Source organism: Acidovorax sp. SUPP950, assembly GCF_030158935.1.
In the GTDB taxonomy this organism is placed as follows: domain Bacteria; phylum Pseudomonadota; class Gammaproteobacteria; order Burkholderiales; family Burkholderiaceae_C; genus Paracidovorax.
Genome location: NZ_BQXE01000003.1, coordinates 110,218 through 166,948, shown reverse-complemented (window position 1 = coordinate 166,948; position 56,731 = coordinate 110,218). Strand labels below are relative to the sequence as shown.

Sequence of the window (56,731 nt, the reverse complement as noted above, 5' to 3'; positions counted from 1 at the left end):
TGTCGCTGGTGAGCATGCTCCTGCCCGAACCCAGGTCGGCCACGTAGACCTGCACCTGCCCGCCCACCAGGTCCGTCATGGCCTGGGGGCTGGACTTGTAGGGGATGCTCAGCACATCGACCTGGGCGATGTGCTTGATGCTCTCCATCGCCACCAGCGAGGTGCTGTTGGGCGTGGCATAGCTCAGCTTGCCCGGGTTGGCGCGCGCGTAGTCGATCAGCTCGGCCAGCGTCTTCGCCGGCACGCCGGGGTGCACCGCCAGCGCGAAGGGCAGCTCGCCCACCCGCGCCACGGGCGTGAAGTCCTTGATGGGGTCGTACTTCAGGTGGCTGTAGAGCGCCGGGTTGGCCGAGTGCGACGTGTTGGTCGTCATGAACAGCGTGTAGCCGTCCGGCTTGGCCTTGGCCGCGATCTGCGCGGCCACCTGCGCGTTGGCACCGGGCTTGTTGTCCACCAGCACCGGCTGCTTCAGGCGCTCCGCGAGCTTTTGCCCGACGGTGCGCGCGACCGAGTCCGTGCCGCTGCCGGCCGCGAACGGCACGATCAGGGTGATGGGGGCGTTGGGGTACGGCGGCTGCTGGGCCCGTGCGGGCGCCACGGCGGCGGCCAGGCCGCAGGCTGCCAGCAGGGCCGGGATGAGGTGCTTCATGTCGTTTGTCTCCTGGGTCGGTAGGCCATGCCCCTGTGCCGGGGCTGAAGGCATCTTGTCCGGCGCAGCGATTCGCGTCCAATTGAATAATCGGAGCGATCCATTCGCGTTGCGAATCGTTGGGGGCCACCGGCCGGTGGCGGGTGCGCGGGGCCGGCGCACAATAAGCGCCTTTCCTGGTGGGCCGCCTGGCGCGGCGGGGCCGGGAAATTCCCATCCAATCGGCCTCTAGTGCATATTCCACTAGGGCGATCTGCTATCAAAAAGAGAGTATTCGATTTTGTCCCCCGCGCATTTCGTTCTGCACGACGTCTTTGGCTATGACCAGTTCCGCGGCCCCCAGCAGGCCATCGTCGAGCACGTGATCGCCGGCGGCGACGCCCTGGTGCTGATGCCCACGGGCGGCGGCAAGTCGCTGTGCTACCAGGTACCGGCCATCGTGCGGCGCGATGCGGGGCAGGGCGTGGCCATCGTCGTCTCGCCGCTCATCGCGCTCATGCACGACCAGGTGGGCGCGCTGCACGAGGCGGGCGTCGATGCGGCCTACCTCAATTCCACGCTCGACTGGCAGCAGACGCAGGAGCTGGAAAAGCGCGTGGCGCGCGGCGACATCACCATGCTCTACGCCGCGCCCGAGCGGCTGACCACGCCGCGATTCCTGGAGCTGCTGGACGGCCTGCACCAGCGCGGGCAACTGTCGATGTTCGCCATCGACGAGGCGCACTGCGTGAGCCAGTGGGGCCACGACTTCCGTCCCGAGTACCGCGCGCTCACCGTGCTGCACGAGCGCTATGCCGGCGTGCCGCGCATCGCGCTCACCGCCACGGCCGATGCGCTCACGCGGGCCGACATCGTCGAGCGGCTGCAGCTCGAAGGCGCGCAGCACTTCGTCAGCAGCTTCGACCGGCCCAACATCCGCTACCGCATCGAAGAAAAGAAGGAGCCGCTCGCGCAGCTGCTGCGCTTCATCGAGCGCGAACACCCCGAAGACGCGGGCGTGGTCTATTGCCAGTCACGCAAGCGCGTCGAAGAAATGTCCGCAGCGCTGGTGGACGCGGGCCTGAAATCGCTGCCCTACCACGCGGGTCTGCCGCCCGAAGTGCGCCAGCAGAACCAGGACCGCTTCCTGCGCGAGGAGGGCATCGTGATGGTGGCCACCATCGCCTTCGGCATGGGCATCGACAAGCCCGACGTGCGCTTCGTCGCGCACGTGGACATGCCCAAGAACATCGAGGGCTACTACCAGGAGACCGGCCGCGCCGGCCGCGACGGCCTGCCGGCCGACGCCTGGATGGCCTACGGCCTGCAGGACGTGGTGAACCAGCGCCGCATGATCGACGAAAGCCCGGCGGGCGAGGAATTCAAGCAGGTCATGCGCGGCAAGCTCGACGCGCTGCTGGCCCTGGCCGAGGCCACCGATTGCCGGCGCGTGCGGCTGCTGGGCTATTTCGGCGAAGTCTATGGCGAGCCATCGAGCGCCGCCGGGCCGCCCCAAGGCGCGAGCAGCCCCCTTGGGGGGCAGCGAGGACACGAAGTGCAGAGCGTGGGGGCCACATGCGGCAACTGCGACAACTGCATCAGCCCGCCCGCGGTGTGGGACGGCACGGATGCGGCGCGCAAACTGCTGTCCACCATCTACCGCGTGCACGAGGCCAGCGGCCTGACCTTCGGCACCGGGCACATCATGGACATCGTCCGCGGCAAGGACACCGAAAAGGTCAAGCAGTTCGGCCACGACCAGCTCTCCACCTTCGGCCTGGGCAAGGACTACTCCGAGGCGCAGTTGCGCGGCGTGCTGCGCCAGCTGCTGGCCACCGGCGCCGTGGGCCTGCACAAGGTGATGCTGGAGAGCGGCCACAGCTTCGACACGCTCAGCCTCACCGACGGCTCGCGCCCGGTCCTCAAGGGCCAGACGCCGGTGCAGCTGCGCGAATCCACGGCCGCCACGCCGGCCCGGCGCACGCGCCGCAGCGCCGCCCCCCCGGCCGCCGCGGCCAACCTGGGGCCGGACGCGCAGGTGCGCTTCATCAACCTCAAGGCCTGGCGCGCCGAGGTCGCGCGGGAGCACAACCTGCCCGCCTACGTGATCTTCCACGACGCCACCCTGGCCGCGATCGCCGAACGCAACCCGTCCACGCTGGACGATCTGCAGGGCATCAGCGGCATGGGGGCCAAGAAGATGGAGGCGTATGGGGCCGAGGTGCTGCGGGTTTGCGGGCAGGGGGACGAAGCTCATTGATGCCGTCTTGCTGACGATGCCTGCGGTGTCCCGCCCATCGCTGCGGCGCATGGCCTGCCGTGCGGCTTGGGTTCTGGCGTGCTTTCTGATCGTGGCGTTGGGAGCGGGCGTGGCATTCGCGCAGGACGTTCGGTCCAGCCAAGTGCTGGAGTCTTTTCCGGTGCATGGACAGGCCGTGCTTGAGAAGGAGCGGCAGGCCTATGAACTTTCCCTCTCCGCATGCAGCGGCGGGACTTGTCCTTTCGAGGTTCGCCTGTTGTCCAGCGCAGAGCATGCCCGGGGTGCCTTCGCCACAGGCCGGGCGGTCGTCTCCAAGCGGGATAGCGCAGCGCTCGATTGGCCTGCTTTCGCAGCGCCCGCGCGGCCGCTGCACGTTCCGAAGCCGGGGGCTGCGCCGTTTCTGGCAAACACCACCGGGCCCCGCGTCTGGTCCACCGGAGAGGAGGAAAATACGGTCACTGCGGCGGCGAGTGCCGTGCCGCTGGAGCCGGGCAACCCCGCTGGTGCGAGCGCTTTGCTGGTCACGCAGATGGCCGGGTTCGACCACCCCAAGCGCCGTCACACGCTGTACGTAGCCTCTCGGGGTGCTCTGAAGAGGGCGTGGTCGCGCAGCGAACCGCAAGGCCCCTATGTCTCCCAAGTCATGGCGGCGCCAGGCGACGCTCCTGTGTACCTTTCCATGTTTGTCTCCCGTGATGACGACGTGCCCGACAAGGTGTCCGCCTACCAGTTGGCCTGGGATGCCAGACGGCAGGTGTTTTCCGAAAGGCCATCTGCTCCCACTGTGCTGGCAGTGGTGGCAGGTTCGTACCCCACCGTTCGTGCGGCCCGTGCCGCACGCGCCGCTTCTGCGTGTTTTGCGGGGTACGGCGCGGTGGATACCTGGCCAGGCAAAGGCCTCGTACCCCACCGCTACGCGCTGATCACCCTCGCGGCGGAGCCGACGCAGGCCACCGCCGAGAGAGAACGTCTGATTCAGTGCCAAGCAGGCATCCAAGCACGGCAGTACCCGCTCAGCCGATTGACACCCCGTTCATCCCCCACCCCATAAGCCATTGCACAGAGGAAGCTGTTGGATCACAACGGCGATGGAATCACAGCGTGCCACGCAACCGCAGCGCGCCGCACGGCTGCAGGCGGCTTAGACCGGCGGCCTGCTTCCCGCCTGGGGGCCCGCAGGCGTGCCGCGGCCCTTGGCCGGTATCCGGTCCTGCAGCATCGTCTGCGTGATCGCGCGGCCCACCTGTTCGAAGGCCTTGCCGGCCTCCTTCATCTCGTCCAGCCCCTCGGCGCAGGCGGCCACCACGATGGCGTTGCGCCCGTTGTCCTGCGGGTCGATCACGCCCATGTGGCAGGCCCGGTGCAGCTGCGTGCCGGTCTTGTGGATGAACCGCACGGTGCGCGGCAGGCCGGCCTCCAGGCGGTAGGCGTCGTAGGTGTCGAACTTCAGGTCCTTGTAGAGCAGCTGCTGGTGCGCCGGCGAGACGAGCTGGCCGCGCACCAGCTTTTCCAGCATGGCGCCGTAGCCCTCCAGCGTGGCGGTGTTGTGGTTCGTGCGGTAGTAGCGGTCGTAGGCCTCGTCCAGGGTCTGCACGCGCAGCGCGGAGGGCGCCACGCCGAGCGTGCGGGCGAGCGCCTGCAGGCGCTTGGGACCCACGGGGGCGCCTGCGATGCGCACCAGGTCCATGTTGGAGAGCCGGCGCGCGTCGGGGTGGGCCTCGGCATAGACCTGGTAGCGCACCTCGGTGAAGTTGGTGATGCGGCCCACGCCGCGGCCGCCCAGCAGGGCCTGCGCGCGCTGGTTCAGTGTGTCTTCGCCCACGGCGCGGATGAGCATGTTGGCGGCGGTGTTGTCGCTCTCCATCAGCATGCGCTGGAGCAGCGATTGCACGCTGTGGCGCGTGCCTTCGGGCTGCCAGACCACGGCGCCCGAGCCGTCGACCTTGTCGCGCGCCTGCACCACGAGTTGCTGGTCCAGGCGCAGGCGGCCGGCCTCGGCCTCCTGCAGCACGGCGATCGCCACCGGCAGCTTGACGGACGAGGCCAGGTACCAGGGCCGGTCGGCCGCATGCGCGAAGGTCTCGCCGTTGTCGAGCCGCTTGACGTACAGGCCCAGTTGGCCGGGCGTGGCCTGTTCGATGCGTTCCACCTGCTGTCGCAGCGCATCGGCCCAGGCGGGCGCGGCATGGGCGGGCTCAGGGTGGGTCGTCGTCCACGCCAGCGCCAGGACCAGCAGGGCCAGGGTGGCCCCCCGGGCCCGTGGTGCCGGAAGGGGCCGCGGCGCGGCTCGGCACGGTTTGGCAGGGAGTTTCATGGGGTTTTCCATCCGACAACAGGCCCGACTGGCAGAGGGCGATGCCGACCTGCCGAAGCGTGCGGTCGGACCGGGCCGTGGACAGTTCGCCGCGCGTGCAGGCCACCACGATCACGCGCCGGTCTGTCGGCAGGCGCGGCACCGTCACGAGGCCCGAGTCGCATGTTCGGGCGCGCTGCGTGCCGGTCTTGTGGGCGAAGCGCGCACGGGTGGGTAGTCCGGCCTTGATGCGGTTCGGGCCGGTCTTCACGCGTTCCATCACGCCCAGCAGGTAGGCCGTGTGGCGCGGCTCCAGGAGCTTGCCTTCCACCAGCTGCGCGAGCAGTTCGGCGTACGCATCGAGCCGCCCGGAGTTGAGCCCGCTGGCGTAGTAGGCCTCGTAGGCCTTGTCCACCGACAGGGGCCGAAGGCCATCGGCCGGCACCCGCAGCAGGCGTGCGAGGGTGGCCTTCACATCGGCATCGGTGCGCTGCTGGTGCAGCGCGATGAAGTCGCGCCCCGACAGGTGCACGGCCTCGGGCGTGAGCTGGGCGTAGGCCTGGCGCCGCACATCCGCCAGGTGCGTGATGCGCTCGAAGCCGCCCGGCACCACCGACTGCACCAGCGCGTTCACCTCGCGCAGGCCGACGAGGTCGATCAGCATGTCGCTGGCGGTGTTGTCGCTGTACACGATCATCTGCTCCAGCAGCCAGCGCACGCTGAGCGCCGCGCCCACCGGCTGGTTCTTGGCGGGCCCGGCGCCGTCCACGTAGTCGGTGGCGCGCAGGGTGAGCGGCGTGTCCAGCGTGTAGTCGCCGCGCTCCACGCCGCGCAGCACGGCGATGGCCACCGGCACCTTGATGGACGAGGCCAGGTACCAGCGCTCCTCGCCGTGAAAGGAGAAGGACTGCCCCGTGTCCAGGTCGCGCACGTGCACGCCGAAGGCCGCGCTGCTGTGCGCGGCGACGCGGTCCAGCTCGCGCTGCAGGGCCTTGGCCCAGGGCGGCGCAGGGGTGGTTGCCGGGGGCGAGGGGTCGGGCGGCGTGGCGAGCGCGGGCGGCGGCAGCATCAATGCCGCCCCTGCGGTCCAGGCCAGGGCGATGGGGCGCAAGCGTGCGAAGGCGGTAGAGGGCATGCGTGGCGTATGGGGACAACCGGGAAGGAATGCGAAGCCGCCAAGGTACACCGGCCCCTGGCCCGGCGGCGTAACACCCCGTGCGGCGTGGGTGTGGGACAGGAGCGCATGGCAGGTGGCGGGCACTGTTTTTATAATCAGTGCCTTCGCGCACTCTCGCCCCCACCCCCCCGCACCCGGGCCCCCACCGCCTCCCACCATGCCCGAGCCCACGCTCACCCGTTCCCACCGCACCCGCCTGATGCAGATCTGGCGTTCGGCCGGCTGGCCCTGCCAGGACGCGCTGGAGATCGACCTGCTGGCGGCGCGCATGGTCGCGCTGCACACCGCGCCCGAGGGCCACGCGGTGCTGCGCCTGACGGACGCGGGCATCCAGTGGCTGGCCGAGGCCCGCCAGCGCGGCCTGCGGGCCTTGAGCGCGCACGACCGGCTGGCCCAGCGCTTTGCCGAGCACCTGCTGGGCGCCGGCCGCATCGTCTGGCGCGAGCTGTCGCTGCGCGCCGCCATCGAGCCGGCGCCCCCGGAGGTGGCCCTGGCCGCCGAAGGGCCCGCCGCAGCGCCGGTGGCGGGCCGTGCCGCGGCACCGGGGCGGCTCTGGGCCGACGACGAGGCTGATGCGCCCCCGGCCCGCGCCGCCGCCCAGGTGTGGCGCATGGCGCGGCCCGATCTGTTCTCGGTGCGCAACACCACCGTGCCCGCCTACCTGCAGCCCATGGTGCACGAGGTGAAGGCCAGCCGCGCCGACCTGCTGTCCGACCTGCGGCACGGCGCCAAGCGGCAGGCCTACCAGTGGCTGTGCGAGGAGTGCTACTACGTGTTCCCGGCCGGCATGGCCGCGCCCGAGGAGATTCCCGAGCCGTTCGGCGTGTGGGTGCTGCACGGCGAGATCGACCACGGCCGGTTCGAGCTGCTGCGCCCCGCCCGCCACGCGGGCTGCAGCCTGCCGTTCGCCGTCTGGATGGCGCTGTGCAAGGCCACGCCGCTGCGCAGCGAGGGCGAGCCGGCGCAGGGGCTGCTGGGCGAGGGGCTCGCTGGCCTGGAGGATGCCGACCTTTCGCGGAATGCGGTCCAGGGCCCGGCGCCGGACCCCTGCGAGGGCACGGCCTGATGTACACCGTGGCCGTGCGCGAGCTGTGCGAGTTCACGGCCAAGCAGGGCGATCTGGACCTGCGCTTCACCCCCGCGCCCACCGCGCTCGAAGGCATCGCCGGCCATGCCACCGTGGCCCAGCGGCGCATGGCGGGCCGGGGCGCGGGCGCCGGCCCGGGCTACGAGAGCGAGGTGGCGCTGGAAGGCCACTACCGACACCTGCATGTGCGCGGCCGGGCCGACGGGTTCGATGCCGCCGCGGGCCGGCTGGACGAGGTCAAGACCTTCAAGGGCCGGCTGGACCGGCAGCCCGACTCGCACCGCGCGCTGCACTGGGCGCAGGCCAGGGTCTATGGGTGGCTGCTGTGCCAGGCGCGGCAGCTCGCGCGGATCGACGTGGCGCTGGTGTACTTCGACATCGGCAGCCAGCAGGAGACGGTGCTGGTCGAGCCCTGCACGGCCGACGCCCTGCGCGCCCACTTCGAGGCGCAGTGCGAGCGCTTTCTCGGCTGGGCCGAGCAGGAGGCGGCCCACCGCGCCACGCGCGATGCGGCGCTGCGCGCGGCGGTGTTTCCGTTCGGAGGCTTTCGCACCGGGCAGCGGCCCCTGGCCGAGGCTGTGTACCGCAGCGCCACCGCCGGGCGCTGCCTGCTGGCGCAGGCGCCCACCGGCATCGGCAAGACGGTGGGCACGCTGTTCCCGCTGCTCAAGGCGGCGCCCGGCGAGCGGCTGGACAAGGTGTTCTTTCTCACCGCCAAGACCTCGGGCCGGCAGGTGGCGCTGGATGCGCTGGCCCGCATCGCAGCGGCGCAGCCGGTGGCGGACCCGGCCGCTGCACCGGGGGGCGATGGCGCCCAGGCCCCGGCGCCTGCCGGCCGCCTGCCGCTGCGCGTGCTGGAGATGATCGCGCGCGACAAGGCCTGCGAGCACCCCGGGCAGGCCTGCCACGGCGAGTCGTGCCCGCTGGCCCGGGGCTTCTACGACCGCCTGCCGGACGCGCGCGCGGCAGCGCTTTCGCCCACGGCGGGCGGCGGCGACCGGCCCCTGCTGGACCAGGCCCACGTGCGCGATGCCGCCCTGGCCCACGGCGTGTGCCCCTACTACCTGGGCCAGGAGCTCGCCCGCTGGGCCGACGTGGTCGTGGGCGACTACCACTACTACTTCGATGCCGGCGCGCTGCTGCACGGCCTGGCCCAGGCCAACCAGTGGCGCGTGGCGGTGCTGGTGGACGAGGCGCACAACCTCGTGGAGCGCGGCCGCCGCATGTACACGGCCGAGCTGCTGCCCGATTCGCTCTACCAGGCGCGGCATTCGGACACCGCCGCCCGCGTGCCGGCGGTGAAGAAGGCGCTCGACAAGGTGCGCCGCGCCTGGGTGGCGCTGGACAAGGCGCAGCCGGGGGCCTACGCCGTGCACGAGGCCTTCCCCGCCGCGCTGCTGGCCGCGCTGCAGCAGTGCGGCAGCGCCCTGGCCGACCATTTCGCGGAGCACCCCGAGCAGATGGACCCGGCGCTGCAGGCCTTCTACCTGGAGCTGCTGCACACCCAGCGGCTGGCCGAGTGCCTGGACACGCATTCGATGGTGGATGTGGCCCGCGCCCCCGGCGGCGCGCCCGGCAGCTCGGTGGTCTGCCTGCGCAACGTGGTGCCGGCGCCGTTCCTGGCGCCGCGCTTCGCGGCGGCGCACACCAGCACGCTGTTTTCCGCCACGCTGCAGCCGGCGCGCTACTACGCCGACCTGCTCGGCCTGCCGACCGGCCATGCCGGCGTGGACGTGGCCTCGCCCTTCCAGGCCGCCCAGCTGCGCGTGGCCGTGGCCCGCCACATCTCCACGCGCTACCCGGACCGGTCCGCCTCGCTCGTGCCGATCGCGGACCTGATGGCGCAGCAGTTCGCTGACCGGCCGGGCAACTACCTGGCGTTCTTCAGCAGCTACGAATACCTGCAGCAGGTGGCCGAGGCGTTCGCGCGGCGCCACTCGCAGGTGCCGCACTGGCTGCAGTCGCGCCGCATGCAGGAGGCCGGGCAGCGCGAGTTCCTGGCGCGCTTCACCGAGGGCGGCGAGGGCATCGGCTTCGCCGTGCTGGGCGGCGCGTTCTCCGAGGGCATCGACCTGCCGGGCCGGCGCCTGATCGGCGCGTTCCTGTCCACGCTCGGGCTGCCGCAGATGAACCCGGTGAACGAGCAGATCCGCCAGCGCATGCATGCCCTCTTCGGCGCGGGCTACGACTACACCTACCTCTACCCGGGCCTGCAGAAGGTGGTGCAGGCGGCCGGCCGCGTGATCCGCTCGCCCAGCGACGAGGGCGTGGTGCACCTGATCGACGACCGCTTCGCGCGGGCCGAGGTGCAGCGGCTGCTGCCGGCTTGGTGGGCCGTGGAGGGTTAGGTCTCCAATCGGCCTCCAGCACAGATCTTCTAGGGCATATTGCTATTCAATTTGTAGCAAATGATGCCGCACCGCCGGGGTCATGCGGCCGCGTTCGCCGGGAAGTCCGTGGACGCGGCCAGCGCGCGCCACTGGGCGGTTTCCGCCTGCACGAACGCGTGCTTGTCGGCAATGGCCTGCAGCGTGTCGGTGCCCAGCGGCAGTCGCAGGGGCGGCGCGGGGCTGTCCACCAGTTGCAGGATGGCCTGGGCCAGGCGCACGGGGTCGCCGGGCTGGTTCCGATGGATGCGGCGGGCCGCCTCGCGCACGGCGCCGGCGCTGGCGGCGTAGTCCTGCACGACCCGGGGCGAGATCGCCAGCGACGCCGTGTCGAGGAATTCGGTGCGAAAGTAGCCCGGCTCCACCACCGTGGCGTGGATGCCCAGCGGTGCCAGCTCGGCATGCAGGGCTTCGGTCAGGCCCTCGACCGCGAACTTGGTCGAGCAATACACGCCGAAACCCGCACTCGATTGCACCCCGCCCAGCGACGAGATGTTGATCACGTGGCCGGCGCGTTGCGCGCGCAGGGTCGGCAGCACGGCACGGGTCACGTTCAGCAGGCCGAACACGTTGGTGTCGTAGAGGCTGCGCACCTCGTCGGCGGTGGCCTCTTCCACCGCGCCCAGCAGGCCGTAGCCCGCGTTGTTGACCAGCACGTCGATCCGGCTGAAGCGTTCCAGCGCGGCGCCCACCGCCTGGCGGGCCTGCGCCTCGTCGGTCACGTCCAGGGACACGGCCAGCAGTGCGTCGTGGGTGCCCAGCCGCCGGGTGACGGACTGCGCGCTGCGCGAGGTGGCCACCACGGCATCGCCCCGGGCCAGCGCGGCCTCTGCGATGCGGGCACCGATGCCGCGCGAGGCGCCGGTGATCAGCCAGACGCGGGGATGGGAAGACGACGAAGCGGAGGCGGAAGCGGAAGCGGAAGTGGCAATGGAAGCGGTGGCGGTCATGGAAAGGTCCTCGGCTTTCTATTGGCGGTCTGCTCGGTCTGGCAGGCCGGTCGATCCGGCTGCCGTGGGTGGGACTTTAGGCACACCATTGCCATTGCACTAGCCCATAATCCCTCGATTCATACGCAAGCAATACTTGTCAATCGACGGTCAATCAAGGGGGAATGCCATGGCCATCAACGAACTGCGGGCCATCGCCACCTTCGCGAAAGCCGCCGAACTCGGCAGCCTGCGCCAGGCGGCCTCGGCACAGGGCGTCACGCCTCAGGCGGCCAGCCTGGCGCTGGCGCAGCTGGAGGCGCACCTGGGCGTGCGGCTGTTCCACCGCACCACGCGCAGCCTCAGCCTGACGGAGGAGGGCCGCCGGTTTCTCGATGCCGCGCAGCCCGGGCTGGCCACCCTGCAGCGGGCGGTGCACGGCGCGCGGCGCGGGCGTGAGGAGATCGCCGGGCCGCTGCGCATCACCGCGCCGCGGTCGATGATGCTGGAGGTCATCTGGCCCGTGGTGGACGCGTTCTGCCGCCGCTATCCGCAGGTGGAGCCCGATGTGCAGCTGGACGACCGCATCGGCAACTGGGTGGAGGACCGGGTGGACGTGGGCTTTCGCTCCGGCTACCCGCCCGAGGGCGGGGTGGTCGCGCGGCGCCTGATGGCGCTGCAGCTGGTGGTGTGCGCCACGCCGGAGTACCTGGCGCGCCATGGCGTGCCGTTGCGCATCGAAGACCTGGCCGGGCACCGCTGCAGCGGTTTTCGCCACCCCGCCACGGGCAAGCCCATGCCGTGGGAGTTCCGCGTGGGCGAAGAGATCGTGGCCCACGCCGTCGCGCCGGCGTTCTGCGTCAACGACATCGAGCTGGAGGCGCGCGCCGTGCTGGGCGGCCACGCGATCGGACAGCTGGTGGGCACCACCGCCGCGCCGCTGGTGCGCAGCGGCCGGCTGGTACCGGTGCTGACCGATGTGGTCGCGCACCACCTGGGCCTGTATGTCTATTACGGCAGCCGTGCGGCCCAGCCGGCGCGGGTGCGCGCCTTCATCGACCTGGCGGTGGACATGCTGGCGGACAACCCGGCGTTCGGCCTGAGCCCGCAGGAGCTGGCGGGGGCCAGCGCGGCGCACGCGAAGGCGCTGAAGAAAAGCCAGAAAGCCGCTGCCGCCCGGGCGCCGACCCGCTCGGGGTGATGCGCCAGGCGGGGCCTGCCCCTCGGCGCAGCGCCCGTGTCAGCCGCGGCGCAGCCGGCACGCCATCAGGATTTCGTCGTGGTACTGGCCATCGACGCAAAGGTACTCCCGCTCGACGCCGTACGCCACGAAGCCCAGCGCCCGGTACAGCGCCACCGCCGCCGTGTTCGACGCGGTCACCCCCAGGTTGACCTGGCGCACGCCCAGCGGCTCGACGGCGTAGTCCAGGGCATGGCGCAGCAGGCGCCGCCCCACGGACCGGCGCCGCGCTTCGGGCGCCACGTACATGCCCCACAGGAACGCCTTGTGCGAGAGCTGGCGCATGTCTTCGCGCTTGATGCCCACGGTGGCGACGAGCGTGCCGCCGTCGAACGCGCCCAGCACGGCCCGGCCGGGCTGGGGCTGCAGGCGGCGTTCGAAGTCGGCCAGGGGCGTGGCGGCCTCTTCCTCGTAGCTGGACGAGAACGCCTGCGGGCATTCGCGCAGCCCGCGCAGCCGCAGGGCGGCGAACGGCGCGGCGTCGTCGGGGGTGAGGGGGAGCAACTGCAGGTCGTCGAGGTCGGGGGGCATGGAGGGCATGGGTCAAGCGGGGCGGCCGAGAAGGGCCGGGGGCCGGGCCGTCGCGGCGGCTTCCGGGGGCGGGCGCACGATCCGGTGCGGGGATGCGTTCCGTTATACCAACCTGCGCGGCGAAGGCGGGTTGGCGAACCGCCAGAATCGGTGCACAGTTCCGCGAACGCACCGCCCCACCGCCGGCCGAATCCCCATCCCTCACCCCGCTCCACGCCATGTCCGCCTCCATCGATCCGCCCCGCGCGCCGCTCGCCCCGGTAGTGCGCGTGCTGGCCGAAGCGGCGCTGCAGCGGCAGAACACCCTGCTCGGCGTCGACGCCTCGGGGGTGCCCGCGGCGAGCGGTGCCGATGGCGGCACCCCGGTGCCCGGCGCGCTGCCCCTGCCCCCCACGGCGCAGCGCCCGCCCCTGCCCGCGCCGGCCGACCGCGTCAGCATTTCTCCGCAGGCCCGCCAGAGCCTGGAGGGCGCGGCGACCGGGCCGGCGGGCGCGGCATCCGCCGCCCGTGCGGCCGTCCCGGGGCCGGGCGCTCCCGCCACGGCAGCGCCCGCCGCTGGGCTTTCCGGTGCCGCACCGGCACCGGGCGCGGCCGCCGTGCAGGGCCTGCCCTGGCCCACCAGCGGCGTCGGCGCCCCGTTGCGCCAGATGCTCGGCGCGCTGCTGCAGCAACTCACGGCACCCACGGGGCGGCCGCAGCAGGTCGCCGTGGCGCAGCCGTGGCCCGCGGCCCTGGCGCAGGGCGCGGCGGACGAGCTGCCGCCCCTGCAGACCTGGCTGGCGCGCCAGGGCGTGGTGGAAACGGCCGATGGCCCGCGCGGCTACGCCCTCACGCTGCGGGTGCCAGCGGCATGGCTGCAGCAGCAGCCCTCGGTGGGCGCGGCAGGGGGGTCGCCCGCGTCGGCGGGTGCCGGCCCGGCGGTGCCCGGCGAAGCCTCGCCGCCGCTCGTGTTCGCGGGCCGCCCGCAGGCGCTGCAGTCGGGCCTGTTCGCGCTGGTGCTGCAGTCGGGCGAGGGCGCAGCGGCCAGCCGCACCAGCGCCCTGCTGGCCCTGGACCTGGCGCCGCACGCCCAGGCGGCGGCCGTGGTGTACGGGCGGGACATGCTGGCCCTGCAGCGCTCCGATCCCTGGCTGCAGATGGCCGCGCTGCAGGCCAGCGGCTGGCGCCCCGAGGACGACGAGGCCGGGCGCAGCGGGCAGGGCGAGGCGTGCGACACGGCGGGCTGCCCCTATGCGGGCCGGGCGCCCTGCGTGCAGCCGTTTTGCGTGGCGCTGCGGGTCTTCGAGGCTGGTGCGGCGCGGCCGGCGGGCGATGCGCCGCAGGGCTCCGGCCCGCCGCCCTGACCGGCGTACGGGCATGAAAAAACCGCCAGGCCCGGTGGGGCGCTGGCGGTCCATTCCAGGGAAGGGCGCCGGCCGGGTAGGCCGGGCGGACCCTCCTCGGGCAAGGGCGGGTCAGGGGTACAGACCGCGCATTTCGCGGGCGTGCAGGATGCGCTGGCACGCCACGATGAAGGTGGCCGTGCGCAGGCTCACCTTGTGTTCCTGCGCCACGTGCCAGATGCCGGCGAAGGCCTCCTGCATGATGCGCACGAGGCGGGCGTTGATCTCGTCCTCGCTCCAGAAGAAGCTGGAGAAATCCTGCACCCATTCGAAGTAGCTCACCGTCACGCCGCCGGCGTTGGCGATCACGTCGGGCAGCACCAGCACGCCCTTGTCGTGCAGGATGTCGTCGGCCTCGGTGGTCGTGGGGCCGTTGGCGCCCTCGATCACGAGCTTGGCCTTGATCTGGCCGGCGTTGTGCTTGGTGATCTGGCCTTCCAGCGCGGCGGGGATGAGGATCTCGCAGTCCACGCCCCAGAAGTCTTCCTTGGCGATCACATCGGCGCCGCCGAAGCCGCCCACGCCGCCCGTCTTCTTGACGTGCTCCAGCAGGGCGGGCACGTCCAGGCCGCCCTGATGGAAGATGGTGCCGGTGTGGTCCTGCACGGCCACCACCTTGGCGCCCGCTTCGGCGAACAGCTTGCCGGCGATGCCGCCCACGTTGCCGAAGCCCTGCACCGCGATGCGTGCGCCTTCCAGCGGCAGGCCCGTCAGCTTGGCGGCTTCCACGCCCACGGTGAACACGCCGCGGCCGGTGGCCTCGACGCGGCCGAGCGAGCCGCCCAGGTCCACCGGCTTGCCGGTGACCACGCCCGTGGCGGTGGCACCGGTGTTCATGGAGTACGTGTCCATCATCCAGGCCATGACCTGGCCGTTGGTGTTCACGTCAGGGGCGGGGATGTCCTTGGAAGGGCCGATGAGCAGGCCGATCTCGCTGGTGTAGCGGCGCGTCAGGCGCTCCAGTTCGCCGCGCGACAGCTTCTTGGGATCGACGCGGATGCCGCCCTTGGCACCGCCGTAGGGCACGTTCACGGCCGCGTTCTTGACCGACATCCAGGCCGACAGGGCCATCACTTCGGACAGCGTGACGTCCTGGTGGAAGCGCACGCCGCCCTTGCCGGGACCGCGGCTCAGGTTGTGCTGCACGCGGTAGCCCTCGAAGTGGGCGATGGTGCCGTTGTCCAGCTCGATCGGCACGTCCACGATCAGGATGCGCTTGGGGCGCTTGAGCGTTTCCACCCAGCGCGCCAGGTTGCCCAGGTAGGGCGTGACGCGGTCCACCTGCTGCAGGTAGTTGCCCCACGGGCCGAGGTCGTCGGCCTGGAGGTAGGAGGGCAGTTCGTGCTGGGTGCGGGTGCCGTTGGTGTTCGACATGAGGGGGTTTCCTTGAAGGAGGGATCAGTTCAGACAACGGAGCTTATGCCTGCCCCCGGCAACTGTCCAAGGCCGGAGTGTTACAGGTTTATGCGCCGAATGCATAACCTGGGCAACGGGTCGCAACGCCGTTTTTCAAGGGCCGGCCGACGGGCGGTCGCGCGGCTCATTCCACCTGGATGCCCGCCAGCGCGGGATCGCCTTCGGGGTAGCGCAGGCCGAGCCGGCCCAGCACCTCGCGCAGCACGGTGGCGATCATGAGGTTGCGGTGGGTCTTGGAGTCGGCAGGCACGATGGTCCAGGGGGCCCACGGCGTGTGCGTGGCGGCCAGCAGGGTGGCGTAGGCGCGCTGGTAGTCGTCCCACTGCTTGCGCGCGGCGATGTCGCCCAGGTCGAATTTCCAGTGCTTGGCCGGGTCGTCCAGGCGCTCCTGCAGGCGCTTGCGCTGCTCGTCCCGGCTGATGTGCAGCATGAACTTCACCACCACGGTGCCGGTTTCGGTCAGCAGGCGTTCGAAGTCGTTGATGTGCGCCAGCCGCTGGCGGTGCTGCTCGGGTGTGATCCAGCCGTTCACCACGGGCACCAGCACGTCTTCGTAGTGGCTGCGGTTGAACACGGTCAGCTCGCCCGCGCCGGGCACCTGCTGGTGGATGCGCCAGAGGTAGTCGTGGGCGCGCTCGGTGTCGGTGGGCGCCTTCCAGCCCACGGCGTGCACGCCCAGCGCGCTCATGCGGCCGAACACCCCGCGCACCGTGCCGTCCTTGCCGGAGGTGTCGGTGCCCTGCAGGATCACCAGGAGCTTGTAGCGCTTGTCGGCGTACAGCAGGTCCTGCAGGGTGTCCAGTTCGAGGGCCAGGGCCTCCACGCGCGCCTTGTCGCTGGCCTTGTCGCCCTGGGAGAAGGGCTTGGCCGCGGGGTCGAAGCGGGCCAGGTCCAGGGTGGGCGGGGGACCTTCTTTCGCCGCTGCCTTGGCGGCCTTGCCGGCCGGCTCCGCGTGGGCCGGCCCGGGCTGCCATGGCGCCAGGCGCCGGGCGATCTCGTCGGGGGGCAGGGGAGCGGGGGCGGGGGCTTTGGCAACCATGGCGGGTCCTGGTGGGGTGGGAAAGTACATAGTGTCGCGCGGGCCGCACAATCATCGCCCGAGCCCTGAACGAGAAAGCCCTTCCATGTCTGTCGACCCCGCCGTGAATTCCGCCGATTCCTCCCCTCCGGTTGCCGGGGTTGCCGCGGTCGCCCAGGCCCTGCTGCAGGCGCGCGCCACCGCCGTGCCCGCCGACGCGCAGCCGCTGGCGGCGGCCCTGCCGGACGCCGATGCCGCCTATGCCGTGCAGGGCGCCGTGGCGCAGGCGCTGGGCTGGTGGTCCACCGGCGTGCCCCGGTACTGGAAGTCCGGCGGCGCGGACCGGGCGACCGTGCTCACCCACGCCCCGCTGCCCGAGGCGGGCGTGTGGGCCCATCCGGCCCAGGCGCAGGCCTGGCCGTTCGCGCTGCGCGGCATCGAGGCCGAGATCGCCCTGCGGCTGGGCCAGGCGGTGGATGCCGCCACCGCGGCCCGGCTGGCCGACGGCGAGGGCGCGCACCTGGTAGACGCGATGGCCGTGTCGATCGAGATCGTGGAAACGCGCTGGGCCCAGGACGGCGCGGTGGCCGGCCTGCTCACGCTGGCCGACCAGCAGTCGCACGGCGCGCTGGTGCTGGGCGACTGGGTGCCGTTCGATGCCGGCGCGCCGCCCGACTGGGCGCAGCAGCGCTGCACGGTGCGCATCACGGGCCAGGACGCGGTGGAGCGCCAGGGCACGCATTCGCTGGGCGACCCCGCCTGGCTGCTGGCCGCGTGGCTGCGCCATGCCACGCAGCACTTCGGCACCCTGCCGGCCGGCACGGTGGTCACCACCGGCAACTGGGCCGGTCGGCTGAACGCCCGCCTGGGCGATGCGGTGGAGGTGGCGTTCGACGGCATCGGCACCGCGAGCGTGCAGCTGTAGCCGGTACCTCGGAGTGTTGTGCTATTAAATAAATAGCAACATGCCCTAGTGGAATATGCGCTAGGGCCGGTTTTGGCTCAAAGGCCGCGCGGCCTGCCCGTCGATCAGCTCCACGAAGCGCCGCGCGCCCAGGCCCAGCGGGCGCTCCTTGGACCACACCACGTCCACCCACAGCGCGACGCCGTTGCTCAGGTTCTCGAAGGGCATCTCCACCAGCGAGCCCGCCGCGATGCGCGGCTGTACCAGCGCGCGCGGCTGCCAGCCCCAGCCCAGGCCCGCCTCGATCAGGCCCAGCGCGGCCAGGTGGTTGTCGGTGCGCCAGTGGTGGCGCGCGAACACGAAGCGCGGATCGGTCTGCGCCAGGTCGCGGCTGGCCACGACGATCTGGCGCGTGGTGGTCAGGTGCTCCTCGCGCAGCAGGGCGGCGTCCGGGGGCTCGCCGCGCTCCGCGGCCGCGGCCTGCGCGGCGGCCAGCACGGGGTGGCCCGGCGCCATCACGGCGACCAGGGTTTCGCTGCCCACCTCCTGGAAGCCCTCGCGCCCGTCCATGCTGGGCCGCTCGAACACCAGCGCCAGCTGCGCGCGCCCGGCGTGCAGCAGCGCCAGCGCATCGGCCTGCGGCGCGGCCAGCACCTCGACCTGCAGCAGCGGGTGCTCCTCGGCCAGGGCCGCCAGCGGGCTGCGCCAGTGGGCGGCCAGCAGCTCGGGCGCGATGGCCAGGGTCAGGCGCTCCTCCAGCCCCTGGGTGAGCGCCAGCGCCTGCGCATTCAACTGCTTGAGCTGCGCCGCCAGCAGCCGCGCCTGGGGCTCCAGCGCGCGGGCTGCGGCGGTGGGGCGGGGCTCGCGGCCGGTGCGGTCGAACAGCGGCACGGCCAGCTCGGCTTCGAGGTGGGCGATGGTCATGCTCACGGCCGAGGGCACGCGCGACAGCGCCCGCGCCGCGGCCGAGAACGAGCCCTGGTCCAGCACGGCCAGAAACACCTGCACGCTGTCGGAAGAGAACGCCATGGGGCCGGAGTATCTATCAATAAAACTGAAACAAGCTGACTTTATGTATCAGCCTGGCACACATACAGTGGCCCCATGTCCACGCACACCGCCCCCGCTACCCACCGCCCCACCGGCCTGCAAGGCCTGCCGCGCCGCGTGCTCTACGTCACCCTGTACGAGCTCATCGCCATCGTGGCCGCCACGGCGGCGCTGGCGTGGCTCACGGGGCAGGGGCCGGGGCATTCGGGCGTGGTCGCCGTGGCGGCCTCGGCCATCGCGGTGGTGTGGAACCTCGTGTTCAACTGGGCGTTCGAGCGCTGGGAGGCGCGCCAGCCGGTGCGCGGGCGCAGCACGGCGCGCCGCATCGCCCATGCCATCGGGTTCGAGGGCGGCCTGGTCTTCACCCTGGTGCCGCTGTTCGCCTGGTGGTTCAAGGTCAGCCTGTGGCAGGCCTTCGTGATGGACCTGGGGCTGATCGCCTTCTTTCTTTGCTACACCTTCGTCTTCAACTGGGGCTTCGACCGCATCTTCGGCCTGCCGGCATCGGCCCAGGCGGGACCGTCCGGCGTTCAGGCCACCACGAAGGCCACCCCCCAGACCGTGATTCAGTGATTCAGTAAGGCAGCGCGAAGCCGTTGCGCCCGGCGTTGATGCGCGTGGCCGTGGGGGTGCCGTTCACCTCCTGCGCGGTGAGCGACACGCTGGCGCCCGGCACCAGCAGGCTGCGGTCGCCGCCGCGGAAGGTCACCACCGGCGCGCCGGGCGGCACGATGACGGTCTTCTCGCCACCCTGGTAGGTGAGCTTCAGCGTGCGGCCCTTGGCGGCCCCGCCGGCGGCATCGGACACGCCTGCCACGCCTGCCACGTCGGCCACGGTGGCGTTGGTCATGGTGCTCTGGGGCTGCAGGTCGAACGGGCGGTGGCCCTCGCCGGCCCCGCGCGCGGATTCGGGGAACACCGTGACGGCGATGGCGCGCTGGGTGCCGTCCACCTGGGGCAGCGCGGCCGTGCCGATGAAGCTGCCCGGCTGGATGTCCGCCAGCGCGATCGGATAGACCTCCTGCACCACCAGCGTGGGCGAAAGCGCCAGCGTGACCGTCTGCCCGCCGCGTTCCTTGACGGTGAGCGAAGTGGGCGTGGCGGCTTCGATGGTGCCGCGCAGGCGCACGGTCTGGGCGGGTGCTGCGGCGGGGGATGCCGCCGTGGGCGCTGCGGCCGGGGCCGTCTGGGCCGTGGCCGCGCCGGCGCCCAGGATCAGGGTGGCCGCCACGAAGAGCGGGGACAGGCGTGCAGGGGCGGGAAGGGGCTTCATGGCGTGGCGCGGCGGCGTGCAGTGAAAGAGGCTGCCCATGATGCCCGAAGCGCCCGGGCCAGGCGTTGCCGGGCGTTTCAGTGCGCCGCGCCGGCGCCGAAGCGAAAGCTCGACGCCGTCACGCCGCCGTACACGCCTTCCTCGTGGTACACGCAGTCGGCCCGTTCGGCCTCGGCCGCGCCAGCCGCGACCATGAGCGGAATCAGGTGGTCCTCGCGCGGGTGGGCGATGCGGGCGGCCGGCGCGCTTTCCCAGCCCATCAGCCGCGCGGGCCGGTCGGCCGGATCCGCGTGCACCAGCGCATCCTGCAGCCATTGGTCGAACGCCACCGAAGGCGCCCGCCCGGCCTCGCCGAAGCGGCGCAGGTTGTGGTAGCTCAGCCCGCTGCCGACGATCAGCACGCCTTCATGGCGCAGCGGCGCCAGCGCGCGGCCGAGCGCCAGGTGCTGGGCCGGGTCCAGATCGCGCTGCAGCGACACCTGGATCACCGGCACGTCGGCGGCCGGGTACATCACCTGCAGCGGCGCGAAGGTGCCGTGGTCGAAGCCCCGCTCCGCATCGAGCCGGCTGGGCAGGCCGGCGGCCCCGATGAGGGCCGCGATCCGCTGCGCCAGGGCCGGCGCGCCCGGCGCCGGGTAGCGCACCTCGTAGGTGTGGGGCGGAAAGCCGTAGTAGTCGTACACCATCGGCGGCCGGGGGCTGGCCATCACGGCGAAGGCCTCGTCCTCCCAGTGGCCGGACACCACCAGCACGGCCTGCGGGCGGGTGGCGATCTGGCGCGGGATGTCCTGCAGCGATTGCTCGAGCGCGCGCATGGTGCGGCGCATCTCGGGCACGTACGGCCAGGGGCCGCCGCCGTGCGACAGGAAATAGGTGGGCAGGGGGGTGGAGGGCGGGTGCATGGCGGTGGTCCGTGGGGGTGGTCCGTGGGGGTGGGTGGGGCGGTCGAGGGCGAAAGGCGCCAGCGAGGGTGTCAGGCGCCGCGCGGGCGGATCGGCGCGCGCCGGGCGCGGCCCCACAGCACGAAGGTGCACAGCGCCAGCAGCACGAGGTTGAGCGGCACCACCATCGCCTCGCCCCGGCTCAGGTGAAAGGCGATGGCGAGCCCCTGCAGCACCACGCAGCACAGGGCCGCCAGCACGGTGAGCCGGGGCAGGATGCGCGTCAGCGCGGGCAGCAGGATGCCCAGGCCGCCCGCGATGTCGATCAGCCCGATGGCCCGCACGAAGGCGACGGGGTACTGCCCCGTCCACGGCATCATCGCGCTCAGTTCGGGAATGGGCGTGGTCAGCTTCACGACGCCCGAGGCGCAGAACACCGCGGCGACCAGCACCTGGGCGATCCAGAGGCCGATGCGCAGCGCCCGGCCCGCGGACGGGGTGGCGGCGGTGGGCGAATACGGGGTGGCGGGCATGGCGGTTCTCCAAAGGGGCCACAGCGCGTGGCGATGAAAAGGAATGGGACTGGACGCAATTTAAGATTTCCCCCAAAGGAAATCGATGGCGTTAGAGTGATGGCATCCTTTCCTTCTTTGGCAACCATGAACCCTGCAGACCTGGAACTGACCGGCCTGCGCGTGTTCCAGGCGATCGTCGAAGCCGGCAGCTTCAGTGCCGCTGCGGACCGCCTGGGCATGGCGCCGCCCATGGTGAGCAAGCACATCGCCCGGCTGGAACGCACGCTGGGCGCGCGCCTGCTGCACCGCACGAGCCGCAGCATGAGCCTGACGGAGGCCGGCACGGCGTTCTACGAGCAGGGCCGGCAGGCGCTGGAACTGCTCGACGCCGCCGCGGCCTCGGTGGGCCACGGGCAGAACCGGCCGCGGGGCGAGTTGCGCATCAGCGCCCCGGTGTGGTGTGCCACCCCGCGCTTTGCCCGGCTGCTGGCCGACTACCGCCGGGCATGCCCCGAGGTGCGGCTGGACCTGCACCTGGACAACCGCATGGTGGACCTCGTCTCGGAGGGGTTCGACGTGGCGCTGCGCATGACCGCCGAGCCCGCGCCCCAGCTGATCGCGCGGCCCCTGTGCCAGATGGCGTTCCATCTGGTCGCGGCGCCCGGCTTCCAGCCCGGCCCCGACGGGGGCGTTGATTCGGCCGGCGCGCCCCGGCCCATCCCGATGGTCATGCCCAATTACGTGCAGCTCGAGCGCCTCAAGAATGCCCTGCAGGAAGGCATGCACCGGCACATCGACGCCGTGATGAAGTCCAGTGACAGCACCCTGAGCTACCACGCCGTGGTGGCCGGCATGGGCGCGGCCTTCCTGCCCGCATGGCTGGTGGACGACGACCTGGCCAGCGGGCGGCTGGTGCAGTTGCCGGGCGATGCGGAGTTCGTGGGCACGCTGTATGCCGTCTATGCCAGCCGGCGACAGATGCCGCTCAAGCTGCGCAGCTTCATTGATTTCCTGGCGGAGCGGTTGGGTGAAGCCGACCCTGCGCAATGGCGATGATTTCTAAAGGGGGGCCGATCCCATCCTGCACATCCATGGCCGCGATTCGATGGGAGGCCATCTCCCTCCATGTCGGCCGCTATGGACGGGCAGAGCCTGCCGATAGCGCCATCTGAACCAGCATGCCGTGGCGCACCCAATCCCATGGATATGAACCTGAATCTCGATCTACCGCTCGAACATGGGCATGCCCACCTGCGTGCCATCCAGGAGGCGGATCTTCCGCACTGGCTGAACTACCTTCAAAAAGACCCGGTGCGCCAGGGGATCAGTTGGCGCCCTCAGGGAACGCAGGATCTTGCCGAATTCGTGAATTCGACGGACGTGCACCGAGCAGGCGCCCAGACCCGGTTCGCCATTGCGCGCACGACGGATGACATCCTCCTCGGGTCCGTGGGTCTGCACTCGATCTCGATCCCTCATCGAAGCGCCGAAGTGGCCTACGACCTGCATCCTGATGCCTGGGGCCAGGGCTTTGCCACGGCGGCGTGCCGCGCCGTCGTGGCATGGGCGATGGCGCAGGGGCTCTACCGCATACAGGCGACGGTGTTGAGCGGGAACCAAGCCTCCGTGCGGGTGCTTGAACGTTCAGGGTTCGAGCCCGAGGGCCGCCTGAGGGGCTACCGATGGGTAGAGGGTTCGGCGCGCGACGCCTTGATCTACAGCCGTTTGAAGGGTTGAACCTCGCGCGGCACTAGTCCTGCAGCAGCTGCCCCGCCAGCGCCGCCGCAGCGGTGCGGGTCTCCACGCCCAGCTTTTCGAAGATGTGCTCCAGGTGCTTGTTCACCGTGCGCGGGCTCATGCCCAAAATATCAGCGATGTCGCGGTTGGTCTTGCCCTTGGCGAGCCACGACAGCACCTCGGTCTCTCGCGGGGTAAGCGCCACGGGCGGCAACCGCGGCGCGGCGGCGCCTGCGGCCGGGCCCTGGCTGAGCAGCAGCATCGACTCGGCCAGGCCGCTCGCGCCCAGGTGACGGGCCTGCAGCTGGAGGCCGCCGGGCAGGGGCGTGCTGGCTTCGCCCTGCCGCTGGGCCTGCGCCAGCCAGCGCGCGGGGTCGCCCGCAGTGGCGTCGCCGTGCCCGCCGAAGGCGGCCTCCAGCCAGCGCGTGGCCTGCGGCGAGCGCCAGGCGATGCGGTCCTGGCCATCGAGCACGACCACACCCAGACCCGCCACGTCCACGGCCTCGCGCGCCAGCCGGGCGGCCTGCGCGTTGGCCACGTGGGTGGCCAGGCGGGCCATCACCTCGGGAATGCGCAGGGGCTTGACCACATAGTCCACGCCGCCGCTGGCAAAGCCGCGCAGGATCTGCTCGGTCTCCGACAGTCCGGTCATGAAGACGATGGGCACGTGCGCCCACGGCGGCGTGGCCTTGATGCGGCGGCACAGCGCGAAGCCGTCGGTGCCCGGCATCACCGCATCGAGCAGCACGCCGTCGGGCACGGTCACCTCGAAGCGCTCGATGGCCTCGTCGGCATCGCGCGCGGCCAGCACGGCATAGCCTTCGCCTGCCAGCGCATCGCACAGCATGCGCAGGGTGTCCAGCGCATCGTCCACCACCAGGATGACACGGCGCGGGGCGGCGGCCTGCACGCTGTCAGGGGAGTTCGTCATGTTCGGGTTCTCGCAGAAGGTGGGCCAGGGCGTCGAAGTCGAAGCGGTCCGCGCAGGCCTGCAGCTGCGCCAGCGCGGCGGCATGGCCGGGCAGACCGTCGCGTGCGCTGCGCAGCCGCTCGCGCACGGCGGCGGCCTGGCCCTGCCGCGCCAGGCGGTTCAGGTCTTCGCGCAGGTCGGCGGGCAGGGTGTGGGGCGGCGGCGCGGGGCTGGCGGGTGGCGAGCCCTGCGAGGCAGGGGCCTTGGCCGGCGTGTTGTCGTGCACCCACTCCAGCTGCAGCGCCGCCTGCAGGGCCTGCAGCAGTTCCGATTCGATGATGGGCTTGCCCACGAAACCCTGGCACTGGGCGGCGGCCAGCCGCGCGGGCTCGTTGTCGAACTGGTTGGCCGAGACGAAGACGATCGGCAGCGCCGCCGCCGGGCGCAGCGCCCGCAGCAGGGCGGCCGTCTGCCAGCCGTCGAGGTCGTCCATGGTGATGTCCAGCAGCACGAGGTCGGGAGGCGCCTGCCGCACGATCTCCAGGCATTCGCGGCCGCTGGCGGCCTCGCGCACGGTGAACCCCAGCGGCACCAGCAACCCGGCCAGCAGCTGGCGCTGCAGCGGCTGGTCGTCCACCACCAGCAGCGTGCGGCGCGGCGCGATGTGGCCGATGACGGGCCGCAGGGCCACGGCGTGCGTGGGGCGCCAGGCCGGGTCGGGGGAGATGCCGGGCAGGTACAGCCGCACGGTGAAGGTGCTGCCCTGCCCGTGCCGGCTGGTCACGGTGAGCTGGCCCCCCATGAGTTCGGTGAGCAGGTGCGTGATGGTGAGGCCCAGGCCCGTGCCCGCCTCGCTCGCGCGGCGCCCGGCGCTGCCGCGCTCGAACGGCAGGAAGATGCGCTCCAGGTCCTGCGGCTCGATGCCGATGCCGGTGTCGATCACCTCGATGCGCGAGACGTGCGGGCGAAAGTCCAGGCGCAGCCGCACCTCGCCCTGCTGGGTGAAGCGCACGGCGTTGGACAGCAGGTTGATGAGGATCTGGCGCAGCCGCTTTCCATCGGCCCGGATCCAGTCCGGCACGGTGCCCAGCGTCTCCACCACGAAGGCCAGGCCCCGGGCCTCGGCCTGCGGGCGCAGCATGCCTTCGACGTTGCGGATCAGCTCGGCCAGCGGCAGCGGCGCCAGGTCCAGCCGCAGCCGGCCCGCCTCGATGCGGGCCAGTTCGAGCGAGCCGTCGATCAGCGCGTGCATGTGCTGGCCGCTGTGCTGCATGGTGGACAGCGTCTCGCGCATCCAGCCGTCGGTCTCGGGGTTCTTGAGCAGGATCTGCGTGTAGCCGAGGATGCTGTTGAGCGGCGAGCGCAGCTCGTGCGTCATGCCGGCCACGTAGCGCGTCTTGGCCATGCTGGCGGATTCGGCCCGGTCCTTGGCGGCCTGCAGCTCGGCATCGGTGCGCTTATGGGCTTCGATCTCCTGCAGCAGCAGCAGCGTCTGCCGCTCGGACTCGTCCTGCGCCATGCGCCGGCTGTCGGTGCTGAGCACCACCCACCAGGCGCACACGGCCGCCAGCAGGGACAGCAGGGCGAACACCTTCAGGAACGAGGTGCGCAGGAACTGGGCCGGTGTCTCCAGCCCCTCCTGCACATAGACCACGCCCACCAGGAACGCCATCACCGCGCACAGCGACACCAGCACCATCAGGTACTGGCCGAGGCGGAAGTTCACCCGGGCCGCCCAGGTGCGCGGCAGCAGCAGCGCGGCCACCGCGCGCAACTGGTCGGCCGCGCGCGAGCCGGTCTTGCAGCGGTCGTGGCAGCGCGATTCGAGCGAGCAGCACAACGAGCAGATGGGCGCGCCGTAGGCCGGGCAGCGGGCCATGTCCTCGGACTCGAACGGGTTCTCGCACACGGCGCAGCGCACGGACTCGCCGGGCTTCCACAGCGTGTCCGGCATGCGGGCCAGGTAGTAGCGCCCGCCGGTGGCCCAGGCCAGCAGCGGCGACAGCGCCATCGACAGCGCCAGCGCGATGAAGGGAGAGAACGCGGCCGCATGGTCGCCCAGCAGGCCGGCGTAGGCGCAGCAGGCCACGGCGGCGGCCAGCACCATGGCCCCCAGGCCCACCGGGTTGAAGTCATACAGGTGCGCCCGCCGGAACTCGATGCCCCGGGGCGACAGGCCCAGCGGCTTGTTGATGACGAGATCGGCCACCAGCGCGCCCACCCAGGCGATGGCCACGTTGCTGTACACGGCCAGCACCTTCTCCAGCGCGCCGAAAACGCCCAGCGTCATCAGCAGCGTGGCGATGCCCACGTTGAACACCAGCCACACCACGCGTCCCGGGTGGCTGCGCGTGATGCGGGCGAAGAAATTGGACCAGGCGAGCGAGCCCGCGTAGGCATTGGTCACGTTGATCTTCACCTGCGAGACCACCACGAACACCACCGTGACCGCCACGGCCAGGCCCGGCAGCCCCAGCGCCTGCATGACCTGCTGAAAGCCGGCCAGGAACATCTGCGTGGGCTCGGCCGCGCGGTGCGTTCCCACCTCGAACTGCAGCGCGGCGAAGGCGAGGAACGCGCCGCCCGCCATCTTGAGCATGCCCATCACGATCCAGCCCGGGCCGGCCACCAGCACCGCGCCCCACCAGCGCCAGCGGTTGGCGGCGGTGCGCTCGGGCAGAAAGCGCAGGATGTCCACCTGCTCGCCGATCTGCACCACCAGGGAGAAGATCACTGCCGCCGCGGCACCGAACATGAGCGGATCGAACTGGCTGCTGCCGCTCTTGAGGCCCGACAGCCCCGCGAAGTCGCGGTACAGCTGCGGCTGCGCGAGCGCGATCCACACGAAGGGCAGCAGCAGCAGGAAGAGCCACAGCGGCTGCGTCCACGCCTGCAGCCGGGAGATGAGCGTGATGCCGCGCATGGCCAGCGGCAGGATCACGAGGGACGACAGCACATAGCACCACTGCAGCGGCCAGTCCACCACCATCTGCAGTGCCAGCGCCATGATGGCGGCCTCCAGCGCGAAGAAGATGAAGGTGAACACCGCGTAGATCAGCGAGGTGATGGTGGAGCCCAGGTAGCCGAAGCCCGCGCCGCGCGTGAGCAGGTCCATGTCCAGCCCGTAGCGCGCCGCGCAGTAGGCGATCGGCAGGCCGGTGAGAAAGATCAGCACGCCCACCGCCAGGATGGCCCACATCGCATTGGCGAAGCCGTAGTTGAGCGCAATGGCGCCGCCGATGGCTTCGAGCGCCAGGAACGACAGCGAGCCGAACGCCGTGTTGGCCACGCGCCATTCGCTCCAGCGCCGAAAGCCCTTGGGCGTGTAGCGCAGCGCGTAGTCCTCCATCGTCTCGTCGGCCACCCAGGCGTTGTATTCGCGGCGGAACCGAAAAATGGTCTGCGGCGCGGTCTGGGGGGTGGGCGGTGCGATCGGGGCCATGCCGGGCCTGCATGCAAGAAACGTTCTTGTCCGCGCCTTGCGCCGGGGCCGGGTGGGCGGCTACGTCAATTGACGTATGGGCGCGCAGCAGGGTTGTCCCTAATCTTGGCCCCAGCGCGGAACCACCGACGCCGTCCAACCACCCCGTATTGCCTGTTGCAAGGAGCGCTCCCATGAAGCACCCCCTCGATCCGAATGTCTCCCCCCTCCTGGCCGCGGATGCGGGCCGCCGCCGGCTGCTGCAGGCCATGGGGGCCGCCTCGGTGGCGGGTCTGCCCGCATGGTCCTTCGCGCAGCCCACGGCGCAGGTCAACACCACCAAGCTGGCGGTGACGGACACCGAGGTCACCGTGGGCCAGCTGCATTCGGCGACCGGCACCATGGCCATCTCGGAGACGGGATCGATCCAGGCCGAGCAGCTCGCCATCGACCAGATCAACGCCATGGGCGGCGTGCTGGGCCGCAAGATCAAGGTCATCAAGGAAGATGGCGCCTCCGACTGGCCCACCTTCGCCGAAAAGTCCAAGAAGCTGCTCATCAACGACCACTGCGCCGCCGTGTTCGGCTGCTGGACCAGCGCATCGCGCAAGGCCGTGCTGCCCGTGTTCGAGAAGGAGAACGGCCTGCTGTACTACCCCACGTTCTACGAGGGCCTGGAGCAGTCCAAGAACGTGATCTACACCGGCCAGGAGGCCACGCAGCAGATCCTGTACAGCCTGGAATGGGCCAAGACCGAGAAGAAGGCCAAGACCTTCTTCCTGATCGGCTCGGACTACATCTGGCCGCGCACCTCGATGAAGATCGCACGCAAGCACGTGGAGAACTTCCAGAAGGGCAAGGTCGTGGGCGAGGAGTACTACCCGCTGGGCAGCACCAACTTCGGCTCGCTCATGAACAAGATCAAGGTGCAAAAGCCCGACTGCCTGTTCGTCGCCGTCGTGGGCGGCTCCAACGTGGCGTTCTACAAGGCGCTCAAGGCGGCGGGCATCACGGGCGACAAGCAACTGTTGGTGACGCTGTCGGTCACCGAGGACGAGATGACCGGCGTGGGCGGCGAGAACTTCGCGGGCTTCTATTCGTCGATGAAGTATTTCCAGTCGCTGGACAACGAGAACAACAAGAAGTTCGTGGCTGCCTTCAAGGCCAAGTACGGCCCCAATGCGGTGATCGGCGACGTCACGCAGGCGGGCTACCTGGGCCCCTGGCTGTGGAAGGCCGCGGTCGAGAAGGCCAAGAGCTTCGACGTGGACAAGGTGGTGGCCGCATCGCCGGGCATCGAACTCAAGACCGCGCCCGAGGGCTACGTGAAGGTGGACGCCAACCACCACCTGTGGAGCAAGTCGCGCATCGCGCAGGGACTGCCGGACGCCACGTTCAAGGTGGTGGCCGAATCGCCCGAACTCATCAAGCCCGATCCCTTCCCCAAGGGATACCAGTGACCACCCCCTGAGGCGCTGCGCGCCTTCCCCCTCTCTCGCTGCGCGGGAGGGGACGACACCTTCGGTGCGGGGCGACCCTTCCTCGGTGTCCCCGGCATGAGGCCGCGCCGGTCGTCAGTCCCGCACCTGGTGCGGACCGTTGTGAGGGCGGCACTGCCGCATCGGGTTTTTTCCTTTGATGGGCTTGCACGCAGGAGCTGCACCATGACCTTTTCCGAAATGATGAACATCGGCCTGATGCAGGGCTTCGCCGGCCTGAGCCTGTTCGCCGTGCTGCTGCTCATGGGCCTGGGGCTGGCGATCATCTTCGGCCAGATGGGCGTCATCAACATGGCGCACGGCGAGTTCATGACCATCGGCGCCTACACCATCTACCTGGGCTCCACGCTCGCGTCCACGCACGCGCCGCAGTGGATGCCGTTCTATTTCCCGCTGGCCATCGCCGCAGCCTTCGGCTTCGCGTTCATCGCGGGCTGGCTGGTGGAGTGGGGCCTGATCCGCCACCTGTACAAGCGCCCACTCGACACCCTGCTCGCCACCTGGGGCATCAGCCTGGGGCTGCAGCAGTGCTTTCGCACCTTCATCGGCCCCAAGGAAGTGAGCCCGACCCTGCCTGACTGGCTGCTCGGATCGTGGGCGCCCGCCGAGGGGCTGGACATTCCCATCAACGGCCTGTTCGTGCTGGCGCTCACGCTGGTGGTGACGGCGGGCGTGCTGCTCGCGCTGCACAGGAGCCGCTGGGGCCTGCGTGTCCGCGCCACGGTCAGCAACCGGGTGATGGCCAACGCCATCGGCATCGATACGAAGAAGACCGACCGACTCACCTTCGCCATCGGTTGCGGTATCGCGGGGGTGGCGGGCGCCGCGTTCACCACCATCGGCTCCACGGGGCCCACCTCGGGCTCGCTTTACATCGTCGATGCGTTCCTCGTCGTCACCTTCGGCGGCGCGGCGAGCCTGCTGGGCACGGTGGTGTCGGCCTTCGGCATCGCGCAGACGCAGTCGATCACCGAGTTCTTCCTGGCCGGCTCCATGGCCAAGGTGATCACGCTGTCGCTGATCGTGCTGATCCTGATGGTGCGGCCGCAGGGCCTGTTCGCCTCGAAGGTGCGCCGCTGAGCGCGCGCCCACTGCTTTGCCCCCACCCTGCACCCACCGGAGTCGTCCCATGAATGCCCTCAAAGCCTGGATCCTGCGCTACCAGTTGGCCAGCCTGGTGCTGCTCACGGTGCTGCTGGCCGTGGTGCTGCCGCTCGCCCTGGACATCTTCCGGCTGAACCTCGTGGGCAAATACCTCACGTATGCCTTCGTGGCCATCGGCCTGGTGATGGTGTGGGGCTATGGCGGCGTGCTCAGCCTGGGGCAGGGCGTGTTCTTCGGTCTGGGCGGCTATGCCATGGCGATGTTCCTCAAGCTCGAAGCCTCCGACCCCGTGAGCACCAGGATCCAGTCCACGCCCGGCATCCCCGACTTCATGGACTGGAACCAGATCACCGAGCTGCCCGCCTTCTGGGTGCCTTTCAAGAGCCTGCCGTTCGCGCTGGCGGCCGTGATCGTGGTGCCCACGCTGCTGGCCTGGATCGTGAGCTTCGCCATGTTCAAGCGCCGCGTGGGCGGGGTCTACTTCGCCATCATCACGCAGGCGGTGGCGCTGATCTGCACGGTGCTCATCATCGGTCAGCAGGGCTACACGGGCGGCGTGAATGGCATGACCGACCTGAAAACCCTTTGGGGATGGGACACGCGCACCGACAGCGCCAAGTACATCCTGTACTACGTGTGCGTGGCACTTTTGGTGCTGTCCATCGTGCTGTGCCGCTTCATCCAGACCAGCAAGCTGGGCACGCTGCTGCTGGCCATGCGCGACAAGGAAGACCGCGTGCGCTTCTCGGGCTACGACGTGGCCAATTTCAAGGTCTTCACCTTCTGCCTGGCGGCGGCGCTCTCCGGCATCGGCGGTGCGCTGTTCACGCTGCAGGTGGGTTTCATGTCGCCCAGCTTCGTGGGCATCGTGCCATCCATCGAGATGGTGATCTACGCCGCCGTGGGGGGGCGCATGAGCCTGGTGGGCGCGGTGTACGGCACGCTGCTGGTGAACGCGGGCAAGACGTACTTCTCGGAAAGCTTTCCCGACCTGTGGCTGTTCCTCATGGCGGGGCTGTTCATTGGCGTGACCATGGCCTTCCCGCTGGGGCTGGCCGGCCTGTGGGAAAGCCGCATCGTGCCCTGGTGGAAGGGCCGCCGCGAGGCCCTGCGCCAAGCGGCGGTGCCCGCGCCGCAGGCCGCCGCGGCACGCAGTGCCGCGGTGGACACCGAGCCGGCGGCACGCGAGCCCGGCCTGCCCGAAGGCACCCGCCGCCAGAGCGCCTGAGCGCACGCAACCGGAGCACCTCCCATGAGCAACACCGACTTCGCCCTGGCCGTGGAAGACCTGACCGTCTCGTTCGACGGCTTCAAGGCCATCGACACCCTCACGCTGTACGTCGACAGGAACGAGCTGCGCGTGATCATCGGCCCCAACGGCGCGGGCAAGACCACGCTGCTGGACCTGATCTGCGGCAAGACGCGCGCCACCAGCGGCAGCATCAAGTTCAAGAACGAGGAGCTGACGCGCATGGCCGAGCACAAGCGCGTGCGGCTGGGCATCGGCCGCAAGTTCCAGACGCCGTCCATCTACGAGAACCTGTCGGTCTTCCAGAATCTGGAGGTGTCCTATCCCACCGGGCGCACCGTGTTCGGCGCGCTGGCCTTTCGCTGCACCAGCGCGGTGAAGGAGCGGGTGCAGGACGTGGCCGACGACATTGGCCTGGGCGGGCTGCTCGCCACCGAGGCCGGCCTGCTCTCGCACGGCCAGAAGCAATGGCTGGAGATCGGCATGCTGCTGATGCAGGAGCCCGAGCTGCTGATGCTGGACGAGCCCATCGCCGGCATGAGCGCGCGCGAGCGCGAGCTCACGGCCGAGCTGCTGCAGCGCATCTGCAGGAACCGCGCGGTGATCGTGATCGAGCACGACATGGAGTTCGTCAAGCGCATCGCGCACAAGGTCACCGTGATGCACCAGGGAAAGATCCTGGCCGAAGGGTCGATGGACAAGGTCCAGAACGACCCCAAGGTGATCGACGTGTACCTCGGCCACTGAGACGCGCCGCTGCCCTTTGCCCACGCCTTGAGTTTTCTGGAGCCTCAATCCATGCTGAAAGTCACAGACCTGCACGTCGCCTATGGGCAGAGCGAAGCGCTGCACGGCATCTCGTTCGAGGGCCGCGCCAACGAAACCGTGGCCATCATGGGCCGCAACGGCATGGGCAAGACCACGCTGTTCAAGAGCCTGATGGGCGTGATGCCGGTCAAGAGCGGCTGCATCACCGTGGCCGGCCAGGAGGTGACGCGGGACGAGAGCTTTCGGCGCGTGGCCAAAGGCATCGCCTACGTGCCGCAGGGCCGCATGATCTTCCCCACGCTGACGGTGGAGGAGAACATCCAGACCGGCCTGGAGAACTCGAAGACCCGCCAGATCCCCGAAGAGATCTATGCGCTGTTCCCCGTGCTGTGGGACATGCGCCGTCGCAAGGGCGGCAATCTTTCGGGCGGGCAGCAGCAGCAGCTGGCCATCGCCCGTGCGCTGGTGACCGATCCCAAGGTGCTGCTGCTGGACGAGCCCACCGAGGGCATCCAGCCTTCGATCATCAAAGACATCGCCCGCGCCCTCAACGAGATCCGCAAGCTGCGCCAGATCACCATCGTGGTGAGCGAGCAGGTGCTCTCGTTCGCCATGGACGTGGCCGACCGCCTGTTCGTGATCGAAGGTGGCCGCCTGGTGCATGAAACCGCCCGCGCTGACACCGACCAGCAGCGCATCAAGGCCTACCTGTCCGTGTGAACGGCCACGGTCCGCGACGGATTTTTCGTTCCTCCCCTCTCGCCTTCTCTTCCCTTCACTTTCCAGGAGCACGCCATGGCTGAAACCCTCATCCACGTCGATCTGAGCCAATCGCCGACCCAGAACGAGAACATCCACAACCGCTGGCACCCCGACATTCCGATGGCCTGCTGGGTGAATCCGGGCGACGATTTCATTCTGGAAACCTTCGACTGGACCGGCGGCTTCATCAAGAACAATGACAGCGCCGACGACGTGCGCGACATTGACCTGACCACGGTGCACTACCTCTCGGGCCCGGTGGGCGTCAAGGGTGCGGAGCCGGGCGACCTGCTGGTGGTGGACCTGCTCGACATCGGCGCCAAGCAGGACAGCCTGTGGGGTTTCAATGGCTTCTTCTCCAAGAAGAACGGCGGCGGCTTCCTGACCGAGCATTTCCCCGAGGCGCAGAAATCGATCTGGGACTTCAAGGGCATGTTCACCAGCTCGCGCCACATCCCGGGCGTCAACTTCGCCGGCCTGATCCACCCCGGCCTGATCGGCTGCCTGCCCGACAAGAAAATGCTCGACCTCTGGAACGAGCGTGAGCAAAAGCTCATCGACACCGATCCCACCGCCGGCCTGGCCAACCCCCCCTCGGCCGGCACCGCCCACATGGGCCGCCTGACTGGCGAGGCCAAGGCCAAGGCCGCGGCCGAAGGCGCGCGCACCGTGCCGCCGCGCGAGCACGGCGGCAACTGCGACATCAAGGACTTGTCGCGCGGATCGAAAGTGTTCTTCCCGGTCTATGTCGACGGCGCGGGCCTCTCGGTGGGCGACCTGCATTTCAGCCAGGGCGACGGCGAAATCACGTTCTGCGGCGCGATCGAAATGGCCGGCTGGGTGCACATGAAGGTCACCCTCATCAAGGGCGGCATGGCGAAGTACGGCATCAAGAACCCGATCTTCAAACCCAGCCCCATCGTGCCGACCTACAACGATTATTTGATCTTCGAAGGCATCTCGGTCGACGAGGCGGGCAAGCAGTACTACCTGGACGTGAACGTGGCCTACCGCCAGGCCTGCCTGAACGCGATCGAATACCTGAAGAAGTTCGGATACAGCGGCGCCCAGGCGTATTCGATCCTGGGAACAGCCCCGGTGCAGGGCCACATCAGCGGCGTGGTCGATGTGCCCAACGCCTGCGCCACGCTGTGGCTGCCGACGCAGATCTTCGAGTTCGACATCAACCCGAACGCCAGCGGCCCGGTGAAGATGCTGGACGGCAGCATCGACATGCCGCTGTCGCCCGACCTCGTCTGATTCCCTCCACGACAGGACACCGCGCCATGCCCACTTACGACTACCAGTGCGCCACGTGTGGCGGCTTCGATGCCCTGCGCAGCCTGGCGCTGCGCAACGAGCCCGCTGCCTGCCCCCGGTGCAGCGCTGCCTCCCCCCGCGTCTTCGCCAGCGCTCCCCGGCTGGCCTGCGTGAGCCCGGAGCAGCGCCGTGCGTTCGACACCAACGAGCGGGCGCAGCATGCGCCGCGCTCCTCCCGCAACGGTGACGAAGGCAGTTACGGGCGGATGCGCCATCCGGCGGGGTGCGGCTGCTGCGGCTCTGGCAAGCGCAGCGCCACGGTGACGGCGGCGAGCGGAGCGAAGGCGTTTCCGTCCAAGCGGCCCTGGATGATCAGCCACTAGGTGACCGGGACGTAGGCGAGCCGTGGGGTACCGCCCCATGGCCCACGCATGACCAAAACGACGGGGGCCGCGGCCCACAGAAAGCGCAGCTGCGCTGTTGTCTTACCCCTGGGCGGTGCCTGTTGCGACACATTTCGCCCATGGCAAATCGTGTGGCAAGGTGGGTTGAGCCCTGGCGCCTGTCGGCTTGCGGCCGCCGGGCTGGACTGGCGTGGCTGCCGCTTCTCGCGGCACTGGCCGGCTGTGAAGGCCGTCATGATCTGGCTTCCAGCGGATGCCTGCCGCTGCGTGCGCCGGCCCGTGTGGTGCTGCTGCAGGAATCCGGCCTCTACCAGGTGCGCGATGCGCCGACGCTCGTGCTCTCACCGCATCCGCGCGATACGGCGAACGACCGCTTTCACGGCCTGCAGCGGGTCCGCACGCTGCCGCCCGGGACGCCGCTGGAGATCACGCGCCTGGAGCAGGCCTGGGGTTTGGACGTGGGCAAAGGGCGCATCAGTGCGTTCGGCACGTCGCCGCAGGGCGAACCCTTCGAGTACGGTTGGGGTGGCGGCACGCAGATCGGCCGCGCGCCCTGGGAGCCGGCCTCCGTTGCGCCACTTCGGGCGGTGCGGTGCGGCGATTGAACCGCTCACTCAGAAAGACAAAGGAGCACAGATGGCATTTTCTTTTCGCAGCGCTGCATGCATGGCGGTCTTGGCCACAGCGGCCCCGGCTTTCGCCCAGAGCGTTCTGTACACCGCGCGCCCGGCCATCGGGCTGAGCGTGAGCGACAAGATGGCGACCCGCCAGCCGCGTGTGGAGTTCACCGTGACCATGCCGGACGGGAAGACGACCACCGCGACCGCCGAGCCCCAAGGGGGCGGCGAGCGTGCCGGGACCGTGCACTATCCCAGCGATTTCGGCAACGCGGGCACCCGCGTGGGCGATTACACCTGGGTGGCTCGTATCGGCGGCAAGGTGGTGCTCGACGGACGTTTCAGCTATCGGCCGACGCCCGAGGGGCAGCTGCTGTTCGTTCCCCGATAGAGGCGGTCCGATCCGGCGGCCATGAAGAAAAAGCGCCTGCCCACATTGCGGTGGGCAGGCGCTTTCGAAACCGGCCAGCCCTTGTGCAAGGGCCGGCGCTTTCTCACGCGGATCAGGCGGTCACGGCAGCCAGCGCCGCATTCAGCGTGGCGCTGGGGCGCATTACGGCCTCGGTCTTCTTCGGGTCGGGCAGGTAGTACCCGCCGATGTCTGCCGGCTTGCCCTGCACGTCCGCCAGTTCACCGACGATCTTCTGCTCGTTGTCGGCCAGCGTCTTGGCCAACCCGGCGAACTTGGCGGCCAGGGCCGTGTCCTCGGTCTGCGCGGCCAGTTCCTGGGCCCAGTACAGGGCCAGGTAGAACTGGCTGCCGCGGTTGTCCAGCTGGCCGGTCTTGGGGCTGGGGTTCTTGTTGTTGTCCAGCAGCTTGCCGGTGGCGGTGTCCAGCGTCTTGGCCAGCAGGGTGGCTTGCTGGTTGCCGGTCTTCAGGCCTAGGTCTTCCAGGCTGACGGCCAGGGCCAGGAACTCGCCCAGCGAATCCCAGCGCAGGTGGTTTTCTTCCACCAGTTGCTGCACGTGCTTGGGCGCCGAGCCACCAGCGCCCGTTTCGTACATGCCGCCGCCGGCCATCAGGGGCACGACGGACAGCATCTTGGCGCTGGTGCCCAGTTCCATGATGGGGAACAGGTCGGTCAGGTAGTCGCGCAGGATGTTGCCAGTGACGCTGATCGTGTCCAGGCCGCGGATCACGCGCTCCAGCGTGTAGCGCATTGCGCGCACCTGGCTCATGATCTGGATGTCCAGGCCGGTCGTGTCGTGGTCCTTCAGGTAGGTTTTCACCTTCTTGATGACCTCGTTCTCGTGCGGGCGGTACGGGTCCAGCCAGAACACGGCGGGCATGCCGGAGTTGCGGGCGCGGGTCACGGCCAGCTTCACCCAGTCGCGGATCGGCGCGTCCTTCACCTGGCACATGCGCCAGATGTCGCCTTCTTCCACGTTCTGGCTCAGCAGCACTTCGCCCGTCGCCAGATCGACGATGTTGGCCACGCCGGCTTCAGGCACTTCGAACGTCTTGTCGTGCGAACCGTACTCTTCGGCCTGCTGGGCCATCAGGCCTACGTTGGGCACGGTGCCCATGGTCTTGGGGTCGAAGGCACCATGCCATTTGCAGAAGTTGATGATCTCCTGGTAGATGCGGGCGAAGGTGCTCTCGGGGATCACCGCCTTGGTGTCCTTCAGGCGGCCGTCGGCGCCCCACATCTTGCCGCCGTTGCGGATCATGGCGGGCATCGAGGCATCGACGATGACGTCGTTGGGCGAGTGGAAGTTGGTGATGCCCTTGGCCGAATCGACCATCGCCAGCTCGGGGCGGTTTTCGTGGCAGGCGTGCAGGTCGCGCTTGATCTCGTCCTGCTTGCTCTGGGGCAGCGTGGCGATCTTGTTGTACAGATCGACCATGCCGTTGTTCACGTTCACGCCCAGTTCTTCGAACAGCTGCGCATGCTTGGCGAAGGCTTCCTTGTAGAAGATGCGCACGGCGTGGCCGAAGACGATCGGGTGCGACACCTTCATCATCGTCGCCTTGACGTGCAGCGAGAACATCACGCCGGTCTTGTGCGCGTCCTCGATCTCCTTTTCGTAGAACTCGAGCAGGGCCGTCTTGCTCATGAACATGCTGTCGATGATCTCGCCGTCCTTCAGCGACACCTTGGGCTTGAGCACCGTGGTCTTGCCGCTCTTGCCGACCAGTTCCATCTTCACGTCGCGCGCCTTGTCGAGCGTGATCGACTTTTCGCCGTGGTAGAAGTCGCCGTGGTGCATGTGCGAGACGTGCGAGCGCGATGCTTGGCTCCATTCGGCCATGCTGTGCGGGTTCTTGCGGGCGTATTCCTTGACGGCCTTGGGTGCGCGGCGGTCGGAGTTGCCTTCGCGCAGGACCGGGTTCACCGCGCTGCCGATGCACTTGTTGTAGCGGGCGCGGATGTCCTTTTCTTCGTCGGTCGTCGGATTTTCGGGATAGTCGGGAATCGCATAGCCCTTGCCCTGCAGTTCCTTGATGGCCGCCACCAGCTGCGATACCGATGCGCTGATGTTGGGCAGCTTGATGATGTTGGCGTCAGGCGAGAGCGTCAGCTTGCCCAGGGCGGCCAGGTTGTCGGGCACGCGCTGTGCCTCGGTCAGGCGCTCGGGAAACTGGCCCAGGATGCGGCCGGCGACCGAGATGTCGCTGGTCTCCACGTGGATGCCCGCTGGGGCCGCGAAGGTCCGCACGATCGGCAGAAAGGCGGCGGTCGCCAGGGCGGGGGCTTCGTCGGTCAGCGTGTAGATGATGGTCGGTTGCGTCGTGCTCATTCGCTTGCGTTCCTTGGGAAGGGGTGACAGATCAGCCGGTGATTTTCGCGCTTTCTGAAGGCAGTCGGCACAGATGCCCCTCAGCGCCGTTCGGGGCAGGTGCTCACACGCCCGATCACGGGCACGAAAGGGGTGCCCGCTGGACGCGCTGCTGCAGGCTCACGCGCGCGGTGCGGATACCCTCGTTACCAGCCAGATGCCGCCGCACACCAGCACCAGGGCCACCGCGTTGCGCCATTCGAGGAGGCTTTCTTCCAGGAACCAGGCCGACAGCAAGGTGCCGAACACGGGCACCATGAAGTTGAACGCGGTGATGAGGCTCACCCGGTTGTGCTTGAGCAGCAGGCTCCAGATCGAGATGGCCAGCGACGACAGCACCACCAGATAGGCCAGCAGCGATGACGAGGCCCACGTCACCTCGCCCAGCGCCCCCCCCAAGGCATAGCCGAGCGCCAGCAGCACCAGTCCGCCGATGGTCAACTGGTAGGCCGTCATCACGATGGGGTCCATCCCCTGGGAAATGCGCTTGCCGTAGACGCCGCCCAGCGCCAGCACCAGGGCGGCGATCACCACGAAACCTTCGCCCAGCAGGGCGAACTCGAAATCGGTCAGCGTTCCGGCCAGCCCGGCGCCGAGGTTGACCGCCATGACCCCCGCGAAGCCCACGATGCAGCCCCAGGCCTTGGCATGGCTGATGCGGTCGTTGTGGTACAGGAAATGCGCCAGCAGCACGCTGAAGAAGGTGCCGGTGGCGTTCATGATCGACGCCTTCACCCCCGTCGTGTTCGCCACGCCGATGTAGAAGAAGATGTACTGCAGCGTGGTCTGCAACAGACCCAGCAGCGCCAATTGGCCCCACGCCCGGGCCGGCCAGCCGCTGATCTGCCGGCCGCTGGCGGCCACCCAGGCCAGCAGCGCCAGGCCCGCCAGAGCGAAGCGCCAGCCGGCGAACACGAGCTTGGAGGGGGTGTCGCTGCTGTCGATGCCGAACAGCGCGTAGCCATTCTTGATCGCCGGGTACGAGCTGCCCCAGAGCAGGCAGCAAAACAACGCCAGCAGGAAGACGTTCCTGCGTTGCGCTAGTGGGGAGATAGGGGGCGACATGGCTTCTTTCCAGGCGGGGCGGTGCCCCAAAATGGTGAATTTTGCACAAGTTGTACGACAACTCTGCATGTAAATATCCTGACTTGGCCGAATGTGGCCTCTTTTAGAGTATTTTTGCTCCTTATTGTCCGATGACTATCCGAAACCGCAGTGAACTGGCCTCGGGAGCCGATCACAAGGCATGGGCCCACCTCCGACGGCCCTGCGGCGGCATCGACGTGAGTACGGAAGGACTGCTTCGGCAGTTTCAGGAAACCCTGGCTGCTTTTCAAGCCTTGTCGATAATGCGGCGCAATGCGACTGACGTTCGTTCCGCTCCTCCTGTCCTGCTGCACGCTGGCGGCCGTGTCCGGCTGCACCAGCCCGCCCGCGCCCCATGGCGAGGTCAAAGGCGCGTCTGCGAATGGCAGCGAATTGGGGCAGTCCGACGTGAACCGCATGGCGACGCTGGCCATGCGCGAGAACCTGGACAGCCTCTACCGGCTGATGGACAAGCTCTACCGCCGCAACCCTGCCGAATGGCGCAAGACCAGCGCCGTGGGCCGCGAGCAGGCCATGGAGCAGGTCCGCACCACCATCGAAAAGGGCGGGGTCTGGGCGCCCTTGCAGGGGCGGCGCGACATCGCGGCGATGGCTGCGGCCCTGGCGCCCGAATTCGCGGGCGACCGCGTGGCGGCGTTCATCTATGCCACGGCCGACATGCTGATCACCGCGCACGACGGAAGGATCGAGTTCTTCCTGCTCGACAGCCTGGATGCCCAGCACCTGTACAACGCGGCGCGCAATGTGGAGATCGCCGTGTGGATGCTCTCGCAGCGCCGCACCGCGGCGGGCCAGCCGCTGCTGCTGGCCGACGAGATCGGTCCGCAGGGGCGCAATCTGAGCTTCGAGCGCGAGTTCGGCAAGATCATCGGCCGGCTCGACCTGCTGTCGGCGGTGGCCACCGAAAAGTACCGCCGTGCCGCCATCACCTATGTGCAGGGGCTGGTGGGTGGTTCTTTCCTGCAGTTCTTGCCGGTGCGATGAATCAGAGGGTGAAGGTGGGCGCCGCTGCCCGTGCTGCTCACTTGAACATGTCGGCCGAAAAGCTCTGGCGGAACCATTTCATGGCGTTGACCATGAGGGCGCCTGACGAACGGATGCTTGCCAGGAAGCGGTTGATCTCGTCCTTCAGCCGTGCTTCGTTTTGCCGAAGGCCGATGTAGCACGGGCTCTCTTTGAGGAGCGCCACCTGGTGCACACGGGTGCGCAGACCGACATCCTTGATGGATTCCACCAGCACGTTGCCACCCGCGAAGAATTCGAAATGGCCTGCGGCATAGGCGTCCAGCAACGCGGCGCTGCCTTTGAATCCCTGGATTTTCGCGGTTGGCAGGAATGCCCGGACCAGGGATTCCTCCAGGCTGTTTTCCGCCGCTCCGACGACCGGGGCTGGCAGTTTCAGCAATTCGTCGCGGCTCAATTTCTGCTGGCTGAAGACACCGAGGTAGGTCGGGGCGTAGACACTGGAGAAGTCGATGTTTTTCTCGCGCTCGGGCGTCTTGCCCAGGCTGGAGATGATGATGTCGACGCGGTCTTCCAGCAGTGCCGCCAGCCGGTCCCCGCTGGGCACCGGCACCATCTGCGGCGACACGCCCAGGTGCATCGAAAGCATCTTGGCGATGGAAATGTCGAAGCCCGCCAGCTCGCTGCCCTGCGGAAAGCCGAACGGTGGGAAGTCCTGTGGGACCGCCACGCGAAGGACCCGGGCGGAGCGGATGCGCTCCAGCTGATCCCGATGTTCGGCGGCCGCCAGCGGACCCGACAGGCCCAGGGCCAGAATGGAGCCGCACACCAGGCGGCGGCGTTGCAGAATCTCACCGGCCCACAGGCTGGGCGTTGCACCATCGAAGGGCGATTGCATGGGAGGGCTCCTTCCTGGGAAGTGGCCAAGCACTTTCCATGCCGCTGTCCGGAGAACCCGCTCGGGGGGCGGGGCGCGGTGAGGGCCCGGTCGCAGGGCGCGTAAAATCCGGCCGCCCCCGAGGAGCGTTGCAGCGCCTGCCGATCAACCGGCTCAACCAGGCGTCAGGCTCGGGCGGCGATGGCCCCACTGTCCAACGACGCTCGCCTGTTCCCAACTACCGATTGCGCAGGTGAGCCTGATGTCCGCCCCCCTTATCCCGCCTCCCATGAAGCTCTCGGGCCTCGAACCGGTTTCCATCGGCGAGGGCACGCTGTTCGTCAACATCGGCGAGCGTACCAACGTCACCGGCTCCAAGGCCTTCGCCCGCATGATCCTGAACGGCCAGTACGAAGAGGCCCTGGCCGTCGCGCGCCAGCAGGTGGAAAACGGCGCGCAGGTCATCGACATCAACATGGACGAGGCCATGCTCGACAGCAAGGCGGCCATGGTGCGCTTCCTGCAGTTGATCGCCTCCGAGCCCGACATCGCCCGCGTGCCCATCATGGTGGACTCCTCCAAGTGGGACGTGATCGAGGCCGGCCTGCGCTGCATCCAGGGCAAGGGCATCGTCAACTCCATCTCCATGAAAGAGGGCGTGGAGAAGTTCAAGCACGAGGCGCGCCTCGTGAAGCGCTATGGCGCCGCCGCCGTGGTGATGGCCTTCGACGAGGTGGGGCAGGCCGACACCTACGAGCGCAAGATCGAGATCTGCGAGCGGGCCTACCGCGTGCTGGTCGACGAGGTGGGCTTTCCGCCCGAGGACATCATCTTCGACCCCAACATCTTCGCGGTGGCCACCGGCATCGAAGAGCACAACAACTACGCGGTCGATTTCATCGAGGCCGTGCGCTGGATCAAGCAGAACCTGCCGGGCGCCAAGGTCTCGGGCGGCGTGTCGAACGTGAGCTTCAGCTTCCGCGGCAACGACCCGGTGCGCGAGGCCATCCACACCGTGTTCCTGTACCACGCCATCCAGGCCGGCATGGACATGGGCATCGTCAACGCAGGCATGGTCGGCGTGTACGACGACCTGGAGCCCACCTTGCGCGACCGCGTGGAAGACGTGGTGCTCAACCGCCGCCCCGACGCCGGCGAACGCCTGGTCGAGGTGGCCGAGACGGCCCGCAGCGGTGCCAAGGACGAGAGCAAGCGGCTCGAATGGCGCGGTACGCCCGAGCATCCGAAGACCGTGGGCGAACGCCTGTCGCACGCGCTGGTGCACGGCATCACCGACTTCATCGTGGAAGACACCGAAGAGGCCTACCAGGCCATCGTCGCCAAGGGCGGGCGGCCGCTGCACGTGATCGAAGGCCCGCTCATGGACGGCATGAACGTGGTGGGCGACCTGTTCGGTGCGGGCAAGATGTTCCTGCCGCAGGTGGTCAAGAGCGCCCGCGTGATGAAGTCCGCCGTGGCCCACTTGATCCCCTACATCGAGGAAGAAAAGCGCCAGGACGAACTGGCCGGCCGCGACGTGCGCAGCAAGGGCAAGATCATCATCGCCACCGTGAAGGGCGACGTGCACGACATCGGCAAGAACATCGTCACCGTGGTCCTGCAGTGCAACAACTTCGAGGTGGTGAACATGGGCGTGATGGTGCCCTGCCACGAGATCCTGGCGCGCGCCAAGGTCGAGGGCGCGGACATCGTGGGCCTGTCAGGCCTGATCACGCCCAGCCTGGAAGAGATGCAATACGTGGCCGGCGAGATGCAAAAGGACGAGCACTTCCGCATCAAGAAGATCCCGCTGCTCATCGGCGGTGCCACCACCAGCCGTGTGCACACCGCCGTCAAGATCGCGCCGCATTACGAAGGCCCCGTGGTCTACGTGCCCGATGCGTCGCGCAGCGTGAGCGTGGCGCAGAGCCTGCTGGGCGACGGGGCCGACCACTACGTGCAGGAGCTGAACGCCGACTACGACAAGGTGCGCACCCAGCACGCCAACAAGAAGCAGACGCCCCTGTGGCCGCTGGCGAAGGCCCGCGCCAACCGCACGCCCATCGACTGGTCGGCCTACCGCCCGGCCACGCCGCGCCTGCTGGGGCGGCGCATGTTCAAGAACTTCGACCTCAACGAGCTGGCCCGGTACATCGACTGGGGACCGTTCTTTCAGACCTGGGACCTGGCCGGCCCGTACCCTGCCATCCTGACCGACGAGGTGGTGGGCGAGCAGGCCACGCGCGTCTTCGCCGACGGCAAGGCCATGCTGCGCCGGCTGGTGGAGGGCCGCTGGCTGAGTGCCAGCGGCGTGCTGGCGCTGTACCCGGCCAACAGCGTGGGCGACGACATCGAGTTCTACACCGACGAATCGCGCACCGAGGTTGCCATGACCTGGTACGGCCTGCGCCAGCAGACCGAAAAGCATGTGATCGATGGCGTGCCGCGCCCCAGCCGGTGCCTGGCCGACTTCGTGGCGCCCAAGGGAAGCGGCGTGGCCGACTACGCGGGCTTGTTCGCCGTCACGGCGGGCCTGGGCGTGGAGAAGAAGGAGCAGGCCTTCGTCGATGCGCTGGACGACTACTCGGCCATCATGCTCAAGAGCCTGGCCGACCGCCTGGCCGAAGCCTTTGCCGAATGCCTGCACCACCGCGTGCGCACCGACCTGTGGGGCTATGCGGCCGGCGAGCAGTTGAGCAACGACGACATGATCGCCGAGAAGTACCAGGGCATCCGCCCCGCGCCCGGCTACCCGGCCTGCCCGGACCACAGCGCCAAGAGCGAACTGTTCCGCGTGCTGCAGTGCGGCGAGATCGGCATGGGCCTCACCGAAAGCCTGGCCATGACGCCCGCCGCCAGCGTGAGCGGCTTCTACATCGGGCATCCCGAGAGCCAGTACTTCAACGTCGGCAAGATCGGCGAAGACCAGGTGCACGACCTGGCCACGCGGCGTGGCATGGACGAAGGCATCCTGCAGCGCCTGCTCGCACCCAACCTCTGATCGGCGGCGGCGTCACGGCGGTGCCCCCGCCGCGTCACGCGGACGTCACTCTGGCGCCACAGTCGGCGGGAAGAATGAAGGACTTCATTCCTTCCCTTCTTCCTACGCCATGACCATCCCTCTGCAGCGCTCGCCGCTGCCTCTGGTCGGCCGCCCGTTGCCGGGCGCCAGCGCGCTCTTTCTTGCCCTGCTGCTGGCGGGCTGCGGCGGCAGCGGTGGCACGGATGCCACCGTTCCCGCCGCGACGGCCACATGCGCCAGTCCGGACACGCACTGCGCGCCCAAGCCCTGAACGGGGCAGCCCCCCGGAACCCCGCTCACGGACAAGAAAGACTCCTCCAAATGACCGTCGATTCCTCCAAACGCAATTTCCTCACGACCGCGCTCGGCGTGGGCGCGGCTTCGGCCACGCTGACCGCCTTCCCTCCAGCCATCCGGCGTGCCATGGCCATTGAGGCGCACAACGCCACCGGCACCATCCAGGACGTGCAGCACGTCGTCCTGCTGATGATGGAGAACCGCTCGTTCGATGGGTACTTCGGCACCTTCAAGGGCGTGCGCGGCTTCGGTGACCGCTTCCCGATCCCGACGCCCAACGGCCGCAACGTTTTCTACCAGACCTACACCAAGACGTCGCCGGCCAGCACATATGTGCCCTACCGCCTGGACGAAGCCAAGGGCAACGCGCAGCGCGCCGGCAGCACGCCCCACACCTGGGTGGACTCGCAGGCGGCCTGGGACCACGGGCGCATGTCCCAGTGGCCCGATGCGAAGCTGCCCTTGTCGATGGGCTACTACGAAACGGCGGAGGTGCCGTTCCAGCGCGCGCTGGCCGACGCCTTCACGCTGTGCGACCACTACCACTGCGGCATGCACACCGGCACCATCGCCAACCGGCTTTTCTACTGGACCGGCACCAACGGCCCGAACGGCGTCAGCCCCATCGACGGCTCCAGGGTCCGCGTCGCGGGCCTGAACAACCAGTTCAACGGTGGCAACGACATCGGCGCCTCCACCGACGGCTGGACCTGGACCACCTACGCGGACCGCCTGGAGAAAGCGGGCGTGAAATGGAAGGTGTACCAGAGCCTGATCGACAACTTCGGCTGCAACGAGATGATGGGCTTTCGCCACTGGCGCGCCGAGATCGAGAAGATGCCCGCGGACCGCAAGCCGATCTACGTCGCCAAGACCGACATCACGCAGCCGGTCGATCTGGCCGGACCGTTCTACAACGCCAGGATCGATGATCCGCTGAGCCCGTTGGCCAAGGGCTTCGGCAACACCATGCCGCAGGGCTTTCTGGAGACGTTCCGCGAGGACATCCGCCAGGGCACGCTGCCGGCGGTGTCGTGGATCATTCCGCCTTCGGTCTACAGCGAGCACCCCGGGCCATCGAGTCCCGCACAGGGCGGCTGGTACGTGCAGGAGGTGCTGGACGCGCTCACGGCCAACCCCGAGGTCTGGAGCAAGACCGTGCTGCTGATCAACTACGACGAGAACGACGGCTTCTTCGACCACCTGCCTTCGCCCGCCGCGCCGTCGCGCAATCCCGATGGCAGCCTGGCCGGTGCCTGCACGCTGCCCGCCGCCGACGTGGCGGTGGAGTACCACGACTTCCAGCCCGCCACGCCGAGCCAGCCGGCGGCCGACGGCAAGCCCTATGGCCCGGGCCCGCGCGTGCCGATGTGGGTGGTGTCGCCCTGGAGCCGGGGCGGCTGGGTCAATTCGCAGGTGTTCGACCACACCTCCACCCTGCTGTTCCTGGAAAAGCGCTTCGGCGTGGCCGAGCCGCAGGTCAGCCCCTACCGCCGCGCGGTCTGCGGCGACCTGACGAGCTGCTTCAACTTCGTCAACCCCAACAGCGAAACCTTGCCGACCCTCGCGGGCCGCACCAACAAGGTCGCGGTGGACGCGCGGGTGGCGGCGCAGGCCCAGGCTGCCAAGCTGCCCCAGCCCACGGCCACGGCCGATGCCGCCCTGCCGGTGCAGGCCGAAGGCGTGCGGCCCTCGCGGGCGCTGCCCTATGAGCTGCACACCACGGCCCAGGCCAGCGCCGGTGCCGGCACGGTCACTTTGCTGTTCGCCCACACCGGCAAAGCGGGCACCGCGGCGGCGGTGTTCCACGTGTACGACAAGAACCACCTCGACCGCATTCCGCGGCGCTACGTCGTGGAGGCCGGCAAGGCCCTGAGCGGCGTCTGGAACGCCGCAGCCGATGGCGGGCGGTACGACCTGTGGGTGCTCGGTCCCAACGGCTACCACCGCGAGTTCATCGGCGACCTGCAGCAGCAGGGGGCCACCGGTGGCCCCGAGGTGCAGGTCTGCTACGAGCTGTGCGAGCCGCCGCAGGTTCGGGTCAAGCTCTACAACCGCAGCAGCAGCGCAATGACGTTCTCCGCCGAGGCACGGGCCTATCGCGGCGACGGGCCCTGGACGCGCAGCGTGGCGCCCGGCGGCGTGGAGGAACTCGCCTGGCCCCTGGGCGACAGCGGCAACTGGTACGACTTCGTGGTGCGCTGCAGTGCGGCGCCTGCGTTCCAGCGCCGCTTCGCCGGCCGCATCGAGACCGGCAAGGACTCGGTGTCCGACCCTGCCATGGGCCACGCTGGCTGAGGCTGCAGGCGGACTGGCGAACTGTTCCGACACCTGGCCGCGCGGCCCTGGTGTGCAATGGGCGCCATGTCCCCATCGTTCCTCACGCCATGGATCGAGCGCGCGAAAGCGCTCGCCAGCCCCATCATGCCGCTGGTGCGGGCGGCCAATCTCTGGCTGGATGCGGACGGCCTGCGCATGAGCGCGGCGATGTCGTTCTACGGCCTGCTGAGCCTGGCGCCGGTGCTGCTCCTGCTGGTGGGGGTGCTGGGCTGGTGGATCGACAAGTCCTACCTGGAAAGCACCATGGTCAGCCAGGTGCGCGGCGTGATGGGCGACCGCGTGGCCGAAGTGGTGCAACTGGCGCTGTCCAGCGCGCGGGCGCCGTCGGAAGGGCGGATCGCTTCCATCGTTGGCTTCGTGCTGTTGCTGTCCGGCGCCACGGGCGTGTTCGTGGAGCTGCAGTCGGCGCTGGAGCGGCTGTGGGCACGCGATTCAGCCCCGGCGCCGGAGCAGAAGGCGTGGTGGCGCATGGCTTCGCTGCGGGTGCGGGGGCTGGCCTATGTGCTGGCCATCGGTTTCCTGCTGCTGATCTCGCTGGTGGTGTCCACCGTGATTCACGTGGTGGCCACCTGGGCCAGCGCGCGGCTGCCCATGGCAACGGGCCCGCTGCTGCAGCTGGCGAACGAATTGGTCGCCTTCGGCATTGCCGTGCTGCTGTTCGTGGGGCTGATGCGCATCGGCGGCGGGCAGAAGCCGCCGCTCATCTGCCTGGTGTTCGGGGCGGTGGTGGGCGCCATCCTCTTCACCGTGGGCAAGCAGCTGCTGGCCCTGTACCTGGCCACCGCGGCGGTGGTTTCGGCGTATGGCGCTGCCGGCTCCCTGGTGGTGGTGCTGATGTGGATCTACTTTTCGTCGGCCGTGCTGCTGTTTTCCGCCAGTTGCGCGCGGGCCTTCCAGGAGGTGCGGGAGGAAAACCTGGAAGGGCCGCCGGCCCGGCATCGCTGAGGCGGCCGAGGGGCACTCGCAAACCAGGGCCGCTGTGTCAGGCCCGGGGCGGGGCGGCCTGCAGGTGCGTGCCCAGTTGCAGATAGCGTGCGAGCCGCAGGGCGTTCTCGGGCGCGTGGATCTTCATGGTGTTGTCGAAGAAGCAGAACACGTCGCGTTCGGTCCGACGCGGTGCAGTGTCCGGTGGCGCGGCCGTCTCCAGCCCCTTCGGTGCCTGGCCGTGGGCCCAGGCGCGGATGCGTTCGCCCCACTGCGCGATCTGCGCATCGCTGTAGCCGCTGGCATAGAGCTGCTGCGCGCCGTGCAGCCGCAGATAGAGGAAGTCCGCCGTCACATCGCCCAGTTCGGGCCATCGTCCGCCGGTATCGGCCACCACCAGGGCCACGCGGTGGCGCCGCAGCAGGTCGATGCACTCCGGCGTACGGTAGCTGGCGTGCCGCACTTCCAGGGCATGGCGCAGGCGCCAGGGGCGGGACGGCTGGAGCAGCTCGCGGCCGTGCATGCGGTCCTCCCGCGCCTGCGCGAGCGTGGCGGCAGCGTCGGTATCGTGCGGCAGCAGGGCGAGAAAGTCCTCCAGCAGCGCCACATCGAATGGCAGGCTCGGCGGCAATTGCCACAGGATGGGACCGAGCTTGGCGCCCAGCGCGAACAACCCCGACGCCATGAAGTTGGCCACCGCCGCCCGCGCCTCGCGCAGCCGCAGGATGTGGGTGATGTAGCGCGGCGCCTTGACGGTGAACACGAAGCCCTCGGGCGTGTCTGCCGCCCACCGGGCGTAGCTGGACGGGCGCTGCAGCGCGTAGAACGAGCCGTTCAGCTCGATCGCGGGAAACTGGTGCGATGCGAAAGCCAGTTCCTTCGCCTGCACCAGATCTTCTGGATAGAACGCGCCCCGCCAGGGCGCATAGCGCCAGCCGGACACCCCGATGCGGATCTGTGCAGCCATCTGCGTGCCTCCTCACGCACACCGGGTGGCATGCGTGGCGCCAGTGTGGTGTGTGGCCGACATTCCCGCCACCGCCCGTCGGCGCGCCTGGTGGTAGGCGCATTCGCACAGACCCTTTGGGCAAACAGCTACTTACTTCGTTTACAGAACGCCCTGCTGTGTGAAGCGGACCCGCGTGTACCCTGCCTTCGAAACACCTGAAAAAGGAGAACACCATGGGTCTCATCGTCCGAAACAATCCCTCCCTCGCGCCGGCGCTCGGCGCCTCCGCAGCTCCCGCCGGGGGCGCTTCCGTCAAATGGCTGTGGGCGGCCGTGGGTGCGCTGGGCGTGAGCGTGCTGGCATTGGGCGCCACCCTGGTCATGCAGCAGCGCGGCGGCAGCGCCCCCGCCGAGTCTGCCGCGCAGGTCGCGCAATTGGCCCCCGGTGCGACGCGCACGCCCGAGGCCGAAGTCATCAATGAACGGGCGGGCGCCCAGCCCGCACGGCAGCCGCAGCCCCTGGCCCAGAACATCGTGAACCGGGCCCCGGCCTCGCCGCAGTACGGCAGCGGGTCGGGCGGTGGGTACGACGCCTCCGCGGACGCCGGCCGGCCGGTGGCCATGCCGGCCCAGGCGCCGGTGTGCAGCACCTGCGGCCGCATCGAGTCGGTGCAGACGGTGCAGCAGGCCGCTCCCGCGTCCGGCGTGGGTGCCGTGGCGGGTGGGGTGCTGGGGGCCGTCGTGGGCAATCAGGTGGGCAAGGGCTCGGGCCGCGCGGCGGCCACTGTGCTGGGCGCGGTCGGCGGCGGCTACCTGGGCCACACGGTGGAGCAGCGCACCCGCACCACCACGGCCTACCAGATGCGCGTGCGCATGGATGACGGCTCGGTGCGCACCTTCACGCGCTCGCAGCCGGTGGCCGAGGGCACGCCGGTGCGCGTGGAGGGCCGCAGCTTCCGCGTGGACAACCGGCCGCAGGGCCAGGCCGGCTACACGCAGGGCGCGCAGTCGATGCGCGTGGCCAACAACGGCTACTGATCGGCGGGGCCTGCGCAGGCCCCTTGCCCTCATTCACTGTCCCACGGGCGGCCTTGGCCGCCCGTTGCCATTGGGGCGGCGGTTCCGGCGCCGCTGGCCACCGGGGTGGTATCTTGTGTTTTGTGCCTCCAGTGCAATCAGTACTAGGGCATTGTGCTATTAATTTAATAGCAATTGAGGGGTGGCTTTGTCCACGGGCCGGCGCTGCGTGAGGCCGGTGCCTCGCGGGTAGGGCCGGCCTCTGCCATCCCGGGCCCGCCCGCGCCCGGCGCGTCACTTCATTTCTCGACGAACGCGCGTTCGATCACGAAGTCGCCGGGCTTCGTGGTGTTGCCTTCCTCGAAGTCGCGGTGCTCCAGGATGGCCTTGAGCGATGCCAGCATCTCGGGGCTGCCGCACAGCATGACGCGGTCCACCAGCGGGTCCAGCGGGGGCACGCCCAGGTCGGTGAAGAGCTTGCCGCTTTCGATCAGGTCGTTGATGCGGCCCTGGTTGCGGAACGGCTCGCGGGTCACCGTGGGGTAGTACTTGAGCTGCTTGGACACCGTCTCGCCCAGGAACTCGTGCTGCGGCAGCGTTTCGGTGATGAAGTCGTGGTAGGCCAGCTCCTTGACCTGGCGCACGCCGTGCACCAGCACCACTTCCTCGAACTTCTCATAGGTGTCGGGGTCGCGGATCACCGACAGGAAGGGCGCGAGGCCCGTGCCCGTGGAGATCAAATACAGGCGCTTGGCGGGCAGCAGATAGTCGATGAGCAGCGTGCCCGTGGGCTTTCTGCCCACCACGATGGAGTCGCCCACCTGGATGTTCTGCAGGCGCGAGGTCAGCGGGCCGTCCGGCACCTTGATCGACAGGAACTCCAGGTGCTCTTCGTAGTTGGCGCTGGCGATGCTGTAGGCCCGCAGCAGCGGCTTGTCGTTCACCTTGAGGCCGATCATGGTGAAGTGGCCGTTGGAGAACCGCAGCGCCGGGTCGCGCGTGGTGGTGAAGGAAAACAGGCGGTCGGTCCAGTGGTGGACGGAAAGGACTCGTTCTTCGTTGAATGCGCTCATGGAAATGGTGCAGATTGGGTGTGAGACGAAAGAAGCCTTCAGGGGCAGGGCCGGTGGCGGATGGGCGCATTGCGCGACCTGGGCTGCCCCCTGCCATGCGGGCAAACCCGCACATTGTCGGGCAAACCGGCCCCGCGGCCTTATGGCATCTGCGCATGTGCTTATGCCAGCCGGGCCCGGTGGGGGGGCGGCGGGCGCCGGGACGCTCCCGCGATCGGTGGTGCCGGGCGCTTCAGGCGCCGTCGGCCGGGTCCACCGCGTAGCCGCGCAAGAACACGTCGATGGCCCGGCCGATGGCCTGGCGCATCTTCACCTTGGACAGGTTGTCCTCCAGGCCGAAGAGGCGCGGCGTGGCCGTCTCCGACTCCATCAGGGCCATGAAGTGGCGCGCCGCGGTCAGGGGGTCGGCCTGCCGCAGCAGGCCTTTGCGCATCTGGGCTTCCAGGAACGAACCCAGGGCCTGAATGCCCTTGTGGGGGCCCAGTTCGAAGAAACGCTTGCCAATGTCGCTGCGGCCCGATTCGGCGACGAAGGCGCGCTTGGCCTGGATGGCCGGCTCGCTGCAGATCACGGCCAGCATCTTCTCGGCGAAGGTCTTCAGCGCGGTTTCCAGCTCGCTCTCGTCCTGCTCGAGCGCGAGAAAGAACAATTCGATGTGCTGCTTGGCCGCGCCGATGGCGACCTCCAGGAACAGCTCTTCCTTGGAGCTGAAATACCCATACAGCGTGGACTTGGAGCCCCCGACCCGGGCGGCGATCTCCGCCATTGACGCCCCCTCGAACCCCGATTCCGAAAAAACCTGGGAGGCAATTTCCACGATCGCGTCCCGCTTGGCTTCCGTCTTGACGCGCATCTACCGACTTCCGTTTTCTGTATTCATGCGTCCGAGTATTGATGGGCGAAGAATCGAAGTCAAATTTACTTTACCGTACAGTACGGTTTGTATATCATCGGCGCATTGTTCTTTGGAGATTGCCCATGCGACCCGTTCATCGCCCCTTGCTCACGCTGTCGGCCGCAGCTGCCATGGCCTGTCTGCTCGCCGCCTGCGGCAAGCCCCCGGGCGGCCCGCCGGCACCGCAGGGCACGCCCATCGTCGGTGTGATGACCGTGCAGCCGCAGCCTGTGGCGCTGAGCACCGAACTGCCCGGCCGCACCGTGCCCTACCAGGTCGCCGACGTGCGGCCCCAGGTGGGCGGCATCGTGAAGGCGCGCAAGTTCCGCGAGGGCAGCGATGTGAAGGCCGGCGAGGCGCTCTACCAGATCGACCCCGCCACCTACCAGGCCACCTACGACAGCAACGTGGCCGCCCTGTCCAAGGCCCAGGCCAGCCTCAAGACGACCCGGCTCAAGGCCGACCGCTACAAGGAGCTGGTGGCCATCCAGGCCGTGAGCCAGCAGGATTACGACGACGCGGCCGCATCGCTGGGCCAGGGCGAGGCCGACGTGGCATCGGCCCGGGCGAACGTGGAAACGAGCCGCATCAACCTGGCCTATGCGCGGGTCGATGCGCCCATCTCGGGCCGCATCGGCAAGTCGAGCGTCACGCCGGGCGCGCTGGTCACCGCCAGCCAGGCCACGGCGCTGGCGACCATCCAGCAACTGGACCCGATCTACGTGGACGTGACGCAGCCCAGCGCCGCGCTGCTGCGCCTCAAGCAGGCCCTGGCCCGCGGCGATCTGCAAAAGGCGGGTGCCAATGCCGCCAAGGTGCGGCTGATGCTGGAAGACGGCAGCGCCTACCCGCTGGAAGGCAAGCTGGAGTTCTCGGACGTCACCGTGGACCAGAGCACCGGCGCGATCACGCTGCGCGCCGTGTTCCCCAACCCGCGGGCCGATCTGCTGCCCGGCATGTACGTGCGCGCCGTGCTGCAGGAAGGCGTGAAGGAGCAGGGCCTGCTCGTGCCGCAGCAGGCCGTCACGCGCGACAGCACCGGCAAGCCCATGGCCTACGTGGTCGGCGCCGACAGCAAGCTGCAGCGGCGGGCCCTGGAGACCGAGCGCACGGTGGGCGACCAGTGGCTGGTGCGCACCGGGCTGCAGGCCGGAGACCGGCTCGTGGTGGACGGACAGCAGCGGGCCGCGCCCGGCGCCCTGGTGAAGGCGATGCCCTGGACACCCAAGGCCGCGGCCGCGCCCGTGGCACAGGCCACCGCCCCCGAGGGTGCCGCCAACCCCGCGAACTGACGCGCGCGAAAGAACCCCATGGCACGCTTTTTCATCGACCGCCCCATCTTCGCGTGGGTCCTGGCCATCATCGAGATGCTGGCCGGCGCCCTGTCGATCTTCACCCTGCCGATCGCGCAGTACCCCAGCATCGCGCCGCCCGCCGTGGCGATCACGGCCAACTACCCCGGCGCCTCCGCCAAGACGCTGGAGGACACCGTCACCCAGGTCATCGAGCAGAAGATGAAGGGGCTGGACCGGCTCAGCTACATGGCCTCGACCAGCGAGTCGTCCGGCCAGGTCACCATCACGCTCACGTTCGACAACGGCACCGACCCCGATACCGCCCAGGTGCAGGTGCAGAACAAGCTGTCGCTGGCCACGCCGCTGCTGCCGCAAGAGGTGCAGCAGCAGGGCGTCACGGTCACCAAGTCGGCCACCAACTTCCTGAACGTGCTGGCCTTCACCTCCGAAGACGGCAGCATGAACGGCTCCGACCTGTCGGACTACGTGGCCGCCAACGTGCAGGACGCGATCAGCCGCGTGGAAGGCGTGGGCGACACCACCCTGTTCGGCTCGCAGTACGCCATGCGGGTCTGGCTCGATCCGGACAAGCTGGCCAACTTCGGTCTCACGCCGCTCGACGTGAAGACGGCCATCCAGGCGCAGAACGCGCAGGTCTCGGCCGGCCAGCTGGGTGCGCTGCCAGCGGCCGGCAACCAGCAGATCAACGCCACCATCACCGCGCAGACGCGCATGAAGACGGCGCCGGAGTTCGAGGAGATCCTGCTGCGCACCCTGACCAACGGCTCGCAGGTGCGGCTGCGCGATGTGGCGCGCATCGAACTGGGCAGCGAAAACTACAGCACCGTCGGCCGCTACAACGGCAAGCCGGCCGCCGGCCTGGCGATCAAGCTGGCCACCGGCGCCAATGCCCTCGACACGGTCCGCGCGATTGACGCGCGGGTGGACGAACTGCAGAAGTTCTTCCCTCCGGGCATGAAGGTGCAAAAGCCCTACGACACCACGCCGTTCGTGCGCATCTCCATTGAGGAGGTGGTGCGGACTCTGGTCGAGGCCGTGGTGCTGGTGTTCCTGGTGATGTACCTGTTCCTGCAGAACTTCCGCGCCACGCTGATCCCCACCATTGCGGTGCCCGTGGTGCTGCTGGGCACCTTCGGCGTGCTCGCGGCGTTCGGCTTCACGATCAACACGCTGACCATGTTCGCGATGGTGCTGGCCATCGGGCTGCTGGTGGACGATGCCATCGTGGTCGTGGAGAACGTCGAGCGGGTGATGACCGAGGAGGGACTGTCGCCCAAAGAGGCCACGCGCAAGTCGATGGGCCAGATCACCGGAGCGCTCGTCGGCGTGGCCCTGGTTCTGGCCGCGGTGTTCGTGCCCATGGCGTTCTTCAGCGGCTCGACCGGGGTGATCTACCGCCAGTTCTCCATCACCATCGTCTCGGCGATGACGCTCTCGGTGCTGGTGGCGATGGTGCTGACGCCCGCCCTGTGCGCCACGCTCCTCAAGCCGGTGCCCAAGGGCCACGCCATGGCGACGACCGGCTTCTTCGGTGCGTTCAACCGCGCCTTCGATCGCGGCAACCGCGGCTACCAGGGCATCGTGCGGCACATGCTGGGCAAGGGATGGCGCTACATGGCGCTGTATGCGGTGCTGCTGGCGGCGGTGGTGTTCGGCTTCATGAAGCTGCCCGTGGGCTTTCTGCCCGACGAGGACCAGGGCACGATGTTCGTGCTGGTGCAGCTGCCACCCGGTGCCGCCAACGCGCGCACCGAAGAGGTCATCCACCAGGTGGAGAAGCACTTCCTGGAGGACCAGAAGGATGCGGTGGCGGGCGTGTTCTCGGTGTCCGGCTTCAGCTTCGCCGGCAGCGGCCAGAACACGGGGTTTGCCTTCGTCAAGCTCAAGCCCTGGGACGAGCGCAAGGGCGAGGCGCTGAGCGTGTCGGGCGTTTCGCAAAAGGCCGGCGCGTTCTTCGCGACGATCCGCGATGCGCAGGTGTTCGCCTTCGCGCCGCCTGCCGTGTCCGAACTGGGCAACGCCACCGGGTTCGACCTGATGCTGCAGGACCGCGCCAACCTGGGCCATGCCGCGCTGATGCAGGCGCGCAACCAGCTGCTGGGCGAGCTGTCCAGGGACCCACGCCTGGTGGCGGTGCGCCCCAACGGACTGGAGGACACGCCGGAGTTCCGCCTGGAGATCGATCCGCACAAGGCGGGGGCGCTGGGGCTGTCGATGGCCGACATCAACAACACGTTCTCGGCCGCCTGGGGCAGCAGCTATGTCAACGATTTCATCGACAAGGGGCGCGTGAAGAAGGTGATGCTGCAGGCCGACGCACCGTTTCGCATGCTGCCCGAGGACATCGACCGCTGGTACGTGCGCAACAGCGCCGGCACGATGGTGCCCTTCACCTCGTTCGCCAAGGCCAGCTGGTCGTCGGGTTCGCCGCGGCTGGAGCGCTACAACGGCGTGCCCTCCATGGAAATCCTGGGCATGGCGATGCCGGGCGCGGCATCGAGCGGCGAGGCGCTGGCGATCGTCGAGGCGGCGGTGGCCAAGCTTCCGCCCGGCATCGGCTTCGAGTGGACCGGGCTGTCGCGCCAGGAGAAGGCCTCGACCGGCCAGACCGGCCTGCTCTATGCGCTGTCGATCCTGATCGTGTTCCTGTGCCTGGCGGCGCTCTATGAAAGCTGGGCGATCCCGTTCTCGGTGATCCTCGTGGTGCCGCTGGGCGTGTTCGGCGCGCTGCTCGGGGCCATGCTGACCTGGAAGATGAACGACGTGTACTTCCAGGTGGGCCTGCTCACCACCATCGGGCTGGCGTCCAAGAACGCCATCCTGATCGTGGAGTTCGCCAAGGAGCTGTACGAGGGCGGCAAAGGCCTGGTCGAGTCGGCCATGGAGGCGGTGCGCATGCGCCTTCGCCCCATCCTGATGACATCGCTGGCGTTCATCCTGGGGGTGCTGCCGCTGGTGCTGGGCAGTGGCGCCGGGGCGGGCGCGCAGCATGCGCTGGGCACGGCCGTGATCGGCGGCATGCTGTCCGGAACCGTCCTCGCGATCTTCTTCGTGCCGCTGTTCTTCGTGTTGATCGTGGGCCTGTTCCGGCGCGAGCCGGCCGCCCCGAACGCCCAGGCCGCGCACGGCGCGCTGCCACACCCTGCTTCGGAAGGTGCCTGACATGTCCCGCTTCCTCCTCGCTCCCCTGGCCCTGGCCGCGGCATCCCTGGCTGGCTGCAGCCTGATGCCGGCCTACGTGCAGCCCGCCGCGCCCGTGGCCGCCACCTTCGCCGGCGATGCCGGCACGCCCGCCGCGGTGCCGGTGGCCGACATCGGCTGGCGCGACGTGTTCACCGACCCCTCGCTGCAGCGGGTGATCGAGATGGCCATCGCCAACAACCGCGACCTGCGCGTGGCGGCGCTCAACATCGAGCGGGCGCGTGCGCAGTACCGCGTGCAGGACGCAGCGCTGTTCCCGACCGTCAACGCCAGCGGCGGCGGCGGCGGCAGCCGCACGCCGGCAGACCTGTCCGGCGCGGGCCGGCCCGTGGTGGCCCACAGCTACAGCGCCACCGTGGGCTTCAGCGCCTACGAGCTGGACCTGTTCGGCCGCGTGCGCAGCCTGAATGCGCAGGCGCTGGAGCAGTTCTTCGCCACGGCGGAGGCCCGCCGCAGCACGCACATCAGCCTGGTGTCCGAAGTGGCGTCGGCCTACCTCACGCTGGCGGCCGACCAGGACCGGCTGCGCCTGGCGCAGGACACGCTCGCCAACCAGAGCAATGCCTTCGCCCTCAACCAGCGCAGCTTCGACCTGGGCGTGGCCTCGGCCCTCACGCTGCGGCAGGCGCAGACCAGCGTGGATTCGGCCCGGGTGGATGTGGAGCGCTACACCGCCCAGGTGGCCCAGGACCGCAATGCCCTGGTGCTGCTGGTGGGCGCCGAGGTGCCGCCCGAGTGGCTGCCGCAGGCCCTGCCCAGCGATGCCAGCGCGGCGTCGAACCCGCTGGCCCAGGTTCCGCCGGGGCTGCCGTCGGACCTGCTGCAGCGCCGCCCGGACATCCTGCAGGCCGAGCGCACCTTGCGGGCCGCCAACGCCAGCATCGGTGCAGCCCGCGCCGCCTTCTACCCGCGCATCAGCCTGACGGCGTCGGCCGGTACCTCCAGCGCGGACCTGTCGGGCTTGTTCAAGGGCGGCTCGGGCAGCTGGACGTTCGCGCCGCAGGTCTCGCTGCCGATCTTCGACGGCGGCGCCAACCAGGCCAATCTGGACATCGCCCGGACCGACCGCGACATCGACGTGGCCCAGTACGAGAAGGCGATCCAGACCGCGTTCCGAGAGGTGTCCGATGCGCTGGCCCAGCGCAGCACGCTGGGCCGCCAGCTGGAGGCCCAGCAGTCGCTGGTGGACGCCACGGCCGACAGCTACCGCCTGTCGGATGCGCGTTTCAAGCGCGGGGTGGACAGCTACCTGACCGTGCTGGACTCGCA

47 protein-coding genes and 1 riboswitch (2 of these 48 running past the window's edge) are annotated in these 56,731 nt (G+C 69.2%); of the genes, 28 read left to right on the top strand and 19 right to left on the bottom strand.

What is annotated here, in order from left to right:
• On the bottom strand, positions 1-649 hold the 5' portion of the coding sequence (locus tag AVME950_RS14545; protein WP_284430357.1) for a Bug family tripartite tricarboxylate transporter substrate binding protein. It extends 323 nt beyond the left edge of the window; only the first 649 of its 972 coding nucleotides appear in the window; it begins with the start codon at positions 647-649; its stop codon lies off the left edge, out of view.
• Between the two features lie 280 nt (positions 650-929).
• Here AVME950_RS14545 and AVME950_RS14540 point away from each other — a divergent pair, with 280 nt between their 5' ends.
• Together AVME950_RS14540 and AVME950_RS14535 are read left to right on the top strand one after the other, a co-directional pair.
• The gene (locus tag AVME950_RS14540; RefSeq protein WP_284430356.1) at positions 930-2,888 is read left to right on the top strand and encodes a RecQ family ATP-dependent DNA helicase; all 1,959 of its coding nucleotides are present in this window, start codon (positions 930-932) and stop codon (positions 2,886-2,888) included.
• A gap of 16 nt (positions 2,889-2,904) precedes the next feature.
• The gene (locus AVME950_RS14535) at positions 2,905-3,939 is read left to right on the top strand and encodes a hypothetical protein (protein ID WP_284430707.1); all 1,035 of its coding nucleotides are present in this window, start codon (positions 2,905-2,907) and stop codon (positions 3,937-3,939) included.
• Positions 3,940-4,029: 90 nt separating this feature from the next.
• Here the strand turns inward: AVME950_RS14535 and AVME950_RS14530 are convergent, their stop codons facing one another.
• On the bottom strand, positions 4,030-5,202 hold the full coding sequence (locus tag AVME950_RS14530; RefSeq protein ID WP_284430355.1) for a serine hydrolase: 1,173 nt from the start codon (positions 5,200-5,202) through the stop codon (positions 4,030-4,032).
• The gene (locus AVME950_RS14525; RefSeq protein WP_284430354.1) at positions 5,084-6,316 is read right to left on the bottom strand and encodes a serine hydrolase; all 1,233 of its coding nucleotides are present in this window, start codon (positions 6,314-6,316) and stop codon (positions 5,084-5,086) included. The genes AVME950_RS14530 and AVME950_RS14525 overlap by 119 nt, the downstream gene beginning before the upstream one ends.
• A 199-nt stretch (positions 6,317-6,515) precedes the next feature.
• Here AVME950_RS14525 and AVME950_RS14520 point away from each other — a divergent pair, with 199 nt between their 5' ends.
• Both AVME950_RS14520 and AVME950_RS14515 read left to right on the top strand, forming a co-directional pair.
• Complete coding sequence (locus AVME950_RS14520; RefSeq protein WP_284430353.1) at positions 6,516-7,424, top strand: hypothetical protein; 909 nt, start codon at positions 6,516-6,518, stop codon at positions 7,422-7,424.
• A complete protein-coding gene (locus AVME950_RS14515) occupies positions 7,424-9,793 on the top strand; it encodes an ATP-dependent DNA helicase (protein ID WP_284430352.1) in 2,370 nt (789 codons plus the stop codon). Before AVME950_RS14520 ends, AVME950_RS14515 begins: the two co-directional genes overlap by 1 nt.
• A gap of 80 nt (positions 9,794-9,873) precedes the next feature.
• Here the strand turns inward: AVME950_RS14515 and AVME950_RS14510 are convergent, their stop codons facing one another.
• Complete coding sequence (locus AVME950_RS14510) at positions 9,874-10,782, bottom strand: oxidoreductase (protein ID WP_284430351.1); 909 nt, start codon at positions 10,780-10,782, stop codon at positions 9,874-9,876.
• 169 nt (positions 10,783-10,951) lie between these two features.
• Between AVME950_RS14510 and AVME950_RS14505 the strand changes: the two genes are divergently transcribed.
• Complete coding sequence (locus AVME950_RS14505; RefSeq protein WP_284430350.1) at positions 10,952-11,962, top strand: LysR family transcriptional regulator; 1,011 nt, start codon at positions 10,952-10,954, stop codon at positions 11,960-11,962.
• Between the two features lie 39 nt (positions 11,963-12,001).
• Here the strand turns inward: AVME950_RS14505 and AVME950_RS14500 are convergent, their stop codons facing one another.
• Entirely contained in the window at positions 12,002-12,532 is a 531-nt protein-coding gene (locus tag AVME950_RS14500; RefSeq protein WP_284430349.1) for a GNAT family N-acetyltransferase, read from the bottom strand.
• A gap of 218 nt (positions 12,533-12,750) precedes the next feature.
• Here AVME950_RS14500 and AVME950_RS14495 point away from each other — a divergent pair, with 218 nt between their 5' ends.
• On the top strand, positions 12,751-13,875 hold the full coding sequence (locus AVME950_RS14495; RefSeq protein WP_284430348.1) for a hypothetical protein: 1,125 nt from the start codon (positions 12,751-12,753) through the stop codon (positions 13,873-13,875).
• 111 nt (positions 13,876-13,986) lie between these two features.
• Here the strand turns inward: AVME950_RS14495 and AVME950_RS14490 are convergent, their stop codons facing one another.
• Both AVME950_RS14490 and AVME950_RS14485 read right to left on the bottom strand, forming a co-directional pair.
• Positions 13,987-15,288 (bottom strand): Glu/Leu/Phe/Val family dehydrogenase, encoded by a 1,302-nt coding sequence (locus tag AVME950_RS14490; RefSeq protein WP_284430347.1) that lies wholly within the window; start codon positions 15,286-15,288, stop codon positions 13,987-13,989.
• Between the two features lie 166 nt (positions 15,289-15,454).
• Positions 15,455-16,369, bottom strand: a complete 915-nt coding sequence (locus AVME950_RS14485; protein WP_284430346.1) for a PPK2 family polyphosphate kinase — start codon at positions 16,367-16,369, stop codon at positions 15,455-15,457.
• 85 nt (positions 16,370-16,454) lie between these two features.
• Between AVME950_RS14485 and AVME950_RS14480 the strand changes: the two genes are divergently transcribed.
• Positions 16,455-17,273 (top strand): fumarylacetoacetate hydrolase family protein, encoded by an 819-nt coding sequence (locus AVME950_RS14480; protein WP_284430345.1) that lies wholly within the window; start codon positions 16,455-16,457, stop codon positions 17,271-17,273.
• 60 nt (positions 17,274-17,333) lie between these two features.
• On the opposite strand, the gene AVME950_RS14475 is transcribed toward AVME950_RS14480, so the two are convergent.
• A complete protein-coding gene (locus tag AVME950_RS14475; RefSeq protein ID WP_284405712.1) occupies positions 17,334-18,281 on the bottom strand; it encodes a LysR family transcriptional regulator in 948 nt (315 codons plus the stop codon).
• A gap of 117 nt (positions 18,282-18,398) precedes the next feature.
• Between AVME950_RS14475 and AVME950_RS14470 the strand changes: the two genes are divergently transcribed.
• The gene (locus AVME950_RS14470; protein WP_284430706.1) at positions 18,399-18,875 is read left to right on the top strand and encodes a PACE efflux transporter; all 477 of its coding nucleotides are present in this window, start codon (positions 18,399-18,401) and stop codon (positions 18,873-18,875) included.
• Between the two features lies 1 nt (position 18,876).
• Here the strand turns inward: AVME950_RS14470 and AVME950_RS14465 are convergent, their stop codons facing one another.
• From AVME950_RS14465 to AVME950_RS14455, 3 genes are all read right to left on the bottom strand, one after another.
• Positions 18,877-19,575 (bottom strand): hypothetical protein, encoded by a 699-nt coding sequence (locus AVME950_RS14465; protein WP_284430344.1) that lies wholly within the window; start codon positions 19,573-19,575, stop codon positions 18,877-18,879.
• A gap of 77 nt (positions 19,576-19,652) precedes the next feature.
• Positions 19,653-20,477: a DODA-type extradiol aromatic ring-opening family dioxygenase gene (locus AVME950_RS14460; protein ID WP_284430343.1), complete on the bottom strand. Its 825-nt coding sequence runs from the start codon at positions 20,475-20,477 to the stop codon at positions 19,653-19,655.
• A 71-nt stretch (positions 20,478-20,548) separates the two neighbouring features.
• Positions 20,549-20,989 carry a DoxX family protein gene (locus AVME950_RS14455; RefSeq protein WP_284394691.1) on the bottom strand — a complete coding sequence of 147 codons (441 nt, stop codon included), beginning with the start codon at positions 20,987-20,989 and terminating at the stop codon, positions 20,549-20,551.
• 126 nt (positions 20,990-21,115) lie between these two features.
• Between AVME950_RS14455 and AVME950_RS14450 the strand changes: the two genes are divergently transcribed.
• Positions 21,116-22,027, top strand: coding sequence for a LysR family transcriptional regulator (locus AVME950_RS14450; protein WP_284430342.1), 912 nt, complete (start codon positions 21,116-21,118; stop codon positions 22,025-22,027).
• 150 nt (positions 22,028-22,177) lie between these two features.
• Entirely contained in the window at positions 22,178-22,708 is a 531-nt protein-coding gene (locus AVME950_RS14445; protein ID WP_284430341.1) for a GNAT family N-acetyltransferase, read from the top strand.
• A gap of 13 nt (positions 22,709-22,721) precedes the next feature.
• Here the strand turns inward: AVME950_RS14445 and AVME950_RS14440 are convergent, their stop codons facing one another.
• Positions 22,722-23,639, bottom strand: a complete 918-nt coding sequence (locus tag AVME950_RS14440; RefSeq protein WP_284430340.1) for a response regulator transcription factor — start codon at positions 23,637-23,639, stop codon at positions 22,722-22,724.
• Positions 23,623-27,060, bottom strand: a complete 3,438-nt coding sequence (locus AVME950_RS14435) for a hybrid sensor histidine kinase/response regulator (RefSeq protein ID WP_284430339.1) — start codon at positions 27,058-27,060, stop codon at positions 23,623-23,625. Before AVME950_RS14435 ends, AVME950_RS14440 begins: the two co-directional genes overlap by 17 nt.
• 173 nt (positions 27,061-27,233) lie before the next feature.
• On the opposite strand from AVME950_RS14435, the gene urtA reads away from it, so the two are divergent.
• The 9 genes from urtA (at position 27,234) to AVME950_RS14390 (ending at position 35,093) form a co-directional block, all read left to right on the top strand.
• The gene (urtA, locus tag AVME950_RS14430; protein ID WP_272549824.1) at positions 27,234-28,499 is read left to right on the top strand and encodes an urea ABC transporter substrate-binding protein; all 1,266 of its coding nucleotides are present in this window, start codon (positions 27,234-27,236) and stop codon (positions 28,497-28,499) included.
• Between the two features lie 204 nt (positions 28,500-28,703).
• The gene (gene urtB, locus AVME950_RS14425; RefSeq protein ID WP_284394685.1) at positions 28,704-29,618 is read left to right on the top strand and encodes an urea ABC transporter permease subunit UrtB; all 915 of its coding nucleotides are present in this window, start codon (positions 28,704-28,706) and stop codon (positions 29,616-29,618) included.
• A gap of 49 nt (positions 29,619-29,667) precedes the next feature.
• Positions 29,668-30,870, top strand: a complete 1,203-nt coding sequence (gene urtC, locus AVME950_RS14420) for an urea ABC transporter permease subunit UrtC (protein WP_284430338.1) — start codon at positions 29,668-29,670, stop codon at positions 30,868-30,870.
• 24 nt (positions 30,871-30,894) lie between these two features.
• Positions 30,895-31,638, top strand: a complete 744-nt coding sequence (gene urtD, locus AVME950_RS14415) for an urea ABC transporter ATP-binding protein UrtD (protein WP_284410467.1) — start codon at positions 30,895-30,897, stop codon at positions 31,636-31,638.
• A gap of 51 nt (positions 31,639-31,689) precedes the next feature.
• The gene (gene urtE, locus AVME950_RS14410) at positions 31,690-32,379 is read left to right on the top strand and encodes an urea ABC transporter ATP-binding subunit UrtE (RefSeq protein ID WP_284405725.1); all 690 of its coding nucleotides are present in this window, start codon (positions 31,690-31,692) and stop codon (positions 32,377-32,379) included.
• Between the two features lie 75 nt (positions 32,380-32,454).
• The gene (gene fmdA / locus AVME950_RS14405) at positions 32,455-33,681 is read left to right on the top strand and encodes a formamidase (protein WP_272566030.1); all 1,227 of its coding nucleotides are present in this window, start codon (positions 32,455-32,457) and stop codon (positions 33,679-33,681) included.
• 26 nt (positions 33,682-33,707) lie between these two features.
• Complete coding sequence (locus AVME950_RS14400) at positions 33,708-34,064, top strand: FmdB family zinc ribbon protein (protein WP_284430337.1); 357 nt, start codon at positions 33,708-33,710, stop codon at positions 34,062-34,064.
• Positions 34,065-34,204: 140 nt separating this feature from the next.
• Positions 34,205-34,690, top strand: a complete 486-nt coding sequence (locus tag AVME950_RS14395; RefSeq protein WP_284430336.1) for a hypothetical protein — start codon at positions 34,205-34,207, stop codon at positions 34,688-34,690.
• Between the two features lie 31 nt (positions 34,691-34,721).
• Positions 34,722-35,093 carry a hypothetical protein gene (locus AVME950_RS14390; RefSeq protein WP_284430335.1) on the top strand — a complete coding sequence of 124 codons (372 nt, stop codon included), beginning with the start codon at positions 34,722-34,724 and terminating at the stop codon, positions 35,091-35,093.
• A 112-nt stretch (positions 35,094-35,205) separates the two neighbouring features.
• Here the strand turns inward: AVME950_RS14390 and AVME950_RS14385 are convergent, their stop codons facing one another.
• Both AVME950_RS14385 and AVME950_RS14380 read right to left on the bottom strand, forming a co-directional pair.
• The gene (locus AVME950_RS14385; RefSeq protein WP_284430334.1) at positions 35,206-37,443 is read right to left on the bottom strand and encodes an NADP-dependent isocitrate dehydrogenase; all 2,238 of its coding nucleotides are present in this window, start codon (positions 37,441-37,443) and stop codon (positions 35,206-35,208) included.
• 159 nt (positions 37,444-37,602) lie between these two features.
• Positions 37,603-38,547, bottom strand: a complete 945-nt coding sequence (locus AVME950_RS14380; RefSeq protein WP_284430333.1) for a DMT family transporter — start codon at positions 38,545-38,547, stop codon at positions 37,603-37,605.
• Between the two features lie 294 nt (positions 38,548-38,841).
• On the opposite strand from AVME950_RS14380, the gene AVME950_RS14375 reads away from it, so the two are divergent.
• Positions 38,842-39,573 carry a hypothetical protein gene (locus tag AVME950_RS14375; protein ID WP_284430332.1) on the top strand — a complete coding sequence of 244 codons (732 nt, stop codon included), beginning with the start codon at positions 38,842-38,844 and terminating at the stop codon, positions 39,571-39,573.
• Between the two features lie 37 nt (positions 39,574-39,610).
• On the opposite strand, the gene AVME950_RS14370 is transcribed toward AVME950_RS14375, so the two are convergent.
• Positions 39,611-40,450 carry a transporter substrate-binding domain-containing protein gene (locus AVME950_RS14370; protein ID WP_284430331.1) on the bottom strand — a complete coding sequence of 280 codons (840 nt, stop codon included), beginning with the start codon at positions 40,448-40,450 and terminating at the stop codon, positions 39,611-39,613.
• Positions 40,451-40,564: 114 nt separating this feature from the next.
• Positions 40,565-40,662, top strand: a riboswitch (S-adenosyl-L-homocysteine riboswitch).
• A gap of 20 nt (positions 40,663-40,682) precedes the next feature.
• On the opposite strand from AVME950_RS14370, the gene metH reads away from it, so the two are divergent.
• From metH to AVME950_RS14350, 4 genes are all read left to right on the top strand, one after another.
• Positions 40,683-43,430, top strand: coding sequence for a methionine synthase (gene metH, locus AVME950_RS14365; RefSeq protein WP_284430330.1), 2,748 nt, complete (start codon positions 40,683-40,685; stop codon positions 43,428-43,430).
• Between the two features lie 109 nt (positions 43,431-43,539).
• Positions 43,540-43,722 carry a hypothetical protein gene (locus AVME950_RS14360; protein ID WP_284430329.1) on the top strand — a complete coding sequence of 61 codons (183 nt, stop codon included), beginning with the start codon at positions 43,540-43,542 and terminating at the stop codon, positions 43,720-43,722.
• A 50-nt stretch (positions 43,723-43,772) separates the two neighbouring features.
• Complete coding sequence (locus tag AVME950_RS14355) at positions 43,773-46,046, top strand: phosphocholine-specific phospholipase C (protein WP_284430328.1); 2,274 nt, start codon at positions 43,773-43,775, stop codon at positions 46,044-46,046.
• 66 nt (positions 46,047-46,112) lie between these two features.
• A complete protein-coding gene (locus AVME950_RS14350) occupies positions 46,113-47,033 on the top strand; it encodes a YihY/virulence factor BrkB family protein (RefSeq protein ID WP_502869412.1) in 921 nt (306 codons plus the stop codon).
• A 37-nt stretch (positions 47,034-47,070) separates the two neighbouring features.
• Here the strand turns inward: AVME950_RS14350 and AVME950_RS14345 are convergent, their stop codons facing one another.
• Positions 47,071-47,979 carry a DUF72 domain-containing protein gene (locus AVME950_RS14345; RefSeq protein ID WP_284430327.1) on the bottom strand — a complete coding sequence of 303 codons (909 nt, stop codon included), beginning with the start codon at positions 47,977-47,979 and terminating at the stop codon, positions 47,071-47,073.
• Between the two features lie 215 nt (positions 47,980-48,194).
• On the opposite strand from AVME950_RS14345, the gene AVME950_RS14340 reads away from it, so the two are divergent.
• Positions 48,195-48,998, top strand: a complete 804-nt coding sequence (locus AVME950_RS14340) for an outer membrane lipoprotein (protein WP_284394671.1) — start codon at positions 48,195-48,197, stop codon at positions 48,996-48,998.
• Positions 48,999-49,276: 278 nt separating this feature from the next.
• On the opposite strand, the gene AVME950_RS14335 is transcribed toward AVME950_RS14340, so the two are convergent.
• Together AVME950_RS14335 and AVME950_RS14330 are read right to left on the bottom strand one after the other, a co-directional pair.
• Positions 49,277-50,050: a ferredoxin--NADP reductase gene (locus tag AVME950_RS14335; RefSeq protein ID WP_272549805.1), complete on the bottom strand. Its 774-nt coding sequence runs from the start codon at positions 50,048-50,050 to the stop codon at positions 49,277-49,279.
• Positions 50,051-50,282: 232 nt separating this feature from the next.
• On the bottom strand, positions 50,283-50,903 hold the full coding sequence (locus tag AVME950_RS14330; RefSeq protein ID WP_284394670.1) for a TetR/AcrR family transcriptional regulator: 621 nt from the start codon (positions 50,901-50,903) through the stop codon (positions 50,283-50,285).
• Between the two features lie 125 nt (positions 50,904-51,028).
• On the opposite strand from AVME950_RS14330, the gene AVME950_RS14325 reads away from it, so the two are divergent.
• The 3 genes in view from AVME950_RS14325 to adeC are tightly spaced (at most 18 nt apart) and all read left to right on the top strand, a layout consistent with a single transcriptional unit that may run on beyond the window.
• Entirely contained in the window at positions 51,029-52,237 is a 1,209-nt protein-coding gene (locus AVME950_RS14325; RefSeq protein ID WP_284430326.1) for an efflux RND transporter periplasmic adaptor subunit, read from the top strand.
• An 18-nt stretch (positions 52,238-52,255) separates the two neighbouring features.
• On the top strand, positions 52,256-55,423 hold the full coding sequence (locus tag AVME950_RS14320; protein ID WP_284430325.1) for an efflux RND transporter permease subunit: 3,168 nt from the start codon (positions 52,256-52,258) through the stop codon (positions 55,421-55,423).
• A gap of 1 nt (position 55,424) precedes the next feature.
• Positions 55,425-56,731, top strand: partial view of an AdeC/AdeK/OprM family multidrug efflux complex outer membrane factor gene (gene adeC, locus AVME950_RS14315; protein ID WP_284430324.1) — the 5' portion only. 148 nt of this gene lie beyond the right edge of the window; the window shows 1,307 of its 1,455 coding nt (coding positions 1-1,307); it begins with the start codon at positions 55,425-55,427; the stop codon falls past the right edge of the window.

Coding starts and splice junctions, on each gene's coding strand:
- AVME950_RS14535 (WP_284430707.1), top strand. CDS start 2,905: ATGCCTGCGGTGTCCCGCCCATCGCTGCGGCGCATGGCCTGCCGTGCG.
- AVME950_RS14530 (WP_284430355.1), bottom strand. CDS start 5,202: ATGAAACTCCCTGCCAAACCGTGCCGAGCCGCGCCGCGGCCCCTTCCG.
- AVME950_RS14525 (WP_284430354.1), bottom strand. CDS start 6,316: ATGCCCTCTACCGCCTTCGCACGCTTGCGCCCCATCGCCCTGGCCTGG.
- AVME950_RS14520 (WP_284430353.1), top strand. CDS start 6,516: ATGCCCGAGCCCACGCTCACCCGTTCCCACCGCACCCGCCTGATGCAG.
- AVME950_RS14515 (WP_284430352.1), top strand. CDS start 7,424: ATGTACACCGTGGCCGTGCGCGAGCTGTGCGAGTTCACGGCCAAGCAG.
- AVME950_RS14510 (WP_284430351.1), bottom strand. CDS start 10,782: ATGACCGCCACCGCTTCCATTGCCACTTCCGCTTCCGCTTCCGCCTCC.
- AVME950_RS14505 (WP_284430350.1), top strand. CDS start 10,952: ATGGCCATCAACGAACTGCGGGCCATCGCCACCTTCGCGAAAGCCGCC.
- AVME950_RS14500 (WP_284430349.1), bottom strand. CDS start 12,532: ATGCCCCCCGACCTCGACGACCTGCAGTTGCTCCCCCTCACCCCCGAC.
- AVME950_RS14495 (WP_284430348.1), top strand. CDS start 12,751: ATGTCCGCCTCCATCGATCCGCCCCGCGCGCCGCTCGCCCCGGTAGTG.
- AVME950_RS14490 (WP_284430347.1), bottom strand. CDS start 15,288: ATGTCGAACACCAACGGCACCCGCACCCAGCACGAACTGCCCTCCTAC.
- AVME950_RS14485 (WP_284430346.1), bottom strand. CDS start 16,369: ATGGTTGCCAAAGCCCCCGCCCCCGCTCCCCTGCCCCCCGACGAGATC.
- AVME950_RS14480 (WP_284430345.1), top strand. CDS start 16,455: ATGTCTGTCGACCCCGCCGTGAATTCCGCCGATTCCTCCCCTCCGGTT.
- AVME950_RS14475 (WP_284405712.1), bottom strand. CDS start 18,281: ATGGCGTTCTCTTCCGACAGCGTGCAGGTGTTTCTGGCCGTGCTGGAC.
- AVME950_RS14465 (WP_284430344.1), bottom strand. CDS start 19,575: ATGAAGCCCCTTCCCGCCCCTGCACGCCTGTCCCCGCTCTTCGTGGCG.
- AVME950_RS14460 (WP_284430343.1), bottom strand. CDS start 20,477: ATGCACCCGCCCTCCACCCCCCTGCCCACCTATTTCCTGTCGCACGGC.
- AVME950_RS14455 (WP_284394691.1), bottom strand. CDS start 20,989: ATGCCCGCCACCCCGTATTCGCCCACCGCCGCCACCCCGTCCGCGGGC.
- AVME950_RS14450 (WP_284430342.1), top strand. CDS start 21,116: ATGAACCCTGCAGACCTGGAACTGACCGGCCTGCGCGTGTTCCAGGCG.
- AVME950_RS14445 (WP_284430341.1), top strand. CDS start 22,178: ATGAACCTGAATCTCGATCTACCGCTCGAACATGGGCATGCCCACCTG.
- AVME950_RS14440 (WP_284430340.1), bottom strand. CDS start 23,639: ATGACGAACTCCCCTGACAGCGTGCAGGCCGCCGCCCCGCGCCGTGTC.
- AVME950_RS14435 (WP_284430339.1), bottom strand. CDS start 27,060: ATGGCCCCGATCGCACCGCCCACCCCCCAGACCGCGCCGCAGACCATT.
- urtA (WP_272549824.1), top strand. CDS start 27,234: ATGAAGCACCCCCTCGATCCGAATGTCTCCCCCCTCCTGGCCGCGGAT.
- urtB (WP_284394685.1), top strand. CDS start 28,704: ATGACCTTTTCCGAAATGATGAACATCGGCCTGATGCAGGGCTTCGCC.
- urtC (WP_284430338.1), top strand. CDS start 29,668: ATGAATGCCCTCAAAGCCTGGATCCTGCGCTACCAGTTGGCCAGCCTG.
- urtD (WP_284410467.1), top strand. CDS start 30,895: ATGAGCAACACCGACTTCGCCCTGGCCGTGGAAGACCTGACCGTCTCG.
- urtE (WP_284405725.1), top strand. CDS start 31,690: ATGCTGAAAGTCACAGACCTGCACGTCGCCTATGGGCAGAGCGAAGCG.
- fmdA (WP_272566030.1), top strand. CDS start 32,455: ATGGCTGAAACCCTCATCCACGTCGATCTGAGCCAATCGCCGACCCAG.
- AVME950_RS14400 (WP_284430337.1), top strand. CDS start 33,708: ATGCCCACTTACGACTACCAGTGCGCCACGTGTGGCGGCTTCGATGCC.
- AVME950_RS14395 (WP_284430336.1), top strand. CDS start 34,205: ATGGCAAATCGTGTGGCAAGGTGGGTTGAGCCCTGGCGCCTGTCGGCT.
- AVME950_RS14390 (WP_284430335.1), top strand. CDS start 34,722: ATGGCATTTTCTTTTCGCAGCGCTGCATGCATGGCGGTCTTGGCCACA.
- AVME950_RS14385 (WP_284430334.1), bottom strand. CDS start 37,443: ATGAGCACGACGCAACCGACCATCATCTACACGCTGACCGACGAAGCC.
- AVME950_RS14380 (WP_284430333.1), bottom strand. CDS start 38,547: ATGTCGCCCCCTATCTCCCCACTAGCGCAACGCAGGAACGTCTTCCTG.
- AVME950_RS14375 (WP_284430332.1), top strand. CDS start 38,842: ATGCGACTGACGTTCGTTCCGCTCCTCCTGTCCTGCTGCACGCTGGCG.
- AVME950_RS14370 (WP_284430331.1), bottom strand. CDS start 40,450: ATGCAATCGCCCTTCGATGGTGCAACGCCCAGCCTGTGGGCCGGTGAG.
- AVME950_RS14360 (WP_284430329.1), top strand. CDS start 43,540: ATGACCATCCCTCTGCAGCGCTCGCCGCTGCCTCTGGTCGGCCGCCCG.
- AVME950_RS14355 (WP_284430328.1), top strand. CDS start 43,773: ATGACCGTCGATTCCTCCAAACGCAATTTCCTCACGACCGCGCTCGGC.
- AVME950_RS14350 (WP_502869412.1), top strand. CDS start 46,113: ATGTCCCCATCGTTCCTCACGCCATGGATCGAGCGCGCGAAAGCGCTC.
- AVME950_RS14345 (WP_284430327.1), bottom strand. CDS start 47,979: ATGGCTGCACAGATCCGCATCGGGGTGTCCGGCTGGCGCTATGCGCCC.
- AVME950_RS14340 (WP_284394671.1), top strand. CDS start 48,195: ATGGGTCTCATCGTCCGAAACAATCCCTCCCTCGCGCCGGCGCTCGGC.
- AVME950_RS14335 (WP_272549805.1), bottom strand. CDS start 50,050: ATGAGCGCATTCAACGAAGAACGAGTCCTTTCCGTCCACCACTGGACC.
- AVME950_RS14330 (WP_284394670.1), bottom strand. CDS start 50,903: ATGCGCGTCAAGACGGAAGCCAAGCGGGACGCGATCGTGGAAATTGCC.
- AVME950_RS14325 (WP_284430326.1), top strand. CDS start 51,029: ATGCGACCCGTTCATCGCCCCTTGCTCACGCTGTCGGCCGCAGCTGCC.
- AVME950_RS14320 (WP_284430325.1), top strand. CDS start 52,256: ATGGCACGCTTTTTCATCGACCGCCCCATCTTCGCGTGGGTCCTGGCC.